General features: G+C 66.0%; 53 protein-coding genes, 1 tRNA gene and 1 pseudogene (2 of these 55 cut by a window edge). 26 read left to right on the top strand and 29 right to left on the bottom strand.

The window, feature by feature from the left end; translation table 11 throughout:
* The 3 genes from L593_RS01095 to L593_RS01085 form a co-directional block, all read left to right on the top strand.
* A protein-coding gene (locus L593_RS01095) for an OB-fold domain-containing protein (protein WP_020445067.1) crosses the window boundary here: on the top strand, positions 1-118 show its end. Its footprint begins 290 nt before the window's first position; 118 of the gene's 408 nt are visible here — the last part of the coding sequence; its start codon lies beyond the left edge, outside the window; its stop codon occupies positions 116-118.
* A 79-nt stretch (positions 119-197) separates the two neighbouring features.
* Entirely contained in the window at positions 198-734 is a 537-nt protein-coding gene (locus L593_RS01090) for a hypothetical protein (protein WP_020445066.1), read from the top strand.
* Between the two features lie 98 nt (positions 735-832).
* Positions 833-1,972: an acyl-CoA dehydrogenase family protein gene (locus tag L593_RS01085; RefSeq protein WP_020445065.1), complete on the top strand. Its 1,140-nt coding sequence runs from the start codon at positions 833-835 to the stop codon at positions 1,970-1,972.
* A gap of 58 nt (positions 1,973-2,030) precedes the next feature.
* Here the strand turns inward: L593_RS01085 and L593_RS01080 are convergent, their stop codons facing one another.
* From L593_RS01080 to L593_RS01055, 6 genes are all read right to left on the bottom strand, one after another.
* Complete coding sequence (locus L593_RS01080; RefSeq protein ID WP_020445064.1) at positions 2,031-2,750, bottom strand: ABC transporter ATP-binding protein; 720 nt, start codon at positions 2,748-2,750, stop codon at positions 2,031-2,033.
* Complete coding sequence (locus tag L593_RS01075) at positions 2,747-3,511, bottom strand: ABC transporter ATP-binding protein (RefSeq protein ID WP_020445063.1); 765 nt, start codon at positions 3,509-3,511, stop codon at positions 2,747-2,749. Before L593_RS01075 ends, L593_RS01080 begins: the two co-directional genes overlap by 4 nt.
* On the bottom strand, positions 3,508-4,635 hold the full coding sequence (locus L593_RS01070) for a branched-chain amino acid ABC transporter permease (protein WP_020445062.1): 1,128 nt from the start codon (positions 4,633-4,635) through the stop codon (positions 3,508-3,510). The genes L593_RS01075 and L593_RS01070 overlap by 4 nt, the downstream gene beginning before the upstream one ends.
* On the bottom strand, positions 4,628-5,536 hold the full coding sequence (locus L593_RS01065) for a branched-chain amino acid ABC transporter permease (protein WP_020445061.1): 909 nt from the start codon (positions 5,534-5,536) through the stop codon (positions 4,628-4,630). Before L593_RS01065 ends, L593_RS01070 begins: the two co-directional genes overlap by 8 nt.
* A 6-nt stretch (positions 5,537-5,542) precedes the next feature.
* On the bottom strand, positions 5,543-6,952 hold the full coding sequence (locus L593_RS01060; RefSeq protein WP_236608591.1) for an ABC transporter substrate-binding protein: 1,410 nt from the start codon (positions 6,950-6,952) through the stop codon (positions 5,543-5,545).
* Positions 6,953-7,282: 330 nt separating this feature from the next.
* Positions 7,283-7,726, bottom strand: coding sequence for a MaoC/PaaZ C-terminal domain-containing protein (locus L593_RS01055; RefSeq protein WP_020445059.1), 444 nt, complete (start codon positions 7,724-7,726; stop codon positions 7,283-7,285).
* Positions 7,727-7,946: 220 nt separating this feature from the next.
* Between L593_RS01055 and L593_RS01050 the strand changes: the two genes are divergently transcribed.
* Positions 7,947-8,729: an SDR family NAD(P)-dependent oxidoreductase gene (locus L593_RS01050; RefSeq protein ID WP_020445058.1), complete on the top strand. Its 783-nt coding sequence runs from the start codon at positions 7,947-7,949 to the stop codon at positions 8,727-8,729.
* An 83-nt stretch (positions 8,730-8,812) separates the two neighbouring features.
* Here the strand turns inward: L593_RS01050 and L593_RS01045 are convergent, their stop codons facing one another.
* The gene (locus L593_RS01045) at positions 8,813-9,529 is read right to left on the bottom strand and encodes an HAD family hydrolase (protein ID WP_020445057.1); all 717 of its coding nucleotides are present in this window, start codon (positions 9,527-9,529) and stop codon (positions 8,813-8,815) included.
* Between the two features lie 196 nt (positions 9,530-9,725).
* On the opposite strand from L593_RS01045, the gene L593_RS01040 reads away from it, so the two are divergent.
* The gene (locus L593_RS01040) at positions 9,726-10,943 is read left to right on the top strand and encodes an acyl-CoA dehydrogenase family protein (RefSeq protein WP_020445056.1); all 1,218 of its coding nucleotides are present in this window, start codon (positions 9,726-9,728) and stop codon (positions 10,941-10,943) included.
* A gap of 45 nt (positions 10,944-10,988) precedes the next feature.
* Here the strand turns inward: L593_RS01040 and L593_RS01035 are convergent, their stop codons facing one another.
* From L593_RS01035 to L593_RS01020, 4 genes and pseudogenes are all read right to left on the bottom strand, one after another.
* Complete coding sequence (locus L593_RS01035; RefSeq protein WP_020445055.1) at positions 10,989-12,953, bottom strand: 3-hydroxyacyl-CoA dehydrogenase/enoyl-CoA hydratase family protein; 1,965 nt, start codon at positions 12,951-12,953, stop codon at positions 10,989-10,991.
* An 89-nt stretch (positions 12,954-13,042) separates the two neighbouring features.
* Positions 13,043-13,486: a MaoC family dehydratase gene (locus tag L593_RS01030; protein WP_020445054.1), complete on the bottom strand. Its 444-nt coding sequence runs from the start codon at positions 13,484-13,486 to the stop codon at positions 13,043-13,045.
* A gap of 58 nt (positions 13,487-13,544) precedes the next feature.
* Entirely contained in the window at positions 13,545-14,621 is a 1,077-nt protein-coding gene (locus tag L593_RS01025) for a phosphotransferase family protein (protein WP_020445053.1), read from the bottom strand.
* 70 nt (positions 14,622-14,691) lie between these two features.
* Positions 14,692-15,486 (bottom strand): annotated as a pseudogene (locus L593_RS01020) (enoyl-CoA hydratase/isomerase family protein).
* A 248-nt stretch (positions 15,487-15,734) separates the two neighbouring features.
* Between L593_RS01020 and L593_RS01015 the strand changes: the two are divergent.
* The gene (locus L593_RS01015; RefSeq protein ID WP_049893743.1) at positions 15,735-17,387 is read left to right on the top strand and encodes a long-chain-fatty-acid--CoA ligase; all 1,653 of its coding nucleotides are present in this window, start codon (positions 15,735-15,737) and stop codon (positions 17,385-17,387) included.
* A 119-nt stretch (positions 17,388-17,506) separates the two neighbouring features.
* The gene (locus L593_RS01010; RefSeq protein ID WP_020445051.1) at positions 17,507-18,571 is read left to right on the top strand and encodes a zinc-dependent alcohol dehydrogenase family protein; all 1,065 of its coding nucleotides are present in this window, start codon (positions 17,507-17,509) and stop codon (positions 18,569-18,571) included.
* A gap of 155 nt (positions 18,572-18,726) precedes the next feature.
* Here L593_RS01010 and L593_RS01005 read toward each other — a convergent pair whose 3' ends face one another.
* On the bottom strand, positions 18,727-20,208 hold the full coding sequence (locus tag L593_RS01005) for an aldehyde dehydrogenase family protein (RefSeq protein WP_020445050.1): 1,482 nt from the start codon (positions 20,206-20,208) through the stop codon (positions 18,727-18,729).
* A gap of 120 nt (positions 20,209-20,328) precedes the next feature.
* Positions 20,329-20,997: an HD domain-containing protein gene (locus tag L593_RS01000; protein WP_020445049.1), complete on the bottom strand. Its 669-nt coding sequence runs from the start codon at positions 20,995-20,997 to the stop codon at positions 20,329-20,331.
* Between the two features lie 132 nt (positions 20,998-21,129).
* Between L593_RS01000 and L593_RS00995 the strand changes: the two genes are divergently transcribed.
* The 5 genes from L593_RS00995 (at position 21,130) to L593_RS00975 (ending at position 25,712) form a co-directional block, all read left to right on the top strand.
* Positions 21,130-21,402: a hypothetical protein gene (locus L593_RS00995; RefSeq protein WP_144060679.1), complete on the top strand. Its 273-nt coding sequence runs from the start codon at positions 21,130-21,132 to the stop codon at positions 21,400-21,402.
* A gap of 109 nt (positions 21,403-21,511) precedes the next feature.
* Entirely contained in the window at positions 21,512-22,285 is a 774-nt protein-coding gene (locus tag L593_RS00990; protein ID WP_049893741.1) for an ABC transporter ATP-binding protein, read from the top strand.
* Positions 22,282-23,517 carry an ABC transporter permease gene (locus L593_RS00985; protein WP_020445046.1) on the top strand — a complete coding sequence of 412 codons (1,236 nt, stop codon included), beginning with the start codon at positions 22,282-22,284 and terminating at the stop codon, positions 23,515-23,517. Before L593_RS00990 ends, L593_RS00985 begins: the two co-directional genes overlap by 4 nt.
* Before the next feature lie 165 nt (positions 23,518-23,682).
* Positions 23,683-24,483 carry an ABC transporter ATP-binding protein gene (locus tag L593_RS00980; protein WP_020445045.1) on the top strand — a complete coding sequence of 267 codons (801 nt, stop codon included), beginning with the start codon at positions 23,683-23,685 and terminating at the stop codon, positions 24,481-24,483.
* Positions 24,480-25,712 (top strand): ABC transporter permease, encoded by a 1,233-nt coding sequence (locus tag L593_RS00975; protein ID WP_020445044.1) that lies wholly within the window; start codon positions 24,480-24,482, stop codon positions 25,710-25,712. The genes L593_RS00980 and L593_RS00975 overlap by 4 nt, the downstream gene beginning before the upstream one ends.
* Positions 25,713-25,768: 56 nt before the next feature.
* On the opposite strand, the gene L593_RS00970 is transcribed toward L593_RS00975, so the two are convergent.
* The 5 genes from L593_RS00970 to L593_RS00950 all read right to left on the bottom strand — a co-directional run bounded on the left by L593_RS00970 (position 25,769) and on the right by L593_RS00950 (position 29,456).
* Positions 25,769-26,506 (bottom strand): beta-ketoacyl-ACP reductase, encoded by a 738-nt coding sequence (locus L593_RS00970; protein ID WP_020445043.1) that lies wholly within the window; start codon positions 26,504-26,506, stop codon positions 25,769-25,771.
* A 120-nt stretch (positions 26,507-26,626) separates the two neighbouring features.
* Complete coding sequence (phaC, locus tag L593_RS00965; RefSeq protein WP_049894236.1) at positions 26,627-28,072, bottom strand: class III poly(R)-hydroxyalkanoic acid synthase subunit PhaC; 1,446 nt, start codon at positions 28,070-28,072, stop codon at positions 26,627-26,629.
* A gap of 13 nt (positions 28,073-28,085) precedes the next feature.
* On the bottom strand, positions 28,086-28,634 hold the full coding sequence (locus L593_RS00960; protein WP_020445041.1) for a poly(R)-hydroxyalkanoic acid synthase subunit PhaE: 549 nt from the start codon (positions 28,632-28,634) through the stop codon (positions 28,086-28,088).
* A 40-nt stretch (positions 28,635-28,674) separates the two neighbouring features.
* Positions 28,675-29,136 carry a hypothetical protein gene (locus L593_RS00955; RefSeq protein WP_049893739.1) on the bottom strand — a complete coding sequence of 154 codons (462 nt, stop codon included), beginning with the start codon at positions 29,134-29,136 and terminating at the stop codon, positions 28,675-28,677.
* Between the two features lie 5 nt (positions 29,137-29,141).
* The gene (locus L593_RS00950; RefSeq protein WP_020445039.1) at positions 29,142-29,456 is read right to left on the bottom strand and encodes an AbrB/MazE/SpoVT family DNA-binding domain-containing protein; all 315 of its coding nucleotides are present in this window, start codon (positions 29,454-29,456) and stop codon (positions 29,142-29,144) included.
* Positions 29,457-29,959: 503 nt separating this feature from the next.
* On the opposite strand from L593_RS00950, the gene L593_RS00945 reads away from it, so the two are divergent.
* The 3 genes from L593_RS00945 (at position 29,960) to L593_RS00935 (ending at position 32,807) form a co-directional block, all read left to right on the top strand.
* A complete protein-coding gene (locus L593_RS00945; protein ID WP_020445038.1) occupies positions 29,960-30,586 on the top strand; it encodes a MaoC family dehydratase in 627 nt (208 codons plus the stop codon).
* Positions 30,587-30,778: 192 nt separating this feature from the next.
* On the top strand, positions 30,779-32,011 hold the full coding sequence (locus L593_RS00940; RefSeq protein WP_020445037.1) for an ABC transporter ATP-binding protein: 1,233 nt from the start codon (positions 30,779-30,781) through the stop codon (positions 32,009-32,011).
* A 148-nt stretch (positions 32,012-32,159) separates the two neighbouring features.
* Positions 32,160-32,807, top strand: a complete 648-nt coding sequence (locus L593_RS00935; RefSeq protein WP_020445036.1) for a DUF998 domain-containing protein — start codon at positions 32,160-32,162, stop codon at positions 32,805-32,807.
* Between the two features lie 24 nt (positions 32,808-32,831).
* Here the strand turns inward: L593_RS00935 and L593_RS00930 are convergent, their stop codons facing one another.
* Complete coding sequence (locus L593_RS00930; protein WP_020445035.1) at positions 32,832-33,851, bottom strand: hypothetical protein; 1,020 nt, start codon at positions 33,849-33,851, stop codon at positions 32,832-32,834.
* Positions 33,852-34,118: 267 nt separating this feature from the next.
* Here L593_RS00930 and L593_RS00925 point away from each other — a divergent pair, with 267 nt between their 5' ends.
* Both L593_RS00925 and L593_RS00920 read left to right on the top strand, forming a co-directional pair.
* On the top strand, positions 34,119-34,397 hold the full coding sequence (locus L593_RS00925; RefSeq protein ID WP_020445034.1) for a UPF0058 family protein: 279 nt from the start codon (positions 34,119-34,121) through the stop codon (positions 34,395-34,397).
* A gap of 220 nt (positions 34,398-34,617) precedes the next feature.
* Entirely contained in the window at positions 34,618-37,254 is a 2,637-nt protein-coding gene (locus L593_RS00920) for a hypothetical protein (RefSeq protein WP_020445033.1), read from the top strand.
* 260 nt (positions 37,255-37,514) lie between these two features.
* On the opposite strand, the gene L593_RS00915 is transcribed toward L593_RS00920, so the two are convergent.
* On the bottom strand, positions 37,515-37,820 hold the full coding sequence (locus tag L593_RS00915; RefSeq protein WP_020445032.1) for a hypothetical protein: 306 nt from the start codon (positions 37,818-37,820) through the stop codon (positions 37,515-37,517).
* A 211-nt stretch (positions 37,821-38,031) separates the two neighbouring features.
* On the opposite strand from L593_RS00915, the gene L593_RS00910 reads away from it, so the two are divergent.
* The 4 genes from L593_RS00910 (at position 38,032) to L593_RS00895 (ending at position 40,641) form a co-directional block, all read left to right on the top strand.
* Positions 38,032-39,450 carry an adenylosuccinate synthase gene (locus tag L593_RS00910; RefSeq protein WP_020445031.1) on the top strand — a complete coding sequence of 473 codons (1,419 nt, stop codon included), beginning with the start codon at positions 38,032-38,034 and terminating at the stop codon, positions 39,448-39,450.
* A gap of 78 nt (positions 39,451-39,528) precedes the next feature.
* Positions 39,529-40,098, top strand: a complete 570-nt coding sequence (locus tag L593_RS00905; RefSeq protein WP_020445030.1) for a mechanosensitive ion channel family protein — start codon at positions 39,529-39,531, stop codon at positions 40,096-40,098.
* Between the two features lie 49 nt (positions 40,099-40,147).
* A complete protein-coding gene (locus tag L593_RS00900) occupies positions 40,148-40,489 on the top strand; it encodes a ferredoxin (protein ID WP_020445029.1) in 342 nt (113 codons plus the stop codon).
* 67 nt (positions 40,490-40,556) lie between these two features.
* Positions 40,557-40,641: transfer RNA gene (locus L593_RS00895), tRNA-Leu, on the top strand.
* Positions 40,642-40,919: 278 nt separating this feature from the next.
* On the opposite strand, the gene L593_RS00890 is transcribed toward L593_RS00895, so the two are convergent.
* Complete coding sequence (locus L593_RS00890; RefSeq protein ID WP_020445028.1) at positions 40,920-41,801, bottom strand: NAD(P)-dependent oxidoreductase; 882 nt, start codon at positions 41,799-41,801, stop codon at positions 40,920-40,922.
* 143 nt (positions 41,802-41,944) lie between these two features.
* Between L593_RS00890 and L593_RS00885 the strand changes: the two genes are divergently transcribed.
* Positions 41,945-42,655, top strand: coding sequence for a hypothetical protein (locus L593_RS00885; protein ID WP_020445027.1), 711 nt, complete (start codon positions 41,945-41,947; stop codon positions 42,653-42,655).
* Positions 42,656-42,679: 24 nt separating this feature from the next.
* Here the strand turns inward: L593_RS00885 and L593_RS00880 are convergent, their stop codons facing one another.
* The 4 genes from L593_RS00880 to L593_RS00865 form a co-directional block, all read right to left on the bottom strand.
* Positions 42,680-43,867 carry a pyridoxal-phosphate dependent enzyme gene (locus tag L593_RS00880; RefSeq protein ID WP_020445026.1) on the bottom strand — a complete coding sequence of 396 codons (1,188 nt, stop codon included), beginning with the start codon at positions 43,865-43,867 and terminating at the stop codon, positions 42,680-42,682.
* 68 nt (positions 43,868-43,935) lie between these two features.
* Positions 43,936-44,154 (bottom strand): hypothetical protein, encoded by a 219-nt coding sequence (locus L593_RS00875; protein ID WP_020445025.1) that lies wholly within the window; start codon positions 44,152-44,154, stop codon positions 43,936-43,938.
* 74 nt (positions 44,155-44,228) lie between these two features.
* Positions 44,229-45,620 carry a ribonuclease R family protein gene (locus L593_RS00870; protein ID WP_020445024.1) on the bottom strand — a complete coding sequence of 464 codons (1,392 nt, stop codon included), beginning with the start codon at positions 45,618-45,620 and terminating at the stop codon, positions 44,229-44,231.
* A gap of 85 nt (positions 45,621-45,705) precedes the next feature.
* A complete protein-coding gene (locus L593_RS00865) occupies positions 45,706-45,987 on the bottom strand; it encodes a hypothetical protein (protein ID WP_020445023.1) in 282 nt (93 codons plus the stop codon).
* 134 nt (positions 45,988-46,121) lie between these two features.
* Here L593_RS00865 and L593_RS00860 point away from each other — a divergent pair, with 134 nt between their 5' ends.
* The 4 genes from L593_RS00860 (at position 46,122) to L593_RS00845 (ending at position 50,964) form a co-directional block, all read left to right on the top strand.
* Positions 46,122-47,378 carry a tRNA (N(6)-L-threonylcarbamoyladenosine(37)-C(2))-methylthiotransferase gene (locus tag L593_RS00860; protein ID WP_020445022.1) on the top strand — a complete coding sequence of 419 codons (1,257 nt, stop codon included), beginning with the start codon at positions 46,122-46,124 and terminating at the stop codon, positions 47,376-47,378.
* A 289-nt stretch (positions 47,379-47,667) separates the two neighbouring features.
* Positions 47,668-48,180, top strand: a complete 513-nt coding sequence (locus L593_RS00855; RefSeq protein ID WP_020445021.1) for a DUF5817 domain-containing protein — start codon at positions 47,668-47,670, stop codon at positions 48,178-48,180.
* 69 nt (positions 48,181-48,249) lie between these two features.
* Positions 48,250-50,073, top strand: a complete 1,824-nt coding sequence (locus tag L593_RS00850; protein ID WP_020445020.1) for a DUF255 domain-containing protein — start codon at positions 48,250-48,252, stop codon at positions 50,071-50,073.
* Positions 50,074-50,160: 87 nt separating this feature from the next.
* Complete coding sequence (locus L593_RS00845; protein WP_020445019.1) at positions 50,161-50,964, top strand: TrmB family transcriptional regulator; 804 nt, start codon at positions 50,161-50,163, stop codon at positions 50,962-50,964.
* A 99-nt stretch (positions 50,965-51,063) separates the two neighbouring features.
* Here L593_RS00845 and L593_RS00840 read toward each other — a convergent pair whose 3' ends face one another.
* The 4 genes from L593_RS00840 to L593_RS00825 all read right to left on the bottom strand — a co-directional run.
* Entirely contained in the window at positions 51,064-51,333 is a 270-nt protein-coding gene (locus L593_RS00840) for a co-chaperone YbbN (protein ID WP_020445018.1), read from the bottom strand.
* A gap of 87 nt (positions 51,334-51,420) precedes the next feature.
* On the bottom strand, positions 51,421-54,282 hold the full coding sequence (locus tag L593_RS00835; protein ID WP_020445017.1) for a DEAD/DEAH box helicase: 2,862 nt from the start codon (positions 54,280-54,282) through the stop codon (positions 51,421-51,423).
* Positions 54,283-54,910: 628 nt separating this feature from the next.
* Positions 54,911-55,657, bottom strand: a complete 747-nt coding sequence (locus L593_RS00830; RefSeq protein WP_020445015.1) for a metallophosphoesterase — start codon at positions 55,655-55,657, stop codon at positions 54,911-54,913.
* Positions 55,657-56,233: the 3' portion of a hypothetical protein gene (locus tag L593_RS00825; RefSeq protein WP_020445014.1), read on the bottom strand. 1,067 nt of this gene lie beyond the right edge of the window; the window shows 577 of its 1,644 coding nt (coding positions 1,068-1,644); its start codon lies beyond the right edge, outside the window; its stop codon occupies positions 55,657-55,659. The genes L593_RS00830 and L593_RS00825 overlap by 1 nt, the downstream gene beginning before the upstream one ends.

Here is a 56,233-nt window from a genome sequence, read left to right as displayed (position 1 = left end):
CGAATCCGGCGACGAGGTCCGCCCCGTGTACGTCGAGGAACTCCGCGAACCCGGCGTCGGGATCAAGGACGCCGAAAGCGCCCAGGACTGGGACGGCTACCGGTTCGAGCCGATCTGACTGGGGTCGCCGTTGCGGCGCTGCCGACCGTTCGACGACCGCCGCGAAGACTTACGGCACGGTGTGCACTTCTCGGGGTATGCTCGCGGCGCTGCTCGCGATCCTCGTCTTCCTCCTCGTCGTCGAGCCACTGCTCGTCGGCCTCCACGAGCTGGGGCACGCGATCGTACCGCTCGCTCTCGGGAACGAGACGGCGGTCTTCGTCGGCGGGAAGCGTGGCCTCTCGGGGTCGGTCGGGAGCCTGACGCTGACGGTCGCTCCTGCGGGATTACGCTCGCCGATCACTGAGGGCGCGGTGGTGACGGACGTGCAAACCGGTCGGTGGGCCGTCTTCGCGGGGACGCTCGGTGGCCCGATTTCGTCACTCCTCCTCGCAGTAACTGCTGCGTTCGCGCTGGAGTTCGTTCGCGGTCCGTTCCTCCAGTGGCTCGTCCTCTTCGCCTTTGCCTACAGTACGCTCCAGGCGCTCTCGACGCTGGCTCCCTTCCGCGGTCCGGTGCCGACCGACGGCGGCGAACCGTTCAAGACCGACGGCAGGATCGCTCTGGAGCTGTTGCTCGGTCGGGATCCAGTGCTCGACGGCGACGGCGGTCCGCTCTCCAGCGACCTCGAGTGAGCGGCGCTTGGGACTGGAGCGAGCGACCTCACTCGGCGAACGGCCGGTCGATCTCACCGGACCAAGCAGCTTTGTCACTGCGTGCCAACTGTTGCCACATGACGTTCAGGCTGTCAGACGAACACCGGGCAATCCGCACGGCCGTCCGTGAATTCGGCGAGAACGAGATCGAACCCGTCGCCGCGGAACACGATCGCAACAAGAAGTATCCCGAGGAACTCCGGCGGAAGGCCGCGGAGTACGACTTCGTCGGCTCCAGTATCCCCCCGGAGTACGGTGGCGCAGGAATGGACGCGCTCGGGTCGATGATCGTGACCGAAGAGCTCTGGCGAGCTGACCCGGGGATCGGCTCCGCGGTGGGCAGCGCCTCCTTCGGCACGAACATGATCCTCCGGTTCGGCGACGAGTGGATGAAGGAGGAGTGGCTCCCGCAAATCGCAGCGGGCGAGACGGCTTCGGCCTCGGCGATCTCAGAGCCGGCCCACGGCTCCGACGTCGCGGGGATGGAGACGACAGCCGAGAAGGACGGCGACGAGTGGGTCATCGACGGGAACAAGATGTGGATCACGAACGGCACCGTCGCTGGCGTCGCGGTCGTGATGGCGAAGACGACGCCCGACGCGGGTCACAAGGGGATCACCGCGTTCCTCGTTCCGACCGACACCGAGGGATTCACCGCGGAGAAGATCGACAACAAGCTCGGCATCCGGGCGTCCGACCTCGCCGAACTGATCCTCGACGACGTCCGCGTCCCCGAGGAGAACGTCATCGGCGAGGTCGACGCCGGGTTTTATCAGCTGATGGAGTTCTTCGCGGTGGGCAGAACCGGCGTCGCGGCCCAGGCGGTCGGCTGCGCGCAGGGCGCCCTCGACGCCGCGATGGAGTACGCCAACGAGCGCGAGCAGTTCGGGCAGAAGATCAAGGAGTTCCAGGCGATCGAACACAAGCTCGCCGACATGGCGACGCAGGTCGAGGCCGCGCGATCGCTGACCTACCGCGCAGCCAGCGAGATCGAGAAGGGCAACCAGGACGTCGCAGCGAAGTACTCGAGCATGGCGAAACTGTTCGCGAGCGAGGTCGCGGTCAACGTGGCCGACGAGGGCGTCCAGGTCCACGGCGGCTCGGGATTCGTCACCGACTATCCGGCGGAACGCTACTACCGCGACGCCCGGATCACGAAGATTTACGAGGGTACCTCGGAGATCCAGAAGAACATCATCGCCGATCAGATTCTCTGAGCGGGTACAGAACGCCAGCGAGCAAGAGAGAACGCGCGCGATCGGGTTCGCCTTCGACTCAGTGGATACCGATGTAGGCGTCGCGAACGTACTCGTTGTCGCTGAACTCCGCAGCGGAGCCCGAAAGCTGGATCTCCCCGTTCTCGAGCAGGGAGAGCCGTTCGGCGTGCCGGAGCGCGAACGTCGAGTTCTGTTCGGCGAGCAGGATCGTGAGCCCCTCGTCCTGGAGTCGCTCCATGATCTCGCTGATGTCGTCGACGATCACGGGTGCGAGGCCGAGCGTCGGCTCGTCGAGCATCAGCAGCTCCGGATCGCCCATGAGCGCTCGGCCGATGGCGAGCATCTGCTGTTCGCCGCCACTCATCGTCTCGGCTTCCTGCTCGCGGCGCTCCTCGAGCCGGGGGAACAGGTCGTACACCATCTCGAGGTCGTCGCGAACGGCGTCTCTATCGTCGCGAGCCTGCGCGCCCATCAGGAGGTTCTCGTGGACCGAGAAGAAGGGGAAGAGATCCCGGTCCTCGGTGCAGTAGACGAGGCCCTCCTTCACGGCACCCCGTGCACCGACGCGGGCCATGTCGATGCCGTCGAAGCGAATCGATCCCCCGAAGGACTTGAATCCGGCAACGGCGTCCAGCAGCGTCGTCTTCCCGGCGCCGTTCGGGCCGATGACGCCGACGATCTCGCCGCGATCGACCGTTACCGACACGCCCGAGAGCGCCTGCGTCTTGCCGTAGAAGACGCTCACGTCGTCGATCGTAAGCAGCGGGTCGTCAGTCACTGCCGGATCCCTCCGTGTTCGCCGGCCAGATAGGCTTTCTGGACGGCCTCGTCGTCGACGATTTCCTCCGGTTCCCCTTCCGCGAGCTTCTGCCCACTAGAGAGCACCACGACCCTGTCCACGAGTTGCATCAGCCCGCGCATGTTGTGGTCGACGACGATCATGGTGATTCCCTCCTCGCGGAACTGCTCGATCTGCTCGGAGAGCTCGCGGATCTCCGCCTGGTTCATCCCGGCGAAGGGCTCGTCGAGCAGCAGCATGTCGGGATCGGTCGCGAGCGCCTTTGCGATCTCGAGGCGCCGCACGTCGGCGTGGGCGAGGGAGTCCGGGGTCTCCTCGATCTTGTCCCCGAGCCCAACGCGCTCCGCGTGGTCTACGATCCCCGGACCACCGTCACTCCGCCGAGCGAGGATCGCGTCGGGCAGCGCGCAGGCGAGGAAGCTGTTTGGCAGCGTGAACAGCTTGATGTTGGCGCCGACGGAGAGGAGGTCGATCGGGTTGGACTCCTGTGAGACGCGCGAGAGCCCGTGGTTGACGACCTGGTAGGTTTTGTCGTCCGTGACGTCGTGCCCATTGAACTGGATTCGACCCTCGGTCGGCGTGTACGTGCTCATGATGCAGTTGAACACCGTCGTCTTCCCGGAGCCGTTCGGGCCGATCAGGCCCACGATCTCGCCCTCCTCGACGGAGAAGGATAGATCGTCCACGGCGACGAGGCCGCCGAACCGCTTCGTCAGGCCGTCGATCTCGAGGAGCGTCACTCCGAATCACCCCGGACGGCGCCGAGCCCGTGCCAGACGACGCGGAACACGCCGTTGCGTGCGAAAACGAGCACGCCGAGTACGAAGAGCCAGAGCACGAGGGTTCGCGTCGAGGAGTCGTCGATGAAGTCCCGGAGGAACTCCTCCTCGAGGAAGAAGAAGAGGAAGGAGCCAAACAGCGGACCGATAATCGACCCCATCCCGCCGATCACCGCGAGCGCGATGATCTCGATGCTGTTGGAGATCTCGACGAAGCTCACCGGGTTGATCGCCCTGCCGTAGTAGACCAGCAGGGCGCCACCGATTCCCATCGGAATCGAGCTGAGGACGAACGACGAGATCTTGAACTTCGTCGGATCCAGCCCCGCCGAAGAGACGGCTCGCTCGTTCTCGCGGATCGTCAACAACACCATGCCGACGTTGGACCGGGCGACGTAGGTTAGCCCGACCGCGATGGCGAGCATCGGGATCGCCATGTAGTAGTAGCGGACCCAGGGCTCGTAGGTGAACGGGTCCACCTGGTGGATGCCCAGCTCGCCGTTGGTCCACTCGCTGAACGCGAAGATGAGGTTCGTAAAGAGGAGTACCCCGACCAGCGTGATCAACGAGAAGTACGGCCCGCGGAGCCGGAGCGACGGCACCGCGATCACCAGCCCGAGCACGAGGGAGGCCAGCACGGCGATCGGGATCGTCGTCAACGGCCCCATCGAGGGGTCGTAGTGCAGGATCAGCAGGCCGATCGTATAGCCGGCGGCACCGGAGAGGACGGAGTGTCCAAAGCTGATGTAGCCGGTGTAGCCGCTCTGGATGTCCCAGCTCATCGCGAAGATCGCCCAGATCGACGCCACCGCGAACGTGATGTTCAGGGTCTCACTGTACAACGGGCTCCAGAACGGGACCGTCGCGATCATCGCGAAGCCGAGCGTGATGACGGCGAACTGCAATCCAGTCATCGTCCCGAAGTGGCGCCCCAGCGACCGATTGTACAGGCCCGCGACCGGCTGGAGTGCCCGATCGAGCGGCGCGAGCACCGTGCAGATGGCGTCCCAGACCGGTCGCAGCCTCGTGCGGAGCTGTGCCATCACTGCGTCGGTCGCGCGGACGAACGCCGAGTCACTACTCATGGAACTCCCTCCCGAACAGTCCTTGCGGAAGCATGAACAGCACCGCGATGAGCAAGACGAGCGAGAGGATTCCCCGGAAGTTCTGCCCCAGGTACTCCCCCACGCCCGTCTGCAGAAAGCCGATCAGGTACGCGGCGACGATCGATCCCTTGATCGACCCGATCCCACCGATGACGACGATGATGAACGCGAGCGAGAGCGGCTGGAGCCACATTCCGGGCGTCGCGGAGGCGGAGGCACCGAGGAAGACGCCCCCGATCCCGGCGAGTGCACCCGCCACGAGCCAGGTCCGGGCTCGCACCGCGTGCACGTTGACGCCCGTGAGCCGCGCGCCACGTTCCGTCATCGACGTCGCGCGAATCGCACGCCCGCTGTCGGTCTTCGTCACGTAGAGCCACAGGAGTCCAATGGCAACCCAGGAGACGACGAACCCGACGACGTCGACGGTGAGGATTCCGTCGACGGGGCCGAAGCCGACGGTCGACGGCAGCAGATCGCTCGGAATCAGCGTGTACGTGTGGGTCGACGCACCGGCGTAGTGGATCACGACCTCCGTCGCTGCCAGGGCGACGACGATCGTCGCCAGGAAGGTGACGATCGGATTGTCCTCCACGAACTGGACGATGACGACGTACAGCAGGTACGATAGCACTGCCACCGTGACGACCGCGATCGGGAATGCGATCAGTGGGTGCAACGTCATCGACTCGAACACTGGGACCGAGATCGTGTCGCGGGCCAGCAGCAGGTACGCGTACGCGCCGGCCATCAGCAGGGCTCCGTGTGCCAGGTTCAACACGCCCCCGACGCCGAAGATCATCGTGAAGCCGATCGCGATCAGGGCGTAGAGTGCACTGATCAGTGCCGCGTTGACCAGCACCGTTGGAAGTCCGCTGAACATCAGCGGCTACCAGCGGGGAGCCATGTGTTCGGCAGTTGCGTGTTGTTCGGGATAGACGCACTCGAGCGCTCCCTGGGGTTGCCACTGCGTGATCGGGAAGTTCGAGATGGTCCCTTCGTCGTCCCGTGTCTCCTTGGCGTCGTGAGGGTACTCGGCGTCGGGGCCGTAGAGCTGGATCTGTCCCGCGACGCCCGTGTGGTCGGTCGCGAGCATCGCGTCGACGATGCTGTCGAGGTCGTTCCCGTAGTCCCAGGTGCCGCCACGCTCGACCGCCGCCTTGTAGACGTTGATCGCGTCGTAGGTGTTGAACCCCATGTACATCGGGTGGCCGACCGGCGGGTCGCTGTCCGCGAAGCGCTCCCGGTAGGACTCGACGAACGGAATCGTGTTCTCCGTGATGTCCGTCGTCCCCCCGCCCCCGGACTGGGAGGTCGTCTCGTAGGTCGCTGCCCCCTCGGTCAACTGGGCAAATGCAGGGTGCATCCCCGTGACGTGGATCCCCTCGATGCCAAACGTGAGCTCTCGCTGGGCCCGCTCGACCAGCAGCGGAGCCGCGTTGATATGCGCGAAGAAGCGGATCATCGCGTCGGCGTCGGACTCGACGACGTCGTTGATGACAGGGCTGAAGTCGTCGATGTTGATGTTGAGCGACTGCTCCATCACGAGATCGTACCCCTGCTCTTCCAGCGCGTCGGGCAGGACGTTCAGGTGTGGCTCGACCCACGCTGCGTCGTCGGCTACCACTGCGAACGAACTCCAGCCGTGGAGGTCGTTCAGGTGGTTGACGTAGTCCACCATCGCCTCCGCCTGGAACGTGGAGTTGATCGGCCCCGTGCGGAAGAAGTTCTTGTACCGATCGTAGTCCTGGCCGATGAAGTCCGTCACCGTGCTCGGTGCCGAGGAGCCCGTCACGATCAGCGGGACGCCCTCCTGGGCGACGTAATCCATGATCGCCTGGGTGACTTCGCTGACGAACGTGCCGACGATGACGTCGACGTCCTCCTCCGCGACGAGTCGCTCGGCCTCCGTCTGCGCGGTTCCGGGGTTCCCACCGGTGTCCGCGTGGACGACTTCGACTTCCTCGTCCATGATCCCGCCGTCATCAGAGATCTGATCGACGGCCATGGTCGCGGTCCGCCGAGAACCGATCCCCAGTGGGTTCTGTAACGGCGCCAGGTGGCCGATCCGAATCGGGCCTTCGAGGTTGTCGCCGCCGTCCCCGCTGCCCGGGATGCACCCGGCCAGCGTCGACGTCACTGCCGCGGCGCCAGCAGTCTGCAGGAAGTGTCGCCGCCTGACGTACCCCGTTCCCCCTGTGCTACCGTCCGCGTTCCGCTCGTCCGTTGGTCGTCTTCCCGTGGTCTGTTCGTCAGTGTGCTGATCCCCTGTGGTCTGTTCGTTGTGCCTTGTCATCATGTCTCACACTCGGGTGTCGACCATTTGTTCATGTTCTTTATAGATAAATATGTGGTATAATTTACTGCGTTTGGGGGAAACTATTATACCGTTCATCCTCGTGTAGTTGATAGGAGTTTCCGTCGATAGCAATCGATCGCATTGGTCTCCACGTGACGCTCGGGATGCTAATCGTGCACCTCGACTCTCTCGGGGTCGAGACCGTCGCTAGGCTGCTGCTCGATACGGTCGCGAGCCTCGCCGTCGCGATGACCCGGTCACCACGCTGGCGTTCCCGACTCGATTGGGCGGGCAAAGCCCCGAATGGCACGCAACCGACCGTCTCTGGAGTTACTGGAGGAGGGACAGGAACTCGGCGGCGAGCACGGTCTCGTCCCGCTGGTTCAGGACAGTTATCTCGTAGCGAACGATCCCCGTTGCGACTGGATGCTCACGCCGCTCCTTCTCGAGGACTTCACGCACGACGTGAAGCGTGTCGCCGATGAAGCAGGGTCGGACGAATCGGAGGCGGTCCACCCCGTAGAAGGCGACGACGTGTTCGCGAATGTCGTCGTCGCGGTGCTGCCATAGCAGCCCCGTCGCGACGGAGAACACCAGCGCACCGTGGACGATTCGCTCACCGTACTCGGTCGCAGCCATCGTTTCCGCGTCCAGATGGAGGTGGTTGAAGTCGCCGCTCACGCCGGCGAAGTTCGCGACGTCGGCTTCGGTGATGGTCCGTCCGGCGGTCGTTGCGGTGTCGCCGACCTCGACGGCGTCGTATCCACCGCTCATTTTCTCGTCCTCCGTCGAGTCGGCCCCGTCGGTTGCACAGGCGCTCGTCGGCGATCGCTTGGAGTCACGGTTCGGTGGACGGCCTTGCGTGCAATAACTCCACGCCCAGTGGTACCCAGTAACACTCGATGCGTCCGGACCGTTGGATCGAGCGGTGCTCGATCCCACTGCACGCCGGGTTTTATGCTGGGGCCGACTCCAGTGTGTGGTAGATCTCCGCATGGCCGAAGACGCATCCGAGCGGTTCGGAATCGAAGGGCAGCGTGCGATCGTGACTGGCGCGTCGAGCGGCATCGGGCGAGCGATCGCCGAACAGTTCGCCGCAGCCGGCGCCGACGTGGTGGTCTGCTCTCGCGAGCAGGAGAACGTGGATCCGGTCGCGGAGGGAATTGCCGAGAGCGACCGGCCGGGTGAGGCCCTCGCCGTCGAGTGTGACGTAACCGACCGCGACGCTGTCGAGGCGCTCGTCGACGCGACGGTCGAGCAATTCGGCGGCATCGACTGCCTCGTGAACAACGCAGGGGCGAGCTTCATGGCCGCATTCGACGACATCTCTCCGAACGGCTGGCAGACGATCGTCGACATCAATCTCACGGGCACCTACCACTGCACCCAGGCCGCTGGCGAGGCGCTGGCCGAGGGCGGCGGAACGGTCATCAACCTCGCCAGCATCGCCGGGCAGGATGGCTCCCCACACATGAGCCACTATGGCGCCGCCAAGGCCGGCGTGATCAACCTCACCTCCTCACTCGCAGCGGAGTGGGCCGATCGAGACGTGCGCGTGAACTGCATCGCGCCCGGGCTCGTCGCGACGCCAGGCGTGGCCTCGCAGATGGGAATTACCGCGGAGGAGGTCGACCGATCGGAGGTCGATCGATCGATCGGACGCAGCGAGGAGGTCGCGGACCTCGCGCAGTTCCTCGCGAGTCCGGCCTCCTCGTACATGGTCGGCGAGACGGTCGGGATCGCTGGCGTGCCCCGGATCTCCGAAGGCGTGATCTGAACACGGGGAGCGGTCTGAGAAGGGTGGCGTCCCCAAAGATGGCTCACGCACGCACTCCAGGGGCCCCTCGACGTCGAGCGACGTCAGTCCTCGAACCCCAGCAATGCAGGGAGTTCGCGGAGCTCCTCAATCCGGTGATCGACCGCCGGCCCGTCATCGGCGCCGTAGGCCACGGCTGTCATCCCTACCTCGGCGCTGCCCGCCACGTCGTGGTCGTACCGGTCCCCGATCATCGCGGCCCTGGAAGGCTCGACGCCGGCCGTCTCCAGCGCTGTTTCGAACATCGCGGGATCTGGCTTGGTCCGGCCGACTGCTTCGGAGGTCGTCACGGAGTCGAACGTCTCCAGCACGCCGAACGTCTCGAGCAGCCGCCTCCCTTCGGCCTCGTCCACGTCGCTGATCACGCCCAGGTGAACGGGCGCGGCGGCGAGCCGTTCGATCGCCTCGACGGCCCCCGGGTTCGGCCGAGCGTGTTCCTCGAGCACGGCGCGAAACGACGGCCGCCACTCCGCGTCTTCGACTGACTCGTCGAGGATCTCGTCGATGGCGAGTCGATAGGCCTTCCGCGCCGGCCGGAACTCCGTCCCGTCGCGCTCCCGGAAGTACTCCCCGACCGTCGTCCGCCACACCTCCAGCGCGGACTCCGCGGTGTGGCTCGTGGAATACTCGGTCACGAGCTCCTCGACGAACGCCCGGTGGGCAGTCCGCACGGAATCGGCCGCCAGGATGACGCCACCGATGTCCCAGAAGACAGCCTCGACGTCGGGGCTCCCGGACGCGGTGTGACGTTCGTCGGACACGACGCAGCATTCGTCGGTCGAGGTGGTGAATCTATCGACGTGGTGGTGAGTCTATCGACGGGTGGGCCCTCCCGACGCGGAGGCGACGCGATCGGCGACGAAGTCGTCGTACACCCAGCACTGGGGGCGACCCCGAACTATCACGGTCGATCGGGAGCGAACGCTTTTGGTGGGGCGCGTGGGTCGTTGACACACGATGTTCACGTTCGACGACTCCGACGCTGCTGCGGAGCTGGCGGATCGGGCCCGGCGGCTGATGGAGGAGGTCGTCCTCCCGAAAGAGCGAGAACTGCCCGGTGGGATGGGCGTCTCGGACTCGACGGTACGGGAACTCAGGGAGGCCGCCCGAGAGTACGGCGTCTACGCGCCGCAGATCGCCGAGGAGCACGGGGGCATGGGCTACGAGTTCCGGGACGTGCTTCCGACCTTCGAGCAGGCAGGTCGAAGCATCCTCGGCCCGCTCGCGATGCGGGTAGACGCCCCGGACGAGGGGAACATGCACCTCCTCGAGATGCAGGGCACAGAGATCCAGAAGGAGCAGTATCTCGAACCGCTCGTCGCCGGCGACATCGCGTCGGGCTTCTCGATGACCGAGCCGCTCCAGGGCGCCGGATCAGACCCGAAGATGATCCAGACCACCGCCGAGAAAGACGGCGACGAGTGGATCATCGACGGCCACAAGTGGTGGACGACGCAGGGCATCGAGGCCGACGTCCTGCTCGTACTCGCTCGGACGAATCCCGACGTCCACCCCTACGAGGGGTGCTCGGTGTTCGTCGTGCCGGCCGAGGCAAACGGCGTCGAGGTCGTCCGCGACATCCCGCACCTCGGCGGGCACTCGCTGGGTACCGGGCACGCGGAGATCAAGTTCGACCACGTCCGCGTCCCCGAGGAGCACCTGCTCGGCGAGGAGGGCGAGGGGTTCACCCACGTCCAGGAGCGCCTCGGTCCCGCTCGACTGACTCACTGTATGCGCTTTTCAGGCATGGCGGAGCGCGCGCTCTCGATCGCCAGGGCGTACAGCGCCGAACGAGAGGCGTTCGGGACGACGCTCGCCGAGAAGCAACACGCCCGGTTCGAGATCGCCGAGCGCGAGACGCAAGTCCAGGCGGCGCGGGCGATGGTCCGCGCGGCCGCAGACGCGATCACCGCTGGTCAGCAGGCCAGGACGGAGGTCTCGGCGAGCAAGGTATTCGCCGCACGAGCGACGGGCGCCGCGATCGACACCGCCGTGCAGTACTGCGGCGCCAACGGTATCGGGCGGGATCTCCCACTGGCGGACTTCTACGAGAGCGTCCGAACGTTCCGCATCGTCGACGGCGCGGACGAGGTCCACCTGCGGACGATCGCGCGGGAGCTGTTCGAGGACGTGGACGAAGCCGAGCTCGAACCGGTCTTGCGCTACGGCGAGTGACCGGTCACGCGCGCAGCCACCGACGGTGGCAACCCGCAGCGGCGCTCACTCGCCGGTGAACTCCGGCTCGCGGTCCTCCGCGAACGCGGCCGCGCCTTCCTTCGCATCGTCGGTGGTCAGCAGGAGGGCGAATGCCTGACTCTCCATGTCCAGCGCCGCGTCGAGGTCCTGGTCGCGGCCCTCGTTCATCACGCGCTTTGCCTTCCGAAGCGCGATCGGCGGGCCGGTCACGAGATCGTGGACGAACGCAGCGACGACGTCGTCGTAGTCCGCCGGATCGACGGCGCGGTTGATCAATCCCCAGTTCTCGGCGCGCTCGGCGGCAATGTGCTCGCCACGGAACACCAGTTCCTTGGCCCGCGCGTCGCCGATCATTCGCATCGTGCGCTGGGTACCCCCGCCGCCCGGCAGCAACCCGAGATTGATCTCCGGAAAGCCGAACTCCGAGTCCGTCGTCGCGATCCGGAGGTCGCATGCCAGGGCCATCTCCAGTCCCGCGCCGAGGCAGTACCCGTCGATCTTGGCGAGCGTGGGCCGCGGGAATTCGGCGATCGTACCGTAGACGGGCGTCGGCTCCGATTGCTTCGCCGGCTCGATCGAGGCGAAGCCGGTGATGTCCGCGCCCGCACAGAACGCTCGATCACCTGCGCCCTCGAAGGTCACCGCTCGTACGGCATCTTCGTCGATCGAGTCGAGGAGGTCGACGACGGCGTCCGCGAGGTCTCCGTTCATCGCGTTGAGGCGCTCGGGGCGGTCGAACTCGATTTCGAGCAGGCCGTCGTCCTCGAGCGCCCAGTTGATCGTGCTGTACTCGCCGGGGCCGTCGCCAGCGTCGTACTCGTAGAATCCTCGACCGGCCTCCTCGCCGGTATGGCCCGCTTCGACCAGGTCCACGAGGTAGCCGTCCGGCTCGTACCGCTCGTCGCCGTACGTCTCGTGGAGTTCTTGGAGCTTCTCGAGCACGTCGTCCAGACCGAGCGCGTCGCCACGTCGGCAGATTCCTTCCGGGAAGCCAGCGCCGAGGCGCATCCCGGTGTCGACTGCTTCGGGCGTCGCGACGTCGTTTCCGACGAGTTTGGCCCCCTCGTTGACCATCATCGCTTCGACCCTGAACCAGTCGAAGTCGCCCGCGTCGTCGGGCCCGTAGTCGGCCCCGTCGCCGTCCTCGTAGTCGTAGTATCCCGCGCCGGACTTGCGGCCGAGGTTTCCAGCGTCGACGCGCTCCTGCATGATCGGCGGGATCGGGATGTCCGCCTCCTTCCGGACGTGGTACCCGATGTCGATCCCGTTCATGTCGGCCAGTTCGAAGGGGCCCATCGGGTAGCCGCGCTCGTGGACCATCGTGGCGTCGGCGCCGCGGATCGTCGCCTCGTCGCGGGAGACCATCCAGGCGGGCTCGCTCGCGAACGGCCCGAGCACCGAGTTCACGACGAACCCGTGGACGTCCTTCCTGACGCGAATCGGCGTCTTGCCGATCGACTCGACGAACTCGTAGCCGGCGTCGGCGGTCGCGTCGCTGGTCCCCTCGCCGTAGATGACCTCGACGAGATCCATCTTCACTGGCGGGTTGAAAAAGTGCAGCCCGAGCACCTGGTCGGGTCGCTCCGTTCCCTCGGCAATCGTCGTGATCGAGAGCGACGACGTGTTCGAGGCCAGGATCGCGTCCTCGGGCGCTGCTTCGTCGAGTTCCTCGAAGATGTCGTGCTTGATCGAGAGTTGCTCGGGGGCGGCTTCGATCACCAGATCCGCGCCGTCCGCGGCCGCCGCGAGGTCGGTCGTCGTATCGATGCGCTCGAGGACCGCATCCGGCGACTGGTCGACGATCCCCTTCTCGGCGAGTTTGTTCAGTGACCACTCGATGTCCTCGTAACCGTCCCGGACGAGGTCCTCCTCGACGTCTCGCATCACCACCTCGTAGCCGGCGAGGGCCACGACCTCCGCGATGCCGTGGCCCATATTTCCGGCGCCGATGACGCCCACTCGCTCGATCGAATCACTGTCGACGACCATGTGCGATCCTCAATTTCCACCATTATCAAACGTTAAGATTGCTGCGGGGCCTTGCCGCGGTCAGTGAGCGCCAGTGTGGGATAGGACGTTCACGCGTCGGGATCGCGGCGCACGAAGACGTTGGACTTCCAGGAGAGGACGAGCGTCCCGTCGTCAGTGCTGGTCTCGACCCTCGATTTGACGAGTCCTCGCTCCGGGTCGCTCTCGAGTGGCCGTTTCTCGGTGACCTCGACCCGGACACTCAGCACGTCTCCGGGTCGGACGGGCTGGTGCCACCGCAGTTCGTCGACGCCGGGAGAGCCCAGGTTGTCGCCGTCGCGGAACTGGTTCTCGACGAGCATTCGCATCGTCGCCGAACAGGTGTGCCAGCCCGATGCGATCAGGCCGCCGTACGGGTACTCCTTCGCGGCTGCTGGATCGACGTGGAACGGCTGTGGGTCGTACTGCTCGGCGAAGGAGACGATCTCGTCCTCGGTCATCTCGTAGCTCCCGAACTCGTTCACGTCGCCGACTTCGACGTCTTCGAACTTCATCGGCCCCGCCTCCGGAGCTGGGCACTCCTGCTCGGTGGCTCGGAGTCCCGGTGAACGGTCATAGCGGCTCTTCCCCCTCGATGATGCGAATCGCGCGCTCGGCGAGAGCGGGCACGCGCTCCTCCATCTTCGGGTACATCGGGTTGTCCGCGTTCCCCTCGAGGTAGCGCCGGTAGAACATCTCGCCGAGGCCCGCGAGCTTGTAGACCGCGAGCGTCCGGTAGAATCGGTCGTGCTCCTCGGCGTACTCCAGGCCCGTCTGCTCCTCCCAGCGCTCGACCAGCGCCCGCCGCGTCGGGTAGTCGGGGTGCTCCATGAAGTCGGCTACAAGCTCCTCGACGACGGGATCGGGATCCTTCGCGTCACGCCAGTAGGACAGCATCCACCCCACGTCGGAGCGGGGATCGCCCCGCGTCGCCATCTCCCAGTCGAAGACGGCAACCAGCTCGACCGGTCGCTGTGGGCCGAACATCACGTTGTCGAGCTTGTAGTCGCCGTGGACGAGCGTGTGGGGATGCTCCTCCGGGCAGTGCTCTGCGAGCCAGTCCCCGACGCGCTCCAGTTCCGGAACTTCACGCTCGTCGGCAGTGACCTCGAACGCCCAGGCGAGCTGCGTGCCCCAGCGTGCCACCTGGCGCTCGGTGTACCCCTCGGGGTGACCGAAGTCGTCGAGTCCTACGGCGTCGGTGTCCACGCCGTGGATTGCCGCGAGCGTGTCGACGAGCTCCGACCCCGTTTGCTCCCGGGCCTCGGCGTTCGCGAACGCCGGTGGCTCGCCCGCTCGGAGGACGGTCCCCTCCACCCGCTCCATCACGTAAAAATCGCTACCGAGCACCGAGTGATCGTCGGTCGACGTGACCGTCGATGGAACGGGGACGGCGGTGTCCTGCAGCGCGTCGATGAACGCGTACTCGCGCAGGACGTCGTGGGCCGTCTCCGCCGTCGCACCGGGCGGCGGACGTCGAACGACCAGTTCGTCGTCTCCCCACTGAACGAACAGCGTCTCGTTCGAGTGACCCTGCTCGTGGCGCTCGACCTCGTAGTGGTCGACGGGGCCGAGTTCGGCTTCGAGGAAGGCCTCGAGCGCGTCGAGGTCGACGAGGCGCTCGAAGTACTCCTGGCTCCGGTCTGGCATGGCAACCGATTCGCGGGCGCCGTAGGAAAGTGTGCGGGTCGGTACCGCGAGGCTTGCAGCTGGGCGCTCCTCAGCGTCCTTCGAATTCGGGATCGCGATCCTCGATGAACGCCTCGACGCCCTCCCGGTGATCCTCGCTATCGAAGACGAGTCCCTGTGCGGTGGCTTCGTCCTGCAGCGCCCTCGACAGCGGCTTGTCGAGGCCGTCCTGGAGAAGTCGCTTCGCGTGCCCGAGCGCCACCGTCGGGCCGTTCGCGATCCGCTGGACCATCGTTGTGACTTCTTCGCTGAACGCGTCCTAGGCGTAGACGTGGTTGAACAGGCCGAGCTCCTCGGCCCGGTCAGCGTCGCAGATCTCGCCCGTGAAGACGAGCTCCTTCGCGACGTTGACGCCGACGATTCGTGGCAGCAGGTACGAGGTGCCGCCGTCGATGCTGAGGCCGACCTGGTTGAACGAGAAGCCGATCCTGGCCGTTTCGCTGGCGAGGAGCACGTCGCAAGCGATCGCGAGGTTTGCGCCGGCGCCGATCGCCGGCCCGTCGACTTTGGCGACGGTCGGATAGGAGCAGTTGACCAGCGAGCGCATCGTGTCGCTCAACCCGCGTTCGAGCGCTGCCCTGGACTCGTCGAGCGTGACGTCGGCCTCCAGCCGGTCCTTCATGCCCTGGATGTCGCCGCCAGCCGAGAACGCCCGTCCCTTCCCCTCGAGGACCACGCAACGCACGTCGTCGCGCTCCTCCAGATCGTCGAGCCGGTCGCCGAGTCCCGTGGCGATCGGTCCCGTGAGGGGGTTCATTCGATCGGGTCGGTTCAGGGTTAGCGTCGCGATCTCGTCGTCGACCTCGAGCAACACCGTGTCGCTCATCGGCAAGCCTCCGTGGTGTGTGACATACTGGCACATCACCTGGGGAGCGAATAAAGGTTCGCCAGCTTCGGTTCGTCGAGCTTCGCCGTCGCCGAATCGGCACCTGTTCGGCCGGACACGAACCACACGCTAACGGCGCGACAATGCGCGAGGACGTACCGACGATGCCGGTAGCATCGTGCTACGACGGATTCGACCGGTGCACGGAGGAATAGTTTAATCATCTTTGGGTATAGTTATCAACCCGTATGCCAGGTGGTGCCAACCTCAACCTACGGTCGTTCCTGTGGCGCGGCGAGCGAGTCTATCCGGAGCAAGAGATAGTCTCGCGCACGCACCAGGGGATGCATCGATACACGTTCGCGGAGTACGCCGAGCGCTGTCGGAAACTCGCGTCGGCGCTGGAGCAGGCGGGCGTCGAGCGCGGCGATCGCGTCGCGACGTTCGCGTGGAACAATCACTGGCACCAGGAGTGCTACTACGGCGTCTCCTGCATGGGTGCCCAGGTCCACATGATCAACCTGCTGTTGCCCGACGCGCACATCCAGCACATCGTCGACGACGCCCAGGATCGAATTCTGGTCGTGGACCCCGTGATGCTGGAGCGCCTCGAGGAAGCCTACGACGAGGACGCCTTCGCGTCGGTCGAGCAGTACGTCGTGATGGGCGATCAGGTCCCCGAGACGTCACTCGAACCGGTCGTGGACTACGAGTCGTTCATCGCAGACGGCGATCCCAACTACGAGTTCCCTGAGCTTCCCGAAGACCAGCCAGCCGGGATGTGCTACACCTCGGGGACGACGGGCAAGCCCAAGGGCGTCGAGTACACCCAGAAGATGTACTGGACGCAGGTGATGGCGATCATGACCGGCGAGGTCGGGATCCGCTCCGACGACGTCGAGTTGACCTACGTGCCGATGTTCCACGTCAGCGGGTGGTCACGACCCTTCGCGACGATCGCCGCGGGCGCGAAGACGGTCCTGCCGGGGCCGGCACCCGAACCGGAGGACCTCGCCCAGATGATCGAGGCGGAGGACGTGACGCTCTCGGCGGCCGTTCCGACCGTGTTCATGGACCTCCTCGAGTACGCCCGGGACACCGACGTCGACTTTTCGACGATTCGGTACTTCCTGAGCGGCGGCTCCGCGACGCCGAAATCGCTCATTCGGGACTGGCGCGAAACCCACGACGTGGACCTCGTCTCGGGCTACGGCATGACCGAGACGACCCCGGTCACCCACGCCTACGCGCCGAAGCCGGGCACCGATCCATCTGGGGAGGAACTCGACGAACTCCGATCGCTGTCCGCCGGGATCGCCCTCCCCGGCGTCGAGTTCAAAGTGATCGACGAGGACGGCGAGGAGGTCCCCTGGGACGGCGAGAGCCTCGGCGAACTCTGGATGCGCGGCCCCTGGGTCAGCACCGAGTACTTCAACGCGCCGGAGGCGACCGCCGAATCCGTCACGGAGGACGGCTACCTGAAGACCGGCGACATCGTCCGCGTTACCGAGGAGGGATACGTCGACGTGGTGGACCGGCTGGACGACCTCGTCAAGAGCGGTGGCGAGTGGATCGCCAGCGTCGAGGTCGAGAACCGCATCATGGGCCTCGACGACGTGGTAGAGGCTGCTGTCGTTCCGGTGCCACACGAACGGTGGGACGAGCGGCCCGCCGCGTTCGTGGTCTCTCGTGAAGGCGCCGACGAAGCTGCACTCCGCGAGGACGTTCGCGCGATCGTCGCGGAGGAGTACCCCCGCTGGTGGGCGCCGGACGCCGTCCGGTTCATCGACGAGATTCCGAAGGGCTCGACCGGGAAGTTCTCGAAACGGACCCTCCGGGACGAGTACGTGGACGAGGAACTTGCCGAACAGGTCGCCGCGAACGCTCCGTCGTCGTCCTGAGTGGGTCGCGCGCCGAGAGTCGTCCCGCTCGGGCTGTTTCGACGTCCTTCGCGGCAACGATCGCACCCTGGTCGGCCGAGTACGTGGCTTTTTGCCACACCTCGCCGAAGTGAGTGAGTATGCGAGCAGCAGTCCTCGAGGCACACGGCGAACCGCTCTCCGTGCAGGAGGTCGACTATCCGGAACCCGGACCGGAGCAGGTCGTCGTCGAGACCGAGGCCTGTGGGATCTGTCGGAGCGACTGGCACGCCTGGCGGGGCGACTGGGAGTGGATGGGCATCTCGCCGTCGCCGGGCCAGATTCTCGGCCACGAGCCGGCGGGCGTCGTCTCGGAGGTCGGGGACGAGATCGAGTCACTATCGGAGGGCGACCGCGTCACCGTCCCCTTCCACCTCGGCGATGGCACCTGTCCCTACTGCCGGAACGGCCACTCTAACGTCTGCGAGACGTCAGTGCCCCTCGGATTCATCGGCGCCGCACAGGGGGCATATGCGGAGGCGTTCCCCGTTCGCAAGGCAGATTTCAACGTCACGAAGCTTCCAGACAGCGTCGACTTCACGGAGATGGCTGCACTCGGCTGTCGCTTCATGACGGCCTACCACGGGCTCACCGACCGTGCCGGGCTCCGGCCTGGCGACACCGTCGCGATCCACGGCTGTGGCGGCGTCGGCCTCTCGGCGGTCCACATCGCCGACGCGCTCGGCGCGGTTCCGATCGCCGTCGACGTCCAGGAATCGAAGCTCGATCGCGCCCGCGAACTCGGCGCGGCGGCCACGATCAACGGCGCCGAGGTCGACGACGTCCCCGGCGAAGTCTTCCGCGCCAACGACGGCAACGGTGCCGACGTCTCCGTCGACGCGCTCGGCATCGAGGAGACCTGCGGAAACGCGGTGCGGTCGCTCGGCAAGACCGGAACCCACGTCCAGATCGGGCTCTCCGAGGGCGACACCGGCGGCCAGCTTTCCGTTCCCGTCGACCAGATGACGCTCCAGGAGATCGACTTCCACGGCAGCTATGGCATGCCGCTGGTGCGCTACGACGAACTGTTTACCCTCATCGAGCGTTGCACCCTGCAGCCCGAGAAGATCGTGGGCGAGACGCTCTCGCTCGAGGACGCCCCGGAGACGCTCGCGTCGATGGACGACTACGAGACGATCGGGATTCCCGTAATTACGGAGTTCTAGATCACCGTTTTTCTCGTCGGGTTTCCTCGCGAGCCGATGGCTCGCTGTGGGAACCCTCCTCGAAAAAATCTGGACCAAAAAAGACCGCACGGTCGGCCTCCGGCCTCCCGGCGGCGAACCGCGCTCGCTCCCTCCGGTCGCTCGCGCGGATGCTCCTACAGCAGATCGTACTCTCGCTCCTCGTGCTGGACGGAGATCCACTTGGTCTCCAGCAGTTCGTCGACGATCCACTCGCCGTTGTACCGGCCGAGACCGGACTGTTTCATCCCGCCGAAGGGCGCGTTGGGCTCGTCCTGGATCGGGTGGTCGTTGACGTGCACCATCCCGGCGTCGATTCGATCCGCGATGCTCCGGGCGCGTTCGACGTCGTCGCACTGGACAGCGGCGGAGAGGCCATACTCCGTGTCGTTAGCCAGCTCGATTGCCTCCTCGTCTCCGCTGATCGGGATGACCGGCGCGATCGGACCGAAGTGCTCGTCGCAGGCGGCGGCCATGTCGTTCGTCGCGTCGGAGAGCACGGTCGGCTCGACGAACAGTCCGTCGGCGTCGCCGCCGGTTTCGAGCGTGGCGCCCTCGTCGACGGACTGCTCGACGAACTCGAGGAGGTCGTCGCGCTGGGTCTCGTTCACGACTGGCCCGAAGTCGACCGCCGGATTCTCGGAGGGGTCGCCGACCGCCAGCGATTCGGCGTGCTCGGCGAGCAGCTCGACGTACTCGTCGTAGACGTCCTCGTGCACGAGGTGGCGGTTGATCGAGATACAGACCTGGCCCTGGTGGGTGAACGACCCCACGGCGCCGATCTTCGCCGCCTGCTCGACGTCGACGTCTTCGGTCACGACGTTGGGTGCGTTGCCACCGAGTTCGAGGGCTGGCAGTGTGACGGTGCTGCCCGCCGCGCTCGCGACGGACTTGCCGACGGAGGTCGAGCCGGTGAAGGAGAGCACTCGCGGGACCGGATGACCCGCCATTCGGTCGCCGATCTCCGAGCCGCGGCCCGTGACGACGTTCACCACGCCGTCCGGGAAGCCGACCTCGTCGGCGATTTCCGCGAGGAGGAGCCCGCCGGTGATCGGCGTGTCAGTCGCGGGCTTCAACACGACGGTGTTGCCGAGTGCGAGTGCCGGTGCCAGCGCCCGCGTCGAGAGGTGGAGCGGGTAGTTCCACGGTGAGATGATCCCGACGACGCCCACCGGTTCCTGGACGATGTGGTGGGTCTTGCTCTCGCCGAAGAAGGCCGACTCCCGTTCCTCGTCCGCAGGTGGCTCCTGCTGGAGTGCCGTTTTGAAGTCCGAGAGCGAGATCGCGACCTCGCCGGTCGCTTTGTTCTGTGCACTTCCACCCTCACGGGCGAGCAGCCCGACGACCTCCTCGAAGCGCTCCTGGAGGTGGTCGTGAGCGGCCTGGACGTACTCCAGGCGCTCCTCGCGAGATTTCGCTGCCCACTCGGGCTGTGCGGCGGCTGCGGCTTCGTAGGCAGCATCCACGTCTGCCGCCGTCGCCGCAGGGACCTCCGTGAACGGCTCCCGCGTCGCGGGGTTCTCGACGGGCATGGTGTCGCCGCCCGATGCTTCGCGCCACTCGCCGTCGACGTACATCCGGTCCCACCCGGATTCGGTCTGTTGTTCGGGTGTCGCCATCGTCTGCTATAAACGATATCGCAGAGCAAAGTAGTTTGGTACACTACCACAAACGCCGAGGCAGTTCACCATACCCACGCCACCGTCATCGGAGGGAACTGCTACAGCAGTTCCAACGGGCTACAACTCACCGCGCCACTCCTGCCGAAACCGCTCGGCGAACTCCTCGAGAAAGGCGATCCTGTCGGCAGCCATCGCACGCGCCGTCTCGGTGTTGCACTCGGCTTCGAGCTTGTACAGCTTCTCGTCGAAGTGACCGAGAACGCAGGGATCGTCGCGATCGGGTCGCCAGAGCGGGAGCCCGCGATCGCCGCCGAAGGCGAAGCAGCGACCGACGCCGACGGCGCCGAGCGCGTCGAGGTTGTCGGCGTCCTGCAACACTTCGGCCTCGATCGTCTCCGGATTCCTGGGATCGTCCCGGTACTCGTAATCGTCGTGGACGGCGACGCAGTGTTTGACCGCGTCGATCGTCGCGGTGTTCGTCACCTCGGCCGACGTGAGGATCGCTTCGACGTCGTCGAGCGTCGCCTCCGGGTGGACGAACTCGTGGCCGTTCACGACGCGATGGTGATCGTGGACGAGCGCGGCGAGGCCAACCACGTGTGGATCGGCGCCTTCCTTCTTCGCGATCGATCGACCGAGCGAGAAGACGCGCCAGGCGTGTGCGAGGTCGTGGCCGGAGGAGTCGTCTGCGAGCGTTCGCTGCATCTCCGCTGCGACGGCTGGATAGGGCCGCTCCGTTGCACCGGGAACCTCCCAGTTCGGGAGCGCGTCGGGGACCGTGGTCATAGTTCGACTGGCATCGCAGTTCCACTTCAAGGATTCGGGACTGCGGTGGACGTGAACGTACTTCTCCCGTTCGAATGGCGCGATGGGATCGCTCACCGTCACCTACTCGGTGCTGGCGCGGGCACGCTCACCATGGCCGAGATCGGAGACCACTACCGATCAGTGGGGGCGGCAGCGCCCACCGGCACCTATCGGGTGGTCGGCACGACCGACACGGTTTGTCTCCTTCGCGTCACGAACGAGGACGGTCGGCGGCGCCACACGGGCGAGGTCGTTCGCGTCTCCGACGGGACGCTCGAGGACGCGTTCGAACCGACGACGGACCCGGACGCCGGGATCGATCCGATTGGCGTACTCAGCAATCTGCTCCAGGGCCTGTACTGGTCCGCACGCCGGTTCTTCTAGAGTTCATCCGCGTCTACCATCGATAGACTCGTTTGACACCCCGCCGAGTTTCGGATCCCGCAACTCGGTAGGCCGTTTTATAGGCTCTCCAGTCGAGAGCCTATCCACGATGGTGGATGCAGAGCGCCGAGGCGATAGCCCTAGCTCGGGCGTCGTCGCCGCGCACAACGTCGGACGAACGTACTATATGGGGGAACCGGTCCACGCGTTACAGAATCTCTCGTTGACCCTCGAAGAAGGGTCGTTTACTGCTGTCATGGGCCCGAGTGGATCGGGCAAGAGTACGCTCATGAACATGCTGGGCTGTCTGGACACGCCAGACGAGGGAACGGTCGAGATCGACGGCCGCTCGGTGGGCGATCTCTCCGGCGCCCAGCGGGCGAAGCTCCGCGGGACGAAGATCGGGTTCGTCTTCCAGACGTTCAACCTGATGCCCCGGCTCAGCGCCGCCGAGAACGTCACGCTCCCGATGGTGTTCAACGACGTCGTCGACGAAGGTCGACGCAGCCGTGCAAAGACGCTGCTCGACCGGGTCGGCCTCGGCGATCGGCTCGACCACGCCCCGAACGAGCTCTCCGGCGGCCAGCGCCAGCGCGTCGCGATCGCTCGTGCGCTCGCCAACGAGCCGACCCTCATTCTCGCCGACGAGCCGACCGGCAATCTCGACAGCGAGACCGGTGCCGACATCATGGAGCTCTTCGAGGAGCTCCACGCATCGGGGCGGACGATCCTGATGGTGACCCACGAGCGCCACATCGCCGAACGCGCCGAGCGTATCGTTCATCTGCTGGACGGCGAGCTCGACTACGTCGAAGACGTCTCTGACGTCGTTCCGACTGGGCCAGCGACCGACGGCGCAGGTAACGGGGGTGACGACGCGTGAAGATTGGTGAGAGTTTCCGCATTAGCTGGCGAGCGATCACCGGGCACAAGCTCCGATCGACGCTCACGACCATCGGGATCGTGATCGGCATCGGGAGCATCATCGCGTTCATGGTCCTGGGTGGTGCGTTCGAGGAGGATGCAATCGGTGGGTTCGACACCGAGGAGCAGACGCTCGTCCTCGTGCAGACGCAGGGGAACGTCGAAAACGGGTTTGGATTCCAGACGTTCCAGGATCCGATCTACACCGCGAGCGACGTCGAGCAGATCGAGCAGATCGACGGGGTCGAGTTCGTCGATCCCGACGGGACGATACCTGCCTCACAGCTGCGATACGGTGACGAGAGTACAGTCTCGTTCACCGTTCGGATCGCCGACCCGCGGAGCTTCTCCAAGAACGTCTCCGGCAGTTTCGTCGAGGGGGAACCCTTCGCCGGACCCGGCGAAACGGTCATCGATACCCGGCTCGCGGAATCACTCGGCGGGAACGTGTCGGTCGGTGACGAGATCCAGGTGAGCTTCTCGGATGGAACCCGGGAGCGCTTCACGGTCTCGGGTATCTTCAACGCGGAGAATCAGGGGCCAGGCATCGGTGCGTCCCTCTGGGTCGCGGAGGATCCCTACTACAACGTGACCGTGGAGACGCCGAGCGGTGAGCGAGAGCGCGCCTACACCTCGCTGAATATCTGGGTCGAGAGCTTCGATGACATCAACGACGTCACCGAGCAAACCGACGCGTACTTCCACTCTGGCGACTCCGACGCGGAGCAACTCGTCGACGACGACAAGCGGATCGCCGTCCAGACGCTCGACCAGCTGCTCGGGCAGGTGGCCGAGATCTTCGATCAGGTGACGATCTTCATCGCTGGAATCGCCGGGATCGCACTGATCGTCGGTGCGATCGGGATCGCGAACATCATGATCGTGAGCGTGACCGAGCGGACGCGCGAGATCGGCATCATGAAAGCAGTCGGGGCGAACAACCGCGACATCGTCCAGCTGTTCCTGATCGAGTCGCTGATCCTCGGCATCATCGGTTCGATCGGCGGGGTCGGACTCGGGCTGGGTGGCGGGTTCCTGCTCGTGTCCTTCGCGGCCTTCCCGATGGTCTACCCGACGGACTGGATCGTGATCGCGGTCGTGGTGGGCATCGGTGTCGGAGTGGTATCGGGACTCTACCCGGCTTGGCGTGCCGCGAGGGTTGACCCGATCGAGGCCCTCCGCCGCGAGTAAGGACGACCGTCGCCTCCGCTTCTCCAGCGACGTATCGATTCGACGATTGCTGTAGTGGCGATCGAGTTTCGGAGAGACTGCGTACTTGCTGCTGACGGGCATGGTTTCCGGATCTGCAACCGTGATACAACTTTTATACTCGATCCCGAGTGATCGACGGGTAGGATGTCGAAAACGCAGCGCTCCGACGGCGATGCTGGCTCCGGCGTCGTCACAGCGCACAACGTCGGACGAACGTACTATATGGGGGAACCGGTCCACGCGTTACAGAATCTCTCGTTGGCCCTCGAAGAAGGGTCGTTTACTGCTGTCATGGGCCCGAGTGGATCGGGCAAGAGTACGCTCATGAACATGCTGGGCTGTCTGGACACGCCAGACGAGGGAACGGTCGAGATCGACGGTCGCTCGGTGGGCGATCTCTCCGGCGCCCAGCGCGCGAAGCTCCGCGGGACGAAGATCGGGTTCGTCTTCCAGACGTTCAACCTGATGCCCCGTCTCAGCGCCGCCGAGAACGTCACGCTCCCGATGGTGTTCAACGACGTCGTCGACGAGGGCCGTCGCGAGCGAGCGCAGACCCTCCTCGAGCGAGTCGGGCTCGGCGATCGACTCGATCACGCACCGAACGAACTGTCCGGCGGGCAGCGCCAGCGCGTCGCGATCGCCCGAGCCCTCGCCAACGAGCCGACCCTCATCCTCGCCGACGAGCCGACGGGAAACCTCGACAGCGAAACCGGCGCCGACATCATGGACCTCTTCGAGGAGCTGCACGACGAGGGCCGGACGATTCTGATGGTCACCCACGAGCGCCACATCGCCGAGCACGCCGAGCGCATCGTCCACTTGCTGGACGGGGAACTCGACTACATCGAGGAATTCGACAGTGCGGGCGTCGAGGACGGTGGTCCCAAGACGGCCCAGCCGACTGCAGACGAATCGATAGGTACGAGCGGAGGTGACGCAGAGTGAAGTTCTTCGAGAGCATCCGGATCGGGTGGCGGTCGATCACCGGCCACAAGCTCCGTTCCACGCTCACGACGCTCGGTGTCATCATCGGGATCGCGTCGGTGATCGTGTTCATGATGCTCGGGGGCGCGTTCCAGGAGGACGTCCTCGGCGACGTCGACGTGAACGACGAGCCCGTGATGCAGGTCTCGACGCAGACCTCACCGGACGCCGGTACCGGTATCATCAATCTCGACGCGCCGATCTACACGGAGCGCGACGTCGAGCAACTTCGCGCGATCGACGGGGTAGAGTACGTCGCTCCCACGGGCGATTTAGACGCGTCGCAGGTGACGTTCAGCGGTGATTCGATAACCGGGGCCGTTGGCGTGACCGCAACGAGCCCCGAACGCTTCCAGTACGACGGGTTCGACTCGCTCGAGGAGGGCGAAACGTTCGCTGGCCCCGGTGAAGCCGTGATCTCCGATGGACTCACCGAGGAGTTCGAGGAGAACGTCACCGTCGGCGACGAGATCCAGATCGCGCTCGACGACGGCCGCCGGATCAACCTCACCGTCGCCGGGATCGTCGAGAGCAACGTCGGCGCCGGAGGCGGTGGCAACAACGTCTGGACCTCCCTGGAGCACTACCAGACGTCGGTCGACGGACCAGACGGCAACCAGGTGACCGCGTTCGGCGGACTGGAAATCCGCGCGAGTAGCCAGGACGAACTGGACTCCGTTCAGGCCGAGGTAACGCAGTACCTCAAACAGGACTCGGACGCCCAGGAACTCAAACAGAGTGACCATCGGATCGTGGTCCAGACGATCGACGACATGATCGACCAGTTCACGGGGATTCTGGATCAGATTACCATCTTCATCGGCGGGATCGCAGCGATCTCCCTGGTCGTCGGCTCGATCGGTATCGCCAACATCATGATCGTCAGCGTCACCGAACGGACGAGCGAAATCGGGGTGATGAAGGCCGTCGGTGCACGCAGCCGCGACGTCCTCCAGCTGTTCCTGCTGGAGTCGATCATCCTCGGTGCGATCGGCGCGGTGTTCGGCGTTCTCACGGGCGTTGGACTCGGCTACCTCATCGTCAACTTCATCGGCTGGCCGGTGGTCTACCCCCTCAACTGGATCGGGATCGCCGTCGCCGTCGGCATCGGTGTTGGCGTCGTCTCGGGACTCTACCCGGCCTGGCGCGCAGCGCGCGTCGATCCGATCGAGGCACTCCGCAGGGAGTAATCACAGGGGGTCGGAATTTCTGTCCCGATTCGCGAACTGCGGCTCGCAGGAGACCGCTACAGGTCCATCCCGCCGTTGACGTCGAGGACTTCGCCGGTGATGTAGGAGGACTCCTCGCTGGCGAGGAACTCCACGACGCAGGCGACGTCGTCGATGGAGCCGAACCGATTCAGCGGGATGTCTTCGAGGATGACCTCGCGGACGCGATCCGGGACGGTCTCGAGCATCGACGTCTCGGTGAAGCCAGGCGCGACGCAGTTCGCGGTCGAGCCTGACTCCGCGAGTTCGAGTGCCAGGGTCCGGACGAACCCGAACAGGCCGCTCTTTGCCGCCGCGTAGTTCGCCTGCCCGAAGTTGCCCTGCTTGCCGACGATCGAGGAGATGCTGATGAGTCGGCCGTACTCGGACTGCTTGATGTCGTCGAAGAACGTCTGCGTGCAGTTGAACGCGCCGCCGAGGTGTACGTCGATGACCGTATCCCACTCCTCGCGGGTCATCTCCTCGAACTTCGTGTCCTGGGTGATGCCCGCGTTGTTCACGAGCACGTCGATCGGTCCGAACGCGTCGTGAATTTCGTCGCGCATCGCTTCCACCTCGCGGCGACCGGTCACGTCCGCTCGCGTCGCGATCGCCTGGCCGCCGCTGTCCTCGATCGTCTCGACGACTTCCTCGGCCTCCTCGACGGAGGAGCGGTAGTTGACGGCGACGTTCGCGCCGGACTCGCCGAGGTGCTCTGCGATGCCGCGCCCGATGCCTTTCGATGCGCCGGTGATCAGACAGGTGCGTCCTTCCATGGGTGGTCTCCGTGGTAGCGCGACCCCGTCCGCAACGGTCGCGTCGTCACTAGATCACATCACGGCGAAGGCGGCAATAAATGGTGGCCCTGTCAGCGGACCGAATCGGGGTCGGACCGGCTACTCGCTGAGCTGTTCGGCCTGTTCGATCCAGGAGAGGATCCGGTTGGGCGCGACTTCGGTGTCCGCAGCGAGCGCGGCGGCGTCGGCGTCGGCGAGCGCTGCGACGGTCGAGATGCCGGCCTCTTCGAGGCGTTCTTCGTAGGCCGGACCGATCCCGTCGACGTCCTGCAGGGTAGCCGCGTCGGCCGTCTCGGCCTCCGATTCACCAGTTTCGGCGTCTTCGGTCGCTGCCTCGTCGGCGCCCTCGGCTTCGCTGATGCTCGTTTCGGACGCCGAGGCTTCGTCGTCGGCTTCCGCGGCCGATTCGGTGTCAGGCTCAGGTTCCGCGGCCGATTCGGTTGCAGGCTCGTCGTCTTCGAGCTGGGATCGCTCCTCGAACCACTCGCAGACGTCGGGCCAGAGCTGTGCGTGCGATCGCGAAGAGACGCTCATGCCGATGTGGCCCGTGGCGAACTCCATCGTCGTGACGTCGTCGGTTCCGACCACGTCGTTGAACGGTTTGGAAGCGCCCGGGGGAATCAGGTGATCGTACTCCGCGACGATCTGGAGCACCGGCATGTCGATCTCGTTCACGTCGACGTGCCGGTCGCCGAGGTACAGTTCGTTCTCGTAGAGCTTGTTCTCCTGGTAGATGTCCTCGATGAACTCGTCGAACGCGGCGCCCGCGACGTCGATGCCGTCGCCGAGCCACTCCTCCATCCGTGCGAAGTTCTCGACGAAGTCCTCGTCCTCCATGTTCTCGTAGAACCGGACGTACTTCGTGACGTAGTTCTCGACGGGGTCCATCAGCGCGAAGCCGGTGTCGAGGAACTCCGCCGGGACGTTGCCGAACGTCTCCGTGACGGCGTCTGGATCGAAGTACTCCTCGTCGCCCCAGAGTTCGAGAATGCCGCCCTCGCCCGCGAAGCAGAGCCCGGCGGCCATGAGGCCGAGGTTGCGAACTTTCTCGGGTTCGAGCGTGGCGTACATGGAGGACATGGTCCCGCCCATGCAGTAGCCCAGGATATTGATCGAATCCTGGCCGGAGCGGTCGCGAACCTCGTCGACGCAGTTGTCGATGTAGCGCGTGACGTAGTCCTCGAGCGTCAGCGACGTGTCGAGGATCGAGGGCTCTCCCCAGTCGATGAGGTAGACGTCGAACCCGTTCTCCAGGAGCGTGCGAACGACCGAGCGGCTGGGCTGGAGGTCGAGGATGTACGGTCGGTTGATCAGCGCGTAGACGATGAGGATCGGGACGTCGTGTTGTTCCTCCGTTAGCGGCTCGTAGTGGAGGAGCCGGAGCTTGTTCTCCTCATAGACCACCTCGCTGGGGGTTTCGCCGACGTCCACGGACGCGATGGACTCGTTCGCGTCGGGGGCTGCGCCGAGCTTCTCGGCGGCTTCGGTGGCCTGCTCCCAGGCCGTGCGCTGCATGTCGAGGAAGCCTGCGTAGGGGTTCTGCATCGTCGTCACCCCGTTACTCCTCCTCGAGTGCGTCCAGCACGCGGTCGAGCTTCTGCTCGATGCCGTGCTGGCGGCGTTCGAGTTCGACGAGGCGGTCGCCGACTTCGCGAATGTCCCGTTCGGTCGCCATGCCGAGCGCGTGCAGCGTGGACTGTGCGTTCTCGTCGGCGGCCTGCCGGAGTTCGAGGGCGTCCTCGACCGTCTCGCCGGTCATCGCGGCGAACGCGCTCGTGGACATGACCTCCTTGAACGCCTCGTTGGCGCTCGAGAGCCAGACGTCCCGCAGGTCGTCGGGCGACACGTCGGTGCCCTCGGCGGCGACCTGCTCGGCCATGTCTTCGGCGGCCTCCATCCAGACCTTGTAGGCGCGGGCGTAGCCCTGCACGCCTTCGCCGAAGCGCTCGTCGTCGGTGCCCTCTGAGAGCGTCTCGGCCCAGGTCTCGACGAACTGGGACTGCGCCTCGACGTTGGCCTCGAAGGCGTCGACCATCTGCTCGTTCATGTTCTCGACGAACGCTGTCCAGCTCTCCTGTGCGGGTGGCGTGGTGGTTTGTTCGCTCATGGTGGGGTATTGCAACCGCAAGTAGTTGAAAAAGGGGGCTTCAGTCGGCGGAGACGTCGATCTCTTCGAACTCCTCGGCGGACGCCTCGACCTGCTCGTGGGCCTGCAGGTAGGTGTCGAAGGAACTGTCGACCATCTCGCCGTAGTTGTCGGCGGCGGTCTCGAAGTTCTGGACGCCCTCCTCGACGGCCTCGTGGACGGCCGTCCAGGTCTCGTCCTGGAACTCGGCGGCGCTCTCGTAGCCGTCGTCGACGAGCTCGCGAACGTCGCCGAACTCGGCCTCGGGGACGACCTGCTCGATCGCGTCGAGGTAGGCGTGGACGGCCTCGTGGGAGAGCTCCACGTTCTGGTCCGCGACCTGCTCGAGGGTCGCCACGCTGTCGGCCATCGCGTTGACGGCCGTCTTCTGGGCCTCGATCGTCTCGTGGGTCATCTGGTGGGTCTGCTCGATCATGCTGCGCTGGAAGTCGAACGCGGTCGTCATGGGGTTGGTGTCAGTCATTGGAATCACTCTGAGTCTCGATCTCGCTTGACGGGGACGACGATCGTCTGGACGATGTCCCCCTCCTCGATGTCGAGGGCCTCGCGCTCGGCGTCCGGGATCGAGATCCGGCCGCCGCTCTGTACGCGGGACTTGAAGGTCGCCGTGCCAGTGCTCAGGGCACTGAGCTCCGAGAGGCCACCACTCGTGCCGTCGGCACTCATGGAGAGCCACTGCTTGTACAGCTCCTGCTGCCGTTGCATGGCATCTTCACTCGCCTCCTGAAACTGCTCGGCGAACATCGCCGGCGGCCAGGGGAACCCAGCGTTGTCGTCCGTCATCACTTACGTGTACGCTACCCGGGAGCTTAAAGCTTCCCCTCAGATGGTACTCAATGGTATTGAGTGGTACTGGCCGGTTCGGAGCTGCGCTTGCTAACGATTTCCGGTGCGAGTGTCTGCGCCGGACGCCGGACGATCAGGTGTGGCCCGTCAGCGACGTGGTACGGCAGTGACGTGGTCCGGCAATGACGACGACCTGGCTTGCCGCTGGCACGCACCTGGCTGCATTCGTCTTGCGACGGTTCGAACGGCACCACCGCACCCCTGGTACCACCCAACTGGCCTCGCGACCGTGCCACTTGCTCTCGGAAACGAACGAGATGAGTCCGATTACACCCGTATACGCCTGGCTTTCGCCAGCGTGCGTTCGCCGTCCTATCCTTCGGATTTCCCCGGTACGAGTCGGCTAATGTCCCGGATAGTGGTCGGTAGGAACCTCGAAACGAATGTGCTGGTTGACACGAGCCAATGCACACAAGTACCCCCACGAACCTACGAATCGTATGTCCGACACGAGGGGGGTAAACGGTTTCACCGCCGTCGCAGACGCGTGGATGGACCTCACGAGCACCGTCGTCCGAAACACCGCGGCCGCGAATCGTGCCGCGTTTTCGGCCTTCGTGACGGAGGACGAGTCGAACGGCGACGGGTTCCCCGAGGAGACCGTTCCCTCGGTTGCGGGCGAAGAACCCGACTGGACCTTCGAGCGGTCGGTCGATCGTCGTGAGGACATCGGCGTCGGCGACACCGTCACCTTCTCCAAACGGCTCACGGACGAGGACGTGCACGCCTTCGGACGTGCAAGCGGTGACACCAACCGACTCCACCTCGACGACGACTTCGCCCAGCGAACCCGGTTCGGCGGTCGGATCGTCCACGGGACGCTCGCCTCGGGGCTCATTAGCGCCGCGCTCGCCCGGCTTCCAGGTCTCACGATCTACCTGTCCCAGGACCTCAAGTTCAGCGCTCCCGTCGGCATCGGCGATCGCGTCAGCGCCAACGTCGAGGTCGTCGAGGACCTCGGCGAGAACCAGTATCGCCTGACGACGGAAATCCACGACGAGGACGAAGACACGACGATCATCGACGGCGAGGCGGTCGTGCTCATCGACGACCTGCCCGAGGAGTAGCCGGCACGCTTCACAACCACGTTTCCTGCTGCAGAGTCCTGCCCGTAGCACCCGCCACTCGCCGACGTTCCCCTCGAGGATTGCCCTCACAGCCAACGCCGTGGGGTTTAGGAAGCCCTAAATCCCTCGACGCGAAATAACGGGGCAACACCCAGCGCACGGCGTGCGACGCCGCCGTGGCTACTCTCCCACATGGCTGCCGAGGATCACCCCACAGACGGTCGCCGGATCGACGCGCAGGCCCAGACCACGACGGAGGGGCTGGAGCGACGGGCGACCGCCGACGCCGATCGAGACGACGTGGGCGCCCCCGAACCGACGACCGATCGCGACGACGCCGCAGCGGATCGAGCGACCGTCCTCGAGATCGACGGCCTCCGCAAGGACTTCGGACCCGAATGCGCCGTCGACGATCTCTCCCTTTCCGTGCAGGAGGGCGAACTCATGACGCTGCTCGGGCCTTCGGGCTGTGGAAAGACCACGACCCTGCGTACGATCGCCGGCCTCGAACAGCCGGACGAGGGCACGATCTCGATCGACGGCGAGTGCGTCGCCGACGGCGACACCGCGACGGCACCCGAATCCCGCGACGTGGGGCTCGTCTTCCAGGACTTCGCTCTGTTTCCCCACCTGAGCGCCGCAGAGAACGTCGCCTTCGGCATTTCGGACTGGCCGAAAGTCGAGCGCGCCGAGCGCGTCGACGAACTGCTCGACCTCGTTGGCCTCGCTGATCAACGGGAGAGTTCGCCGGCGGAACTCTCCGGCGGCCAGCAGCAACGAATCGCGCTCGCTCGCGCCCTCGCACCCGAACCCGATCTCCTGTTGCTCGACGAACCCTTCTCCAACCTCGACAAGGACCTCCGGGTCCGCACTCGGGAAGAGGTCCGCCGAATCCTCATCGAGGCCGGCGTCACCGCCGTCTTCGTGACCCACGACCAGGAGGAGGCGCTGTCGATTTCGGACCGCGTTGCCGTGATGCACGAGGGATCGATCGAACAGGCCGGTCACCCCGAGCAGGTGTTCCAGCACCCGACCTCCCGGTTCGTCGCGGGCTTCCTCGGCCACGCCTCCTTCCTCTCCGCCTACGTCCACGACGACGTCGTCGAGACGGAGATCGGCGAACTCTCCCGCGATCGGATCCACGGCCTCGCGTCGGCCTACGACCGGACGACCGTCGACGTGCTCGTCCGTCCCGACGACGTCGTCGCTCGACCGTGTCCGAGTTCCGTCGACCCCGACGGCACCGTCACCTATCGGCGCTACCTCGGTCCCTCCGTCCTCTACCGGGTCGAACTCGAGAACGGCGACGCCGTCGAGTGCATGCACAACCACTCCGCCAATGTCGACCTCGACGAGGAGGTCTGCGTGGACCTCACCGCCAACCACGACCTCGCGTGGTTCCCCCGCGCGGAGCACACGGAGTAGCGCCACGCGGAGTACACCCGAGTCCCACTGCTCTGCTCCCTCGCGTCCCGCTACCCTGCTCCCACCCTCCCGGCTGCCGTGACCCGAGCGCTCCAACTCCTGGCCTGGAACACGTAGCTTCAAGGCCCACGCACCGCCAGCAGTTGCTATGGACCGACGTGGGATCGCGATCAGGGCCGGGCTGGTCGCGCCGCCGATCGCGCTCGTTGGCATCCTCCTCGCGACGCTCGTAGATCCCGACTTCACGTGGCTGGACAGCGCCCTCTCACACACCGGCGAGCTACCACCCGGTCGCTCGATTTCGCTCTCCTTGATCGCTGACCGACCCTCCTTCCTGCTGTTCAACGGGAGCCTGATCGTCGCTGGCCTCGGTGGCCTCCCGTTCGCGTGGCTCCTCCACGACGACGCGACCCACCCGCTGCAGCGCTCCGGCGCGATCACGCTCACCGTCGCCCTGGTCTCCCTCGCCGCCGTCGGGGTCTTTCACCTCCCGCACGGCTGGCACGCCCCGTCGGCGATCGTGCACTTCCTCTCGACGATGGGCTTCCTCTGGCTCTACGGGCTCGGAATGGCCCAGGTGGGCGACGTCCGTCGCGGGGCAGTAACGGCGCTGCTCGGAACGATCGTGCTCGCGACCTGGCTGCTCTGGACGTTCGCGCTCCCGGACGCCGGGATCGCGATTCCGGAGTTCGTCGGCGCGCTCGCGCTCGGCGGCTGGATTCTCGTCGAGGCGTTCCGGAAACTCGAAGAGCGCGAGCGGGACGCGGCGAGGGCAGGACTCGGAAACGCGCAGTAAACGGTCTCCCGGGACCGATCGATCCTACCGCTGGTACTCCCAGATGTGGCCGCCGTCGACGGCGTCGACCTGCTCGAGCGCGCCGCGAATACAACGCCACCAGCCGGCGGCGCTCTCGTAGCCGGCAGGCCAGTCGCCGTAGAGTTCGTCGACGAAGTCGCGTTTGCGAGCCTGGCCGACGTCGTGGAGGTAGGCGAGGGCACGGCCCACCGCGACGCGTCGTGCCTCGACGAGGCCCTGCGTCCGACCGGGAACGTCTAGCGCGTCGAGGTCGGCGAGGTCCTCGCCCGGGCGGACGTCCGAATCCCCGAGCGTCGTCGCCGAATCGTAGTCGAGACCGGTCTCGACCTCGCGATCGAGCTGCTGGCGCGTCTCGGCGACGGCGCGGCGACTCAACTCGTCGAGGCGGTTCGTCTCCACGTCTTTCAGCGAGTCCGCGTCACGCGTCACTGGATCTTCCCGCACGCGCTGGACGCGCTCGGGCTGGAGGTGCATCGAGGTGATCTCCGCTTCCGCACTGACGCCGCCGTCGGAGGCGGCGCGTTGCTCATCGCCCTCGGAACTGCTGGCCCCGCCGGCGTTCACACCCTCGCGCCCGTCGGGGTTCGCCGCGGTGCCACCCGTATCGACGGAGGGCGACAGGTCCGAACTCGTCGCGATCGTGTCCACCCCATCGGCCTGGGAATCCGAGAGCGTGCTCTGGGTCGAACGGCCGGACGAGGACCCCTTCGCGGTGGTCGCGTCGGTCGTCGACGTCCGATCACTCGTGCCGATCGTATCCGGCCGAGCGTCGGACACCGGGTCAGTATCGGCGTCGACGGTCGCTGGATCGACGCCTTCCGCAGCCAGCCGCTCTTCGAGTGCGACGAGTCGCTCGTGGTAGGAGTCCAGCAGCTCCGCGGACTCCGTTCCCTGTTCGATCGACGCGCGGTTGTCGACGACCCAGGACAGGTACTCGTCGGCGTCCCCGAATCCGAGCAGATCGACTTCCGTCTGGAAGGCGTCCGCGGTCTCGGGGTCGACCGCGACGCGGAACTCGGGCATTGGGAATCCGGTACGAAGTCCTGGTACAAAAACCATCGTCAGACGCACCGCTTGCTGGCGATCGATGGTCAGGGTCCGGTATCGATCGTCGGCGTCTCGCGGTCGATCGCCGGATTCTCGACAATCGAGCCGGCCTCCGAGATCCAATATCGGCCAGTAGGTAGTGGCTGCGTCGCACTGTAGTAACCGGTTAGATCGGTGCCCGTGAGTAATGCTACCACGTGTGAAATAACCCTTAACTGGGGAACCTGCCTACAAATGGGCAACATGCACAAAGACGAACTTCTGGAGCTTCACGAACAGATGGTGACCATCATGCGTCACTTCAGGGATCGGGAAGACTCCGACCCTGCGCTGTTCGAACCCTACGAGCAACTCGACATCGAGCCCGACCACGTTCACAAGTCGAAGAACGAGCACAAGCACGCGGTGTTCGTCCTCGGAAACGCGCTCGCCTCCGCGATGAGCGAGGACGAGTTCTCCTCGGCCGGCCGGATCGGCAAGCGGATGGAGGAGCTAGCTGACGACGCCGAACAGAAGATCTAGGGGTCGGGGCTTCCCGGAACGCGCTGACGCATTTCGTTCTCCCGCTGTTTCGCCGCATCTTCCTCCGTTTCTGTCCGTTGCGCTCAGATCCGTCTCGTTTCTCACCCCGCTCGCTGGTTCTTTGCGCCACTCCCGAACGTTCCCTCCCTAACTCCGTCGATCGCTCCTGGGCGCCGCCAGCGGCGGAACATATTTGGGCGGACTCCGGCTTGACGTGGGTATGGAGCGACGCATCGAAGCGGACGTCGAGGGCTGGCCGACGCGGCCGTTCGAGGATGGCTACGACGGCCTCCGCCAGCTCGCGTCCGTGGACTTCTCGGGTGTCGTCCGCGCCGGCGGCGCCTGGTTGTTCTTCGTCAACGGCAAGATCGTCGGCGTCTTCGAGGGTGCGATCGACGACGTCGAGGGCGCCCAGGGCACGGCGCACAAGGCACCCCATCCGTCGCTACCGCTTCTCTACGCGATGCAGACTGAGGGCGGCGACACGCGGGCGAAATATTACACCAACGACACGCCGATCTCCGAGGTCGACAGCACGCTCTCCTCGGGGTCGTTCACGGGCTACGTCGAACTCAGCGAGAACGTCCTGAGCGGCGACTACTACCAGCTCTACCACGGTGGCCACTCGATGAGCGTCGCCTTCGTCGGCAACAGCGGGAAGATGATTACCGGCGAGGAGGCCTTCGAGCGGGCCGACGACGAGGTGGGGATCTACGAGGTCGTGGACGTCGACATCGGGGTCATGGAGGTACCACAGCCCGAGGAGCCCGAGACTGCGACGGACGAATCCGACGCGGGGAGCGACGAGAGCGAGGGAGTGGAGACGGCCTCGAAGTCAGACGCCGGGGGGGATCCGTCCCCAGACGATACCGACGACGAGTCCGCCGGATCAGCTGCTGACGACGGTGCTGCGGCAACGGGCGGTGACGACGGACCATCGGCTGCAACTGGTGACGACGGATCTGCGGCGGACGACGCCCACGCTGCCGGGTCCGGTGCCGCCGATGCGCCGACTGCTGCCGAGGGCAACCCGTCGACTGAAATCGCCGACGAAGCGGACGCAACGGACGAGGAGGACCAGTCCGACGGTAGCGCCAGCCCGACCGCTGGCGACGACCGCGGAGCGACCGGCGACTCATCGGACGGCACCGCCGCTGCTGCTCGGGCGACGAACTCGGCAACGGATTCGTCTCGGTCCCCGCGGAACGAGGCTACCCCGGAAGCTGGCTCGGGCGAGCAGCCTGGAGCGGACGCCGCCTCGAACGCCACGACTTCCGCCGACTCGACGCGATCGGCCTCCGCGGCGGATCGGGAACGCGGAACCGAATCGGCGGCCGCGTCGACTCCCGAAACAGGAAGCGCCGATCGATCGTCGAGCGATCGTGCCTCCGCACCATCCGCCGGGACCGGGGATCCCGCGTCGCACCAGCGCGGGAGCGAACCGGCGGCCGCCGACGCCACGGACCGTTCGGCAGCACCCTCGGCGGATGCGGGTGACGACGCTTCCAGACGGGAGGACGCCCCCCGACAGTCCGAAGCGGCCTGGCGCGAAGCGACCACCGTCCCCGCACTCGATCCCGACCGGACGGAGGACGTCGAGGTGAGCGGGCAGTCGCAGACGCAGACGCGACAGCAGCGTCAGTCTCGATCCACGCAGCAGGGTCGTAACGCCAATGCAAGCAGCGCCCGTTCGCAGTCGCGATCGAGCACGAACACCCGTGATTCCTCGACGGCCCAGTCAGCGAGCGGACGATCCGGGTCGTCGAGCACTCGATCGTCCGGTTCGAACTCCCGGTCGTCCGGTTCGGGTACCCGGCCATCTGGTTCGAGCGGTCGGTCGGCCGCGACGGATCGCACGCAGGGAGCCGAGAACACGCTCGAACAGGAGGTGCTCGAGCGGGAGGATCGCATCGACCGACTGCAACAGCGCGTCACGAATCTCGAGGACGAACGCGACGAGGTAACCGAGGAGCGCGATCGCCTCCAGGAACGCGTAGACTCGTTGACTGAAGAGAACGAGTCCCTGCGCGGCGAGATCCGCTCACTCGAGGACGAGATCGAGGAACTCGAGGACAAAGCAGCCAGTGCCGAGCCGACGCCCTCCGAAAACGCGGGTGCAGGGGCCAGTGGCGGTCCACTGACGCCACGGGCAGCCCTGGAGGGCACGGACCTGTTCGTCCGCTACGATTCCAAGAGCGCTCCCACGCTCGAGGCGGCCCACGACGGGAGCGCAGATGCGACGGCGGTGAATCAGAACCTCCGGCTCGACGTACACACCCAGTTCGAGGACGACGGCGCGACGGTCGACGGCGAACCGTTCGAGGCGTTCCTCCAGGAGACGATGGCCTACCGGTTCGTCGAGTGGCTCGTCCGGATCCTCCCCTACGAGATTCGGGAGACCGACTCCGCGAGCGAACTCCGGGACCTCTACGACGCGATCCCGGAAATCGATCGCGTCGAGTTCCACGGCGAGGTCGCCCGCGACGCGGTCGAGGGCGAGGAGGGCGCTCCCAGCGAGACGTTCGACGTCGTCGTCCGGGACAAGATGGGCGAGGCGCTCCTCGTGGCGAACATGAACGACGCTCGCGACCCCGCAACGGGTCGGATGATCGTCGACCTCCAGGAGGGCGCCAGCCGAGTGAAGGAGCACTCGATGGCACTCGCTGGTGCGTTCTTCGTGACGCGGAGTTTCTTCGAGCCGGCGGCGCTGGAGACGGCCTCGGAGGCCACGAGCGGCAGCTTGCTCAGCCGGGACTCCCGCGCGAGCTACGTCAAACTCTCGCGAAAGCAGGGCTATCACCTCTGTCTCGTCGAGGCGCGCGGCGACGACCTCCACCTGAACGTCCCAGAGCTGTAGCGAACTCGGAATCCCGTTCCTTCCGACGGTTTCGAAGGTGGTCTTCTCCAGGCCTGCCGCAGCGTGTCCGTGATCGCTAGACCGGTAATGCAGCCGCTCTCACTCCACGGGGAGCGCAGTCGCTATTGCACGACCGCGAGCGCTGTCGCTCTCGCTCGACCGGCAGCGCTGCAGAAAGAGCGGCGGGGCCGGAGGGCATCTCGGGCGGGACAGTCGATCGGATCCAGCGAACTCGTCGGATCTGCAGGTCGTGCGGTCGGTTACGACTCGAGCTCGGCCGCGTCCTCTAGCTTCATGCCTTCGAGCGTGTCGACCGTCTCGTCGATCTTGTCGTCGAGTTCGTCGATGAACTCGGCGGTCCGTTCCGTGGTGATTGCACCCTGGCTCGAGGGCTCGATGAGGTTCTCCTCTTCGAGGACTCGCAGGGAGTAGCGTACCTTGTGGTGGGGGTAGCCCGTCTCGTTGGACATCTTCACGATGCCGATGGGCTCGTTTTCGATGACCATCCGCAGGACCTGCAGATGGCGTTCCAGCATGTCGACCTCCTTTTCGAGCCGATCTATCATGGCACGTGTTAACTTGTCGTTGGGGGCTTTAAATGTTGTCGTCAGGAACCGCGAGAGGAGAGCGTTCAGGACGCGTGTACCGTCTGCTACGATAGAAACTGTCCCGTGGGAGTGGTTAACGGTTCCGATCCCAGCCAGTCCGTGACCGGTGAATCCCCTCGCCAGGTACATCGTAATTCGTTTATCCAGCGACGCGAAATCTCGCCTCGTAATGACTGTCACCATCGTCGGCGCACAGCTCGGCGACGAGGGGAAGGGCGGCATCGTTGACGTCTTCGGCGAGTCTGCCGACGTGGTCGCGCGATACCAGGGCGGTGACAACGCCGGACACACGGTCGTGCACGGCGGAGAGACCTACAAGCTCTCACTGGTTCCCAGCGGCGCCGTTCGCGGCAAGATCGGCGTCCTCGGCAACGGCTGCGTCGTGAACCCGCACACGCTGTTCGAAGAACTCGACGGGCTCCACGAGCAGGGCCTCGATCCCGACGTGCGCGTCGCGGAGCGGGCGCACGTCATCATGCCGTATCACCGGATCCTCGACAACCTCGAAGAGGACGTTCGCAGCGACGACGACCTCAAGGTCGGGACGACGGGACGGGGCATCGGTCCGACGTACGAGGACAAGGTCGGCCGACGCGGTGTCCGGATCGGTGACCTCCTCGATCCGGCGGTCCTCCGGGACCGCCTCGAGTACGTGATTCCCCAGAAGCGAGCACTCATCGAGGACGTCTACGGGATCGACCTCGCGAGCGTCGACCTCGAATTCGACGGGTTCAGCGCAGAGGACGCGCTCGACGTCGACGCCGTCTACGATCGCTACGTCGAGTACGGCGAGCGGCTGCGCGACGAGGACATGACCGTCGTCGCGGGCGAGTTCCTCACGAGCCGAATTGACGACGGCGAACAGGTCATGCTCGAGGGCGCGCAGGGCACCCTCCTCGACATCGACCACGGGAACTTCCCGTACGTCACCTCCTCGAACCCCACGGCCGGATACGCCGCGACCGGATCCGGCCTCGGCGTCACGACGATCGGTGACGGCGAGGTCGTGGGCGTCGTGAAGGGCTATCTCTCGCGCGTCGGCACCGGGCCGATGCCGACGGAACTCGGCCCGAGCGACGGCGGCCACGGCGTCGACGCGGGCGACGAAGCTGCTGCGACGGGTGATGACCCCTCCGCGGAGGACCTCGCGTCCTACATTCGGGAAGAAGGTGGGGAGTACGGCACCGTCACCGGCCGACCCCGCCGAGTCGGGTGGCTCGACCTCCCGATGGTCCGCCACGCCGCTCGCGCGAGCGGCTTCACCGGGTTCGCGGTCAACCACGTCGACGTGCTCGCCGGACTGGACGAGGTCAAGGTCGGCGAGAGCTACGACCTCGACGGCGAGACGATCGAGACGATCCCGTCGACGACCGAGCGCTGGGCCCAGTGCGAGCCGAACTTCCAGACGTTCGACGGCTGGCCGGAGGTCGACTGGGCCGCGGTCGCCGAGGAGGGCTACGAGGCGCTCCCCGAGAACGCCCGGACGTATCTCGAGTACGTCGCCGAGGAGGTCGACACCGACCTCTACGCCGTGGGTCTCGGCCCCGAGCGCGACCACACCGTCGTGCTCGACCATCCCTTCGAGTAACGGCTTCGACGTTCGCGTCCGATTCTGTTTCTGTTGCCGACCCCAAGCGTTGAACACGAGTCCGTTCGAGAGGCGTCCATGGCAATCGATCTCGAAGGATTCGCGTCGGACCTCGCCGAAACGACCGCGGACCAGCTCGCGACCTGGATCGAGACGTCGGTGCCGACGCTCCTGCAAGCGTTGATCGTCCTTGGACTGGCCTACGTCGGCATCAAGATCCTGCTGACCGTCCTCCGGCGGGTCCTCGGGAGCGTCTACGGCAAGCGCGAGGACCTCGTCGTCGACCTCCTCGTGACGATCGTGGCTATCTTCCTGTGGTTCGGCGTTGCATTGTCCGTGCTCTCGACGCTCGGGATGGGCGAGATCGCGGCGAGTCTCGGAACTGCGACGGGCTTCATCGCCCTCGGCGTCTCTTACGCGCTTTCTGACATGATAGAGGATACCGTCGCCGGCGTGTATCTGCTTCGGGACCCGGATTTCGAGGTTGGCGATCGGGTCGTGACGGACAAGGGCGAGGGCGTCGTCGAGGCCATCGAACTTCGCAAGTGTCGACTCATGCAGGACGACGGCGACGTGCTCGTCGTCGCGAACGGCGACGTGGAGAAGAAGTGGAAGCGCCTGGGCGACCGGCAGCCTCCTGACACGTGACTGCCCTGAACCGTAACCGGAAAGCATCCCGGGTGCCAGTCCTTGGGCAATGAGCGATCTCGACGCAGAAGTGCAGGATCCCAGCTCCGTTGGCGACGAGGGACCGCCGATCGCGGAGAAGCCCTACAAGATCATCTTCGAGGCGAACGCCTGCTTCGGCGCCGGGAAGTGCGCCGAGGTCGGCGACAACTGGGAGATGGACATCCTGAGCGGGATGGCCAAGCCCAATTCCTACTTCATCGCCGAAGACGACCTCGAGGAGAACGTCCGTGCGGCGGAGGTCTGCCCCGCGAAGAAGGGCGACGGCTGCATCCACGTGATCGACCGGCGCACCGACGAGGAGATCGCGCCGGATCCCCACGGCGACGGCACGATCAGCGTCGACTGGTAAGCTCGGTTCCCGATCGGCAATCGCCAGGCGAAACCGACTTGTCGGGGTGAGTGAAAAGACCGGACGCGCGAGGGTGGCCGAGCCTGGCCAAAGGCGGCGGGCTTAAGACCCGCTCTCGTAGGAGTTCGTGGGTTCGAATCCCATCCCTCGCATCGGTCCGAACGACAGTGAGGAGCGATGCGTGAAACGGGATTCGTATGAGACCAGTCGCAGCCCGCGAGGGCCGGAGGCCCGAGCCGGAACGTCTGGCCGTGGTTCGAATCCCATCCCTCGCATTCGAGCCGCGACCACCCGGAGCGACTCGGTTACGTGAGCGGCGTCCTGCGCAGCACGAGGGAGTGCAGGGTTCGGGAGCCGAGCGGAACGAGTCTCCCGGCGAAGGTAGGGAGCCGCGAGCGAAGCGCTCCGAACGACCGTGCAGAGCGATATCCTACAGCTCCGGCCTCGGAACGTCCTCGTCCTCTGCCGTCCGCCAGCTATGCTGGGGTGACCAGCCGAGTTCGGCTTCGGCCTTCGCATTGGAGTACGCGCACTCGTCACCCTCGATGTTACAGGGCTGGGGAACGGTTCCATAGCCCGACTCGATCGCGTCTACTGTCGGATAGTCTATGAAATTCTCGTCGGCCACGGCGTTGTAGATCTCGTGTCCATCGTGGCCAACTTCGAGCGCAGAAACGAACAACTCGACGACGTCACGCACGTCGACGTACGACCAGTAGTTGCCGTGCCGCCCTGGGTCGTCGGGATCGAACTCGGCACGACCCTCCTTCGTGTGATAGGCTCCGGGTTCCTGCACCCAGCTCGGTCGGATCGTGGTCACCTTTGTATCGTACTTCCGGGCCACGCTGGCTGCGACTGCCTCGAGAGCCACTTTCGACGTTCCATACGGATCCTCGGGATCGGTCCGATGGTCCGTGTCGATCGGCAGGTACTCGGGTGGCCGAGGCGGGTCGGCGAAGTTCTCTCCGTAGGCGCACTCACTGGAGGCCCACGCGATTGGGATGCCCGCTTCGCCAGCGGCAGTGAGCACGTTGTAGCCGGCGGTGACGTTCGTGGTGAAGGTCTCGGCGCCGGCGCGCATCCCAATCGCAGGGATCGCGGCGAGGTGGACGACGGCGTCGGGCTCCTCTGTGAGGACGAGTTCCCACGCGGGGCCCTGTTCGGTGAGATCGGCCGCGCGATACTCGACGTCCGCTCGCGGATCGTCGGGGCGCGTCCGATCGACGGCGATCACGTCGTACTCCTCGGCGAATCGGTCGACGGCCCAGCGCCCGACGAGTCCGAGTGCGCCAGTAATCAGGACTGATTCCATAGCGGAGCATTCCGAGGATGACCCTTGAGCCCCGCGGTCGCGGCGATTCGGACGACTGAAGACAGTGGAGTCAAAGTCGTGTGACATCGATTGATAATGTGCAATAAAGTACAACAGAGTACAGGATAATCCATTAACCAGCGATGCAATCTGACGGATTCGTCGTCGATGAGGGAACCGCCTTCTACGGGCGGACTTTCGAGGAGTACCGTCGGCTGTTCGGACTCTCCTGTGAAGACCTTCGAGGTCGCCGAATGTTGGACTGTCCGGGTGGTCCGGGATCCTTCACGGCCGTCGCGGCGCAGATCGGTGACAGCGCCGTTGCGGTCGACCCCGTCTACGGCCCGTCGGTGGACGAGCTCGAAGCGCACTGTGCTGGGACGATCGACGAGGTCGTCGAACAGATCACCGAGAAGCGCTCCTTCTTCGACTGGTCGTTCTACGGCGACGTCGCGACGCGGGAACGCTACGCCAGGGCCGCTGCCAGACGGTTTCTCGCCGACTACGCCCGGTGTCCGGATCGCTACGTTGAGGCAGCGCTTCCAGACCTGCCATTCAGAGACGACGCTTTCGGTCTCACCTGCTCGGCGAACCTCCTCTTTCTCTACGACGATCGATTCGATCGCGACTTCCACGAGGCGGCAGCCCGTGAACTGGCCCGCGTCACTGCAGGCGAACTCCGGATCTCGGGGCTGCAGACGCTCGACGCGGACCGCTCCCGGTTCGTCGAACCGGTGATTGGGTCGCTTGCCCCAGCAGGGTACACGATCGAGCGCCAGGCAGTCGAGTACCGGTTCCAGCCCGGACCAACCGAGGTGCTCGTCGTGACCGACCTACAAGATCTCGACGGCTGACTGGCCCACTGGCCAGCGGTCCACCTATCCGGCCCGCATCAGGTGGCTCCGCAGTACGTCCGAGTCCAGCGAGCCAGCCCCAGTGTTACAGCAGACGACGGCGTCGTCGGACTCGAAGACACCCGCGTTCGATAGCTCCCAGGCCCCGGCGGCCGCCGCACCGCCTGCCACACTGGCCTGCAGCCCTTCGGCCGCCGCGATCCGGCAGGCCGACGCCAGGATCGCCTCGTCGTCGACGGCGACTGCACGACCGCCCGATTCACGCACTGCCGCGAGGGCGTGCGTCCCGAACGCCGGATCTGGAACTTCGAGCGCGCCGCTGATCGTGTCGGGGGAGTCCCAGCCTTCGACGGTCCCTTCGTCGTCCTCGAAGGCGCGGACGATCGGAGCACAGCCCTCGGCCTGGACGGCGTGGAACTCTGGCAGTTCCTCGAGGATTCCGAGGTCGACGAGCAACTCCGCGACGGCGTGCAGCCCAGCGAGTACCTCGCCGTGACCCGTCGGGACGACGACCGCGTCGGGGACTCCACCGTCCGCGCTTGCGAACAGTTCCGCACCCATCGTCGCTGGCCCCACGGCGCGGAGCGGCGAATTCGCTGGATCGATCGGTGTCCAGCCGTCCTCCTCGTCGATCGCCGACTCGAACGCGTCCTCGGCGTGGGGCAGTCGTCCCTCGACGACCTGCATGTCGCCACCGTGGACGTTGATCATCGCCTTCGTCGTGTGCGTCGACCTCGTCGGCACGAACACGTGGGCGTCGAGGTCGGCACGCGCCGCGTAGGCCGCGGCAGCCACGCCGTCGGCGCCCGTCGTCGGAAGTGCGACGTCGGTCGCTCCCGCCTCCACTGCCGCCGTCGCCGCCACGGCGATCGCACGATCCCTGACCGTGCCGGTCGGATTGTGTCCCTCGTCCTTGATCTCGAACGTCTCGACGTCGAGTTCGTCGCCGAGCGTTGGGCAGGCCACGAGCGGCGTGGCACCTTCGCCGAGCGTGACCCCGTCGCCGTCGGATCCGATGGGAACCAGCGCGTCGACGGACCACTGGGAATCGCTGTCCTCGAGACCAGCGCGGAGTGAAGAGCCGTCGATCGCGTCCGCGTCGTAGCTCGGTGCCAGTTGGCCGTCACAGTCCGGGCACCGCTGCGCGTCGAGGCGGTCACCCTGCCATCCGCAGGCGACACAGGAGAGCGCGAGTCCCTCGCGAGTGTGCATGGCTGACGCTGGGGAGGCGGGGCACAAAGCGCTGTTCTTCCCAGCGTGTGCGGAGAAGTGACCGCTGATCAGGCGAGGTCTTCGACCTCGTCGGTGAGGTCCTGCACCTCGTCGACCGGGCCGTTGACGAAGAGACCGTAGTACATCACGGCGATCGAGACGGCGCCGAGACCGACGATCGCGATGGGCATCCCCAGCGGCGTGAACGACCCCAGGCCGACGCCGATGAGCACTGGAGTGATTACCGCGATCAGCACGAGATCGTAGTACTGGAGCGTGTAGACCATGCGAAGGATTAACTCCCGCGTCGTAAAGCCGTTTCCGTCGGTAGAGATCCTGGACGTGGGGGGTGAACGGTACGCTAGAGCGTGTAGTCGGCGTCTGCCGGATCGTCGACGACCTCGATACCACGATTGTTGACGGCGTCGGCGTCGAGACCCACCTCCTGGAGGAACTGCCGGTACTCGCGCTCGCACTGTTCGGCGTCTCGCTCCTTGTCGGACGCGCGATCGCACAGCGCCACGAGGTCCTCGGGGACGTCGTTGGTGTGGACGATCCAGTGGTTGATGAGGTCGGAGAGGCGACGTATGGGGCTCGTGAAGTGGCCGTAGATCTCGAAGTTGAGCGCGTGGTGGCCGCCGAAGGGGTCGTTCATGTACTTCGCGGCGGGCATGACCTTCATCACTGCCCACTGGATGTCCGAGAGCTGCCGCTCTGGCGCGGATTCCAGGGTCGCGTTGACGGCCTTGCGGGGCTCGTCCCAGGTCTCGGCTGGGATCGAAACCCCATCCAGTTCCTGGATCTCCTGCAGAGCTTCGCCCCACTCGTCGGGAGAGGGCTGCGGGTGAACCCGGTACATCGCCTCGACGCCGCGATCCCACATCAGTTCGTGCGTGACCGCCTTGTTCGCCTTGAGCATGCACTCCTCGACGATCGTGTGAGCGCGATCACGTCGGGGGTTCAGGACGAGGGAGCCGTCTTCCTTGCGCTGCTCGTGCATCCGGTCCGCCAGTTCCCAGGCGAGGTCGACGCGCTCGCCGAGGTCGACGTCGGGATCCTCGAGGTACTCGTCCGCGGTTTCGGGCTCGTCGAGGAGGTGCTCACACTCGGTGTAGGTGAGCCGCGAGTCGCTCCGAACGACCGATTTGTAGATGTCGATGGTCTCGTAGGAGAGCGTCTCGCCGTCCAGTTCCATCTCGACGGTGTGCGCGAGGCGATCCTCGTTGGGAACGATCGAACAGACCGTCTCCGCGAGCACCGGCGGCAGCATGTGTACGGTGTATCCGGGGAGGTAGACGGTGTTCGCCCGCTCCACCGCCGAGGCCCACATCGCGGAGTCGGGGTGGACGTAGTGAGTGACGTCCGCGATGTGCACCCAGAGTCGATAGTCGTCGCCCTCGCGCCGGATCGAGATGGCGTCGTCGAAGTCCTGGGCGTCGACCGGGTCGACGGTCCAGGTCGTGAGGTCGCGGAGGTCCCGCCGCTCGTCGGCCTCCGACTGGATCTCCGAGCCGACGTCGTCGGTCCGCTGCTCGGCTTCCTCCATCACCTCTGGTGGAAACCCGTCCGGAATCTCGAACTTCTCTAAGAGTTCCTCGCGCTTGTTCTCGACGTGGCGAGCCAGTTCCTCGTCGATGCGGACGGGTCCCTGATCGTCGGGTTTGGTCTTCTTCTCGGACCGTGCGTCCCCGTCGGATTCGGGAGGCACACCGTCAGCGTCGTCAGCGTCGGTCTCGGCGTCCGCGTCGGTCATGCCCCGCGCTACGACGGAGCCACCCATATGCGTGTCGGGGCGCGGCTGTACCCAGCGTCTGATCGTTCGACGCGCTCGGCGCGAACTACGGCTCCTCTCTGGGTGGCTGCTCCCACTGTTCAGAGAGCCGAGCCAGGAACTCGGAGCGATCGCACTCGCCGGCGCCGCTTGCGACGAGTGCGTCCTCCAGGCCGCGACGGGGCTGGTGACACCGATCTCGATCGCACGGTTTGCAGAAATACTCGAAGGTCTTCTCCTCGCGCTCCCAGCGATCGCCCGCCTTGTCGTACTCGCGGGCCGCCGACCGCGGTAGCTCCGTCCCGCAGGCGATGCAGGTGACGCGGCCGTCGTCCCCGTCGCCGAACATACCTGTCTCTCCGGTGGCTGCCTACTTAGTGATTGAGCCGTTGCAGAGGGGCACCGAGCGATGCGAGCGACCCCTATCCGTCCCCGGAGTGATCCGTCGCGCTTTTGCCCGCGTCCCCGTTAGACCGGGCAACCGTGGCCCGCTACCACATCGAGACCTACGGCTGCACCGCTAACCGCGGTGAGAGCCGCCAGATCGAGCGGGCCCTCCGCGACGGCGGCCACCACGAGGCTACGGGGCCGGACGACGCCGACGTCGCGATCCTCAACACTTGTACCGTCGTCGAGAAGACCGAGCGGAACATGCTCGCACGGGCCCGGGAACTCGACGAGGAGACGCCGGGCGATCTGGTCGTGACTGGTTGCATGGCGCTGGCCCAGGGAGAGCAGTTCCGCGAGGCAGGCGTCGACGCCGAGGTGCTCCACTGGGACGAGGTGCCCAGCCACGTCCGCAACGGCGAGTGTCCGACGACGACCCCCGACGCAGAACCGATCCTCGACGGCGTCGTCGGCATCCTCCCGATCGCTCGCGGGTGCATGAGCGACTGTTCGTACTGCATCACCAAGCAGGCGACCGGGAAGATCGACTCGCCGCCGATCTCCGAGAACGTGGATCGGGCCCGCGCGCTGGTCCACGCCGGCGCCAAGGAACTGCGTATCACGGGCCAGGACACGGGCGTCTACGGCTGGGACGACGGCGAGCGGACGCTGCACACCCTGCTGGATCGCATCTGCACCGAGATCGACGGCGACTTCCGGGTTCGCGTCGGGATGGCGAATCCGAAGGGCGTCCACGGCATTCGCGAGGAACTCGCGGAGGTCTTCGCCGAACACGACGAACTCTACAACTTCCTGCACGTGCCGGTCCAGTCGGGCTCCGACGACGTCCTCGGCGACATGCGCCGCCAGCACCAGGTCTCGGAGTTCCTCGACGTCGTCGAGGCATTCGACGGCGCGCTCGGGGAGTGGACCCTCTCGACTGACTTCATCTGTGGCTTCCCGACCGAGACCGACGCCGACCATGAGCAGTCCATGGCGCTCCTTCGGGAGGTCCGTCCCGAGAAGGTCAACGTGACGCGCTTCTCGAAGCGGCCGGGGACCGACGCGGCCGAGATGAAGGGCCTCGGTGGGACGCTCAAGAAGGAACGGTCGAAGGAGATGAGCGAAGTGAAACGCGACATCGTCGGCGAGGCGTACGATGACCTCGTCGGACAGGAGCGTTCCGTGCTCGTCGTCGAGCAGGGGACCGAGCACTCCGTAAAGTGTCGGGACGACGCCTATCGCCAGATCATCGTCCGGAATGCCGAGGAGCGTGGGATCGAGCCTGGCGATCGACTCACCGTCGAGGTCACCAGCCACCAGACGATGTACGCCTTCGGCGAGCCAGTCTGAGTACTCGTCGGGCGATTGCCGCGAGTTCCGGGATCGACGACGTGTCGACAACGTCGGGACCGCGACTCGGTCGATTGGGCGAACAGGCGACGCGGCGAATTGGGCGAAGGGGCCACACTGTAGATTGGGCGGACAGGCGACGCGGCTGGTCCGTCCGATCGGTGCGTCGCACACCCGCGAAACCGATCGGAGCGAATCCGCAGATCACGCCGGTGGTTGGCTCCGGTCTGGTATTTGAAGCTGTGGCACTCCCGCAGATTCTTGAGTGATGCCGCCCGACCTCGGAGTGATGTACGCCGTCGTCGGCTGCACGGAGTGTTCGTCGCTGTGGGTCATCGAGCAGGGTGGCGACTCGGCGACCTGTCCACGCTGTGGGAAGCGCCACCAGACGAAGAAGCTGCGACACTTCGCGGAAGCGGCCGAGGCCGACGACGCCAGGGAGGCTCGGGCGGCGCTGGTCGCGAACCGCCGGGGTGCGGGCGACGCGGCGCCCTCCTTCGGCGACCTCGAAGCGTCGATCGGCGAGGACGTCATCGACGACGAGACGCAACTGGAAGCCGCGGGCATCGATCCGGAGGCCGTCGCCGAAGCGGGCGAACGGGCCAGCGGCGGTGGTGGAAGCCGGAGCCGTCGGGAGATCGTCCTCGACGCCTTCGACGTCCACGAGGAACCTGACGGTGCGGCGATCCGGGACTACGCCGAGGAGCACGGCGTCCCACGCGAGTACGTCGACCGGGCGCTCAGGAAGCTGGAGGGCCGCGGCGAGATCGTCGAGACTCGATCGGGCTACCGACGCCTCTGAGCGCGGCCGAACCTGGGCTGGCCCGGTTCGACTCCGAAGCCACTTACCCCGCCGAGCGGTAGCGCGACCATGACCGAGGATCCGGACGGAACCGAGGAGCCCGCGCCGGGAAGCAGGGCCGCGGAACGGGCCGCAGCGAGCGATCCGGCACCAGGCGTCCCGACCTGGCCGCCGGGTGGCCACGTCGAGTGGCGACCGTGGGGCCAGGCCACCTTCGACGAGGCAGCGAACGCTGGCGTGCCCGTGCTGCTCTCCCTGACTGCGACGTGGTCCGAGGAGTGCCGGCAGATGGACGCCGAGACGTATGGCGAGCCCCGCGTCGCGGCAGACATCGACGACGGGTTCGTCCCGGTTCGAGCCGACGTCGATCGGAACCCGCGGGTCGCGAACCGGTACGCGATGGGCGGGGTCCCCTCGACCGCGTTTTTGACGCCGGAGGGCGAGGTCCTGAATGCCGCCGGACCGCTGACCGCGTCGGGCATGCGTGGGGCGATCGAGGGCGTTCGCCGAACGTGGAGCGAGCAGGGATCGACGGCGGGGCGGGTTCCGCGTGCGCTCGCCGACGAAGAACCACCGGGCGCGCCCCTCGACGCGTCGATCGAGGGCCACCTGCTCGAGACGCTCCGGGAGAACTTCGACGAGCAGGCCGGCGGCTGGGGCACCGGCGCGAAGTTCCCGATGCCGCGGGCGATCGAGTTCGCGCTCAAGCGGGATCGTGAGATGGCACTCCGGACCCTCGACGCGATCTCGTCCAATCTCGAGGACGAGCACGCCGGCGGGTTCCACCGCAGCGCAGCCAACCGGAACTGGAGTTCGGTGAGCTACGAGAAGCTGCTCGACTCGAACGCTGCCTTGATCCGGGCGTTTGCGGCCGCGTACCGCTACACCGGCGAGGAGTCCTACCGCCGGTCCGCCGAGCGCGGCGTCGAGTTCCTGACGACGACGCTCTGGACCGACGACGCCCCAGGCGATCGCGGTGCGTTCGCCGCTAGCCAGGCCGCAGGTCCAGGCGCGGACTACTACGCGCTCGAGCCTTCGGAGCGGGAACGTGCCGAGGCACCGTTCGTCGACGAGACCGTGCTCGCTGACTGGAATGCCCTGGGCATCGACGCCCTGCTCTCCGTGGCGGCGGTGACCGACGACGAGACCGCCGAGGCGTTCGCGCGCAGGGCGCTCGCTACGCTCGTGGGCTCGTTGATCGAGGAGGGCGAGACCGTCCACTATCGATCACCCGCGGCCGAGGACTCGGACGGGGAACGTGGACTGCTCCTCGATACGGCACGAACGATTCGGACGCTCGTCACCGCTCGTGGCGTGCTCGGTCCGGATCCTGCCGTGGATGCGTTCGACGGTGAGGAGACTGCATCTGGCCCCGTGGCCCTCGCTCGCGAACTGGTCGACACCGCGATCGACGAGCGGCGACCCGGCCAGACGTTCGTCGACGGTCCCATCGGGGACGTCGGGCTTCTAGACCGTCCGCTCAGGCCGCTTGACGCCAACGTCGAACTCGCCGGTGCTTTACTCGACCTCGCGGAGGTGACCGGGGTGGATCGATACGAATCGATCGCTCGGGAGACTGCCGAGGCCTTCGCCGGCGCCCACGAACGATTCGGCCCGCAGGCTGCCGCTTTCGGGACCGTCGCGGGGCGCCTCCTTCGCGGGACCGTGCGGATCGATCTGACGGCAGCCGTCGGAAGCGATCTGCATCGGGCCGCCCTGCGTCTCGCAGACCACGAGGCGATCGTCGTGCCCGCAATCGGCGATGCTGGCGAACCGATCGATCGCGATGTCGACTACGAACCCGACGCGGCGTACGTAGTCGCCGATGGCGAGCGGTCCGCACCGGCATTCCACCCCGAAGAGCTGAGCGAGCGCGTTGCATCCCAGCTCTGACCCTGCCTCGCATCCGGCAAAACTGCTCCCGCGTGGTATAAACAACCAACGCAGTGTTTATGTTCTACCGTCTCTTGAACGACCGATATGGCGAGTCTCAGGGATCTCGGTCTCTCGGAGTACGAAGCACGGGCGTACCGTGCGCTCCTCAATACGGGGCCTGCAACGGCCAAGGAGTTGTCACGCGCGAGTGACGTCCCGATGGGCCGGATCTACGACGTGTTGAACAGCCTCGAGCAGTACAACCTCGTTCGCAGCCAGACGGCCAGCCGGCCCAAGAAGTACGTCGCCGTCGAACCGGCGACGGCGCTCGACCGGCTGCTGGAGGACAAGAAGCGCGAACTCGACGCGCAGGCCGAACAGTACGAGGAGATCGTCGACGACCTTTCGGTCGAACTCGACGCGGCCGAACCCGTCGAGGAACAGTTCTGGACGGCCGCCGTCGGCGCGGAGAACGCCGTCGACCTGCTCATCGAACGTCTCGCAGCCGCGGAGGACCGGATCGTCGTTGTCGGCTCGGATCGGAGCCCGCTGTTCGACGTGTCCGAACTCGGGATCCTCGCCGTGGACGAACTCGAATCGGCTCTCGACCGCGGCGTCACCATCGAGGTCTTGCTCACCCCCGGCCTCGTGGATTCACTCCCGCCGGAGGTCGGCAATCGTCACCGACGGACGCTCTCGGAGCATCCTCGCTACGAGGTCCGGACGGCCCCGAACGTCGCGGGGACCTTCAACCTCATCGACGCCACGGAGGTCACCATCCACGTGCCGCACCCACTGGAGCCCGACGAGCCCTTCGGCGTCATCGACCTGAAGGATCCCGAGTTCGCTGCCGACGTGCAGGAGCTCTACGGCCCTCGTTGGGAGGCCGCAGAGCCGCTTTCCTTCTGAGTCGCCGTCCGTCTCGCTCGGAACAAGGCACACCGACGGTCCGCGTCGCTGACCGGCCGTTCCGCAGCATACACCGATCCAGAGAATCGACGATTCGCGCTACGCGCCAGCCTGTTCGAGCGCGTCCTCGAGGTCCTCGCGCTGGGTGACGCCGACGAAGCGCTCGACGACGCCGTCCTCGTTCTCGACGATCAGCGTCGGGAGCGAGCGCACCTGATACTCGTTGGCGATCTCCTGCTCCTCGTCGACGTTGACCTTCTCGACGGCGAAGCGGTCGCCCCAGTCCTCGGACAACTCGTCGAGGATGGGATCCTGGGTCTTGCACGGCCCACACCAGTCCGCATAGAAGTCTTTCAGGGTGACGCTCATGTCTCGACCGGCGGTTTCGTCCGCCGCCGCAAAAGGGTTTCCCACGAGGTAGTCCCGGCCGCCGCGCTCGCCGATCGGAACGACCGGTCAGTCCCAGAAGGATTTCGTCCGGGCGTACTGGCGCTCCTGTTCCAGGATGTCGCGGTAGAAGTCGGCCTCGGCTTCGCGGTGCTTGTTGATGATCCGGGCAGCCGTGTCCGGTCCGACGCCACGGGCCGCCATCGCGATCACGGCCGGTTTCCCGTGGTGCTGGACGAGGCTCGCGGAACGATAGGCTCGCTCGGTCAGCTTCTCCTGTTCGTCGTCTTTGTCGTCGGCCTTGATAGCGGTCACGGCGTCGTCGGCCCACGGGTGCAACGCGGCGATCATCGTCGACTCGCAGTGCGGACAGGAGGGCTCCTCGCGAACGCGCTTGACGGGCTTCACTCGATCGTACTCCGTGCAGTGGACGCAGAACAGCCGGACGTCGTCGCCGTAGATTCGATCTTTCACCTGTTCGACGACGCCCGCGTCCGCGTTCTGCGGGACGAGGAGCTCCATGTTCGAACTCCTGCCCGCCGTCCCGATCGGCGTCCGGCCACCGACGAGTTCGATCGCGATCTCGTCGCGCTGGATCGACCGCAGGAGATCGGCTGCTGCCTCGACGTCGAGGTCCTCGTGGAACACCTCACGTTTGGCCTCTTCGTATGCCGGCGTGTTCGCGAGGTACTGTCGGAGGCGGCTCGCCGGTGGGCTCGAGTCGCCCTGCCAGGGTTTGATCGCGCCGAAGTGCTCGGCGACCTGCGAGAGCCGGAACGCGAGCGCCTCGGAGCGATCGAGTGAGAGCTCCAGCAACGGCTCGACGTGGTCGGGGTCGGTCTCCTCGAGCACGGCGATGACGTCCCTGCCGTCGACGATGCCGGGGACCTCCAGATCGATTCGGTACGGGTCGACGTCGAGCCCGACCGAGGAGCCGGTGCGCTGGCCGAGCAACGCCGAGAGCATCCGACCGAGCGTCTCGTTGGCGTCGTGGCCGTAGGGCGCGTTGAGCACGATCTTCCCGCCCTCGCGTTCGATCAGGATGCCCTCGTCCGTCGGAAGCGGCGCTTCCCCGGCGTGGCGCTCGATCGGGTCAAGTGCCCGCGCGACGTGCTCGGCCTCGATCGGGTACCGACGGGCGAGGTCTCGCGCGACGGCTGCGCGGTCGGCTCCATGCTCGAACTGTCTGCCCGCCACGCCGCGGAGTTCGCCGACCTCCTCCGCGACGGGCCGTGGGACCGGAATCTCCTCGCCGATCCAGGACGGGATCTCGCCACTCGGATCCTCGATCGGCGACACCGTCAGCGAACCGTCGTCGTCGTCGACGTTCGTGACGCGCCACATCTGTCCGCCCTGGATGAACGCCGCGCCGGGTTCGGCGAACGTCGCGACGAACCGCTCGTCGAGGGTCCCGATCTGTGAACCCGAGGCCACGTCTTCGACGGCGTAGGTCTCCTCGTCCGGGATCATCGAGAGGTTCTCGTAGACGTACCGCCAGGTGCCGGAGGATTCGATGCGGTCTGCGTCCTCGTCGAGGTAGACGATCCGGTTCTTGGAAAGCTCCCGGACGACGTCCTTGAACGTCGATTTGTCGAGATCGCGGAACGGGTAGGCCGCGGTGACGATCTCGTACGCTCGGCGGGCGTGGACGCCACCCTGTCCCTCGACGAGCCCACCGACCTGGTTCGCGACGACGTCGAGGCTCCCCTCGTGGATCGGCGCGGGTTCGACCTCGCCGTCGAGCGACCGGCGTGCGATCGCCATCGCCTCCAGTGCGTCGTCGGAGCGGGTCGCGACGACCGTCCCGGCCGACACTTTGTCGCTGCGGTGCCCGGCACGCCCGACGCGCTGGAGCAACCTGGTTACCTGACGTGGACTCTGGTACTGGACGACGTGGTCGACGTGGCCCACGTCGATGCCGAGTTCCATCGACGACGTACAGAGCAGGCCGTCGAGTTCGCCGGCCTTGAAGGAGTCCTCGATCTCGATCCGGGCCGACTTCGCGAGCGAGCCGTGGTGAACGCCGACGTCGACGACGCCCTCGCCTCCGGATCCGCTATCCTCGTCGGCAGCTAGCTGCGTGAACCGCGAGCCCATCGCCTCCGCCGTCTGCCGAGTGTTCACGAAGATCAGCGTCGACTCGTTCTCCGCTACGACGTCCCGGATCGCCCGGACGTGGCTCGCGAACTCCTCCTCGATCATCAGTTCGCTCGCGAGCGCCTCGTCCTCGGCCGTGACCTCCGGCACGACCACGTCGAGTTCGAGCCGACTCCCGACGTCGACTTCGCGGATCGCACACCCACGGCCGCCGGTGAGGAAGGCCCCGACGGTCTCGGGATCGCCGACGGTCGCGGAGAGCCCGACGCGCTGGAACGGGCCAGCGAGGTCGCGGAGTCGTTCGAGGGCGATCGCGAGCTGTGCGCCGCGTTTCGACGCCGCCAGTTCGTGAATCTCGTCGATCACGACGTGCTCGACGTCTTCGAGCGCCCGTCGGAGCTTCTTCCCCGTGAACATCGCCTGGAGCGTCTCCGGCGTCGTCACGAGCACGTCCGGCGGATCGTCGGCCTGCTTGCTGCGCTGGTAGTCTGAGGTGTCGCCGTGGCGAACGTCGATGTCGAGGTCCAGTTCCTCGCCCCACCAGTCCAGGCGGTCGCGCATGTCGCGGTTCAGCGCGCGGAGCGGCGTGACGTACAGCGCGGAGATGCCGAAGCTGTGTTCGGCTTCCGCGACGGCGTCGAACACCGGCAACATCGCGGTCTCGGTCTTCCCGGTGCCGGTCGGCGCGACCACGAGGGTGTGTCGGCCGTCGGCGAGCGGGGGGATCGCGAGCCGCTGGGGCTCGGTCGGGGTCGCGAAGCCCCGTGCGGAAAGTGCCGAGCGGACCGCTGGCCCGAGTTGCGAGAACGCGTCCGCCCCGGACTCCCGACTCATCGGCCGTCCTAGCGCTGCAGCGCCGTTAAGGACAGTGGTCTCGAATGCGAGTCCCTGGCGCGATTAGCGAGCGCCGGGCGTCGCTCGACTCCTCACTCGCGCGCCACGGAGATGTTCAACATTGTGGTCGAACACGAATCGCATTCGCCGCGGTCGTCGGAACGGGCGCCACAGCTCGGGCACTCGAAGGTTGGATCGGTCGATTCGTACGGATCGATGCCGTGCATACCTCCTTCGGGTGCGTCGATCGGCTTAACGTCAGCCCTAATACTGAATCTACGTCCTCAAAGACGTTTGAACTCTGGACGAACGTCCAGTGAAGGTGTCGGTAGTAACCGTTCGGGATAATCAGGTGCACGTCTGCACCTGTCCACGACGCAAGCGTGCCGCTCCAAAATTTGACGGGAATGTTTTACTATAGTAAATACATTTGGCTGTATGTAGCACAGTCGGCCAATGAAGTGTAATATCTGCCCATGAGCGACGATATATCTGCGTCTTCCCCGTAGCTCTTCTTGTCGACGGTGCCCCGTCGACGACCGAACTGTACAGCCGCCGAGATCAGCACGATACGCCTCCTGCCAAGCCGGGTCGGGATTTCGTGGCTGGGGTCCCGACCCCGTGCTCTCTAAACGGTCCGATAGTCCCCGAGTCGCGTTCCGTCGAGGAGGAACGCCTCCCCGCTGGCGAGTCCCTCCGGGAGGAACGGTGCGAGGAACTCCTGGCCCTCGACGTTGATCCAGGTGCCGCCAGCGAGGCCGTTGAAGGCCGGAAGGACGACGAGTTCGGGTGCGCTCCAGTCCAGTTCGTCGTCGCGTGCCTCGAACGGGGCGCCCGCCATCGGCCCCCGGAGCCACACCCGTTCGACGCGACTGCCGCCGACCTCGTCCTCCAGGCGGACCTGTGGATGCTCGTGGCCCACGCAAACGACGTCGGCCTCGAGCACCTCCCTCGCAGGCCAGGTGTGGCCGTGGGCGACCCCGATCTCGCCAAATCGGACGCCGGCCCCGTCCGTCACATCGACGCGTGGTACCCACTCCTCGATTGCGCCGTCGTGATTGCCTTTCACGAGCGTGATCGGGAGGTCGGGCAAGGCCTCGACCAGCGCCTCGATCTCGTCGCGTTCGCGGCCACCCGGATCGCCGATCGAGTGCATCAGGTCGCCGAGAATAACGAGCACATCGGGGCGGGTCTGCTCGACGAGATCGACCAGTCGCTGGCGACGCTCCTCGGCGCGGGATTCGACTTCGATGCCCCGCTCGATCGCGAGTGCGACCTCGATGCCGGCGTGGTAATCCGCGACGAGCAGGGCTCGCTCGCCGTCGAGCCACGCCGTCGCCGCCGGCGCGTCGGGGACCGGTTCGACGGTCGCCATCAGATGGGTTTGAGCTGGCCGTCGCCGGGCTCGTAGCACTGGCCGCTCATCAGCAGGTCGTCGATGGCGTCGTCGATGGCGTCGGCGTCGGCACCGGTTGTCCCGGCCACCGCGTCGATCAGCGCCTCGCGATCGGCGCCGTCGCCATCGTCGAGCGCGGACATCTCTTCGAGCAGCACTCCTTCGAGGTCGACGTCCTCGGATTCGGCGTCTTCGGATTCGCTGTCCTCGTCATCGTCGTCTGCAACTGATTCGGACTCAGCCTCGGCACCGTCGGTCTCGTCGCTTGCTTCCACGGCGGCAGGCTCCTCGCCCTCGTTCGCTCCCGGGGGCGTGTCGTCGGTCTCGATTCCTGCCTCCCCGGCCGGGTCGACCTCGGTGCCGCTCTGGAAGCCGACGCCGTACTCCTCTTCGATCTGCTCGCGTTCCGCCTCGTCGACCTCGTACAGTTCACCGTCGGCCTCGGATTCGTCGCTCTCGGAGGGTTCCTCGCCCTCGGTAGTTTCCTCGGTTTCGGCGGATTCGTCGACGGCAGCCTTCGCAGGCTCGGTCGCGGATTCCGCCGGAGCGTCCTCG

This window comes from Salinarchaeum sp. Harcht-Bsk1, from assembly GCF_000403645.1.
Taxonomy (GTDB): Archaea; Halobacteriota; Halobacteria; order Halobacteriales; family Salinarchaeaceae; genus Salinarchaeum.
The sequence above is the reverse complement of the archived record's forward strand: the minus strand, read 5'-3'. Positions and strand labels throughout refer to the sequence as shown.

What these genes read in the sequence shown, in the direction of transcription:
- L593_RS01090 (WP_020445066.1), top strand. Translation starts at nt 198, where the DNA reads ATGCTCGCGGCGCTGCTCGCGATCCTCGTCTTCCTCCTCGTCGTCGAG.
- L593_RS01085 (WP_020445065.1), top strand. Translation starts at nt 833, where the DNA reads ATGACGTTCAGGCTGTCAGACGAACACCGGGCAATCCGCACGGCCGTC.
- L593_RS01070 (WP_020445062.1), bottom strand. Translation starts at nt 4,635, where the DNA reads ATGAGTAGTGACTCGGCGTTCGTCCGCGCGACCGACGCAGTGATGGCA.
- L593_RS01065 (WP_020445061.1), bottom strand. Translation starts at nt 5,536, where the DNA reads ATGTTCAGCGGACTTCCAACGGTGCTGGTCAACGCGGCACTGATCAGT.
- L593_RS01060 (WP_236608591.1), bottom strand. Translation starts at nt 6,952, where the DNA reads ATGATGACAAGGCACAACGAACAGACCACAGGGGATCAGCACACTGAC.
- L593_RS01055 (WP_020445059.1), bottom strand. Translation starts at nt 7,726, where the DNA reads ATGAGCGGTGGATACGACGCCGTCGAGGTCGGCGACACCGCAACGACC.
- L593_RS01050 (WP_020445058.1), top strand. Translation starts at nt 7,947, where the DNA reads ATGGCCGAAGACGCATCCGAGCGGTTCGGAATCGAAGGGCAGCGTGCG.
- L593_RS01040 (WP_020445056.1), top strand. Translation starts at nt 9,726, where the DNA reads ATGTTCACGTTCGACGACTCCGACGCTGCTGCGGAGCTGGCGGATCGG.
- L593_RS01035 (WP_020445055.1), bottom strand. Translation starts at nt 12,953, where the DNA reads ATGGTCGTCGACAGTGATTCGATCGAGCGAGTGGGCGTCATCGGCGCC.
- L593_RS01030 (WP_020445054.1), bottom strand. Translation starts at nt 13,486, where the DNA reads ATGAAGTTCGAAGACGTCGAAGTCGGCGACGTGAACGAGTTCGGGAGC.
- L593_RS01025 (WP_020445053.1), bottom strand. Translation starts at nt 14,621, where the DNA reads ATGCCAGACCGGAGCCAGGAGTACTTCGAGCGCCTCGTCGACCTCGAC.
- L593_RS01015 (WP_049893743.1), top strand. Translation starts at nt 15,735, where the DNA reads ATGCCAGGTGGTGCCAACCTCAACCTACGGTCGTTCCTGTGGCGCGGC.
- L593_RS01010 (WP_020445051.1), top strand. Translation starts at nt 17,507, where the DNA reads ATGCGAGCAGCAGTCCTCGAGGCACACGGCGAACCGCTCTCCGTGCAG.
- L593_RS01005 (WP_020445050.1), bottom strand. Translation starts at nt 20,208, where the DNA reads ATGGCGACACCCGAACAACAGACCGAATCCGGGTGGGACCGGATGTAC.
- L593_RS01000 (WP_020445049.1), bottom strand. Translation starts at nt 20,997, where the DNA reads ATGACCACGGTCCCCGACGCGCTCCCGAACTGGGAGGTTCCCGGTGCA.
- L593_RS00995 (WP_144060679.1), top strand. Translation starts at nt 21,130, where the DNA reads ATGGCCGAGATCGGAGACCACTACCGATCAGTGGGGGCGGCAGCGCCC.
- L593_RS00990 (WP_049893741.1), top strand. Translation starts at nt 21,512, where the DNA reads ATGGTGGATGCAGAGCGCCGAGGCGATAGCCCTAGCTCGGGCGTCGTC.
- L593_RS00980 (WP_020445045.1), top strand. Translation starts at nt 23,683, where the DNA reads ATGTCGAAAACGCAGCGCTCCGACGGCGATGCTGGCTCCGGCGTCGTC.
- L593_RS00970 (WP_020445043.1), bottom strand. Translation starts at nt 26,506, where the DNA reads ATGGAAGGACGCACCTGTCTGATCACCGGCGCATCGAAAGGCATCGGG.
- phaC (WP_049894236.1), bottom strand. Translation starts at nt 28,072, where the DNA reads ATGCAGAACCCCTACGCAGGCTTCCTCGACATGCAGCGCACGGCCTGG.
- L593_RS00960 (WP_020445041.1), bottom strand. Translation starts at nt 28,634, where the DNA reads ATGAGCGAACAAACCACCACGCCACCCGCACAGGAGAGCTGGACAGCG.
- L593_RS00955 (WP_049893739.1), bottom strand. Translation starts at nt 29,136, where the DNA reads ATGACTGACACCAACCCCATGACGACCGCGTTCGACTTCCAGCGCAGC.
- L593_RS00950 (WP_020445039.1), bottom strand. Translation starts at nt 29,456, where the DNA reads ATGACGGACGACAACGCTGGGTTCCCCTGGCCGCCGGCGATGTTCGCC.
- L593_RS00945 (WP_020445038.1), top strand. Translation starts at nt 29,960, where the DNA reads ATGTCCGACACGAGGGGGGTAAACGGTTTCACCGCCGTCGCAGACGCG.
- L593_RS00940 (WP_020445037.1), top strand. Translation starts at nt 30,779, where the DNA reads ATGGCTGCCGAGGATCACCCCACAGACGGTCGCCGGATCGACGCGCAG.
- L593_RS00935 (WP_020445036.1), top strand. Translation starts at nt 32,160, where the DNA reads ATGGACCGACGTGGGATCGCGATCAGGGCCGGGCTGGTCGCGCCGCCG.
- L593_RS00930 (WP_020445035.1), bottom strand. Translation starts at nt 33,851, where the DNA reads ATGCCCGAGTTCCGCGTCGCGGTCGACCCCGAGACCGCGGACGCCTTC.
- L593_RS00925 (WP_020445034.1), top strand. Translation starts at nt 34,119, where the DNA reads ATGCACAAAGACGAACTTCTGGAGCTTCACGAACAGATGGTGACCATC.
- L593_RS00920 (WP_020445033.1), top strand. Translation starts at nt 34,618, where the DNA reads ATGGAGCGACGCATCGAAGCGGACGTCGAGGGCTGGCCGACGCGGCCG.
- L593_RS00915 (WP_020445032.1), bottom strand. Translation starts at nt 37,820, where the DNA reads ATGATAGATCGGCTCGAAAAGGAGGTCGACATGCTGGAACGCCATCTG.
- L593_RS00910 (WP_020445031.1), top strand. Translation starts at nt 38,032, where the DNA reads ATGACTGTCACCATCGTCGGCGCACAGCTCGGCGACGAGGGGAAGGGC.
- L593_RS00905 (WP_020445030.1), top strand. Translation starts at nt 39,529, where the DNA reads ATGGCAATCGATCTCGAAGGATTCGCGTCGGACCTCGCCGAAACGACC.
- L593_RS00900 (WP_020445029.1), top strand. Translation starts at nt 40,148, where the DNA reads ATGAGCGATCTCGACGCAGAAGTGCAGGATCCCAGCTCCGTTGGCGAC.
- L593_RS00890 (WP_020445028.1), bottom strand. Translation starts at nt 41,801, where the DNA reads ATGGAATCAGTCCTGATTACTGGCGCACTCGGACTCGTCGGGCGCTGG.
- L593_RS00885 (WP_020445027.1), top strand. Translation starts at nt 41,945, where the DNA reads ATGCAATCTGACGGATTCGTCGTCGATGAGGGAACCGCCTTCTACGGG.
- L593_RS00880 (WP_020445026.1), bottom strand. Translation starts at nt 43,867, where the DNA reads ATGCACACTCGCGAGGGACTCGCGCTCTCCTGTGTCGCCTGCGGATGG.
- L593_RS00875 (WP_020445025.1), bottom strand. Translation starts at nt 44,154, where the DNA reads ATGGTCTACACGCTCCAGTACTACGATCTCGTGCTGATCGCGGTAATC.
- L593_RS00870 (WP_020445024.1), bottom strand. Translation starts at nt 45,620, where the DNA reads ATGACCGACGCGGACGCCGAGACCGACGCTGACGACGCTGACGGTGTG.
- L593_RS00865 (WP_020445023.1), bottom strand. Translation starts at nt 45,987, where the DNA reads ATGTTCGGCGACGGGGACGACGGCCGCGTCACCTGCATCGCCTGCGGG.
- L593_RS00855 (WP_020445021.1), top strand. Translation starts at nt 47,668, where the DNA reads ATGTACGCCGTCGTCGGCTGCACGGAGTGTTCGTCGCTGTGGGTCATC.
- L593_RS00850 (WP_020445020.1), top strand. Translation starts at nt 48,250, where the DNA reads ATGACCGAGGATCCGGACGGAACCGAGGAGCCCGCGCCGGGAAGCAGG.
- L593_RS00845 (WP_020445019.1), top strand. Translation starts at nt 50,161, where the DNA reads ATGGCGAGTCTCAGGGATCTCGGTCTCTCGGAGTACGAAGCACGGGCG.
- L593_RS00840 (WP_020445018.1), bottom strand. Translation starts at nt 51,333, where the DNA reads ATGAGCGTCACCCTGAAAGACTTCTATGCGGACTGGTGTGGGCCGTGC.
- L593_RS00835 (WP_020445017.1), bottom strand. Translation starts at nt 54,282, where the DNA reads ATGAGTCGGGAGTCCGGGGCGGACGCGTTCTCGCAACTCGGGCCAGCG.
- L593_RS00830 (WP_020445015.1), bottom strand. Translation starts at nt 55,657, where the DNA reads ATGGCGACCGTCGAACCGGTCCCCGACGCGCCGGCGGCGACGGCGTGG.